We start from the raw sequence: 57,671 nt of genomic DNA, 5'->3' as shown, positions 1-57,671 counted from the left end.
TATTGAAGGTGATCGGAAGAAATGTGCTGTGGATGCAGTTGAAAGATTCTTTAACCAGCAGGGAAATGCCGGAACAAGCCTGCCTGACGGACAAACGGGTCCGAAATGACAGCTTTAGTTCTTCTTTAATCGGTCTTTAAACTTTTTAGCAACCTTTTCGATTTTTGGCTTGGAGACATTCAGGATATAACCATTATTCGGATGTTTTTCTTCGTAATCCTGATGATATTCTTCCGCCATATAAAAAGCATCCAACTTGCTCAACTTTGTCACAATTGGTTTTGAGAAGTCTGGAGCCAGCTCTTCCATTTTAGCCTCCGCCAATTTCCTTTGCTCATCATTATGAAAAAAGATTTCGGACCTGTACTGAGGCCCTACATCAGGTCCTTGTCTGTTTAGCTGCGTTGGGTCATGGGCTGTAAAAAAGATTTCTAAAATCGTTTCATAATCGATCACTGATGGATCATAATAGACCTGAACAGCCTCTGCATGACCAGTGTTGCCTGAACTAACCAACGCATAGTCAGCAGTAGACTTGTCTCCTCCAGCATAGCCTGATACAGCTTCTTCTACTCCCTGAATTTGCTCAAAGGCGGCCTCAATACACCAAAAGCAACCGCCAGCTAATGTGGCAGTATCTAGTTCCTGAAAGCCAGCTTCTTTAACAGGCTCTTCTCTATTAGGACTATTACTGTTGCCTTGAGATTGACAACTAAAGAAAAATAGTCCGACTATTACAGCGATATATTTCATAACAATATTTTAAAACGAATGTACGATTGGTAAAGCTAATTGGATGTCTCAATAGACAACTATGTAACCACCGTTACAATTTGTTTGTTTAAAATTCAATTTTATAACTAAGGTTAGGGAAAAAACTGATTTGGGACTCAGATTCGATTCTTCGTGCTCCTACATTATAGTACCTAAAGAATTCATTCTCCCTTTGAGTCAGGTTTTGAATATCCAGAGAGATCACAGAGGTAGTCCTTTTTCTATTCTTACGATAGCTAATACCAAAATCCATTCTAAAATAACCGTCAAGCTTCAGCTCGTAATTATTCTGAAATCGGTAAACGGTATATCCCTCGTCTATTGAAGCAGAGATATTGATTGGTGCTTGTCGTTTCCCTCCAGCAAAAATGAATTTTCCATTTATACCTATAGTATTATTACCATTAGACCCTACTTTGTATTCCTTCCCAGCGAGGAAATTGAATATATAACCACCATCAAACTGGGTACTTCTTTGTAAACCATCAGCTCCTGTATAGAGTGACTTATACAAAGAAGTGGTTGTCAACATATAGAAGCCATTGAATAAAAACTGTTCAAGTGTAATTTCAAGTCCGTAATTCTTTCCTGTTCCATCGTTAGCAAGTTCATCTGGCGTGTATCCATCGAATGTATTAAGAGCTGAAAAAGTAAGTAGACTGTAATCGGAAGTTGTATCATTTGGCCAGATGGGGACATTGAATAAGTGCTGATAATAGACTTCTGCTTTAAATCTCAATTTTGGCTTTAGCATTTTCTCAAACCCAAGTGCGGTATGAAATGCTTGCGTAAAGCCCAGGTCTTTATTGTTTTGAACAAAACTACCATCATCATTATATTGTCTGGCTGTATATAAAGCCACTGTTTCCATTCTGCTATGTAGGCCCAAACCTCCGGAGATCACATGGGTCCCCCTGTTCCATTTAAATCCAATCCGAGGTTCAACATAGGATTTACCATTCAAAGCAAAGTGAGAGAAATGTAGGCCGGTATTGAGCGTAAACTGATCGCTTGTCCGAAATTGCCAGTTTCCAAAGCCCTGATAAAATCCCGCATGATCATTTTCATCAAGAGAGGTAACGTGCTCCTCTCTTTCTCTATTCCAATAAAAGTTTGTTAGGTCATAAGAAAGTCGACTTAAAATTGTTCCAATCCTCAAGGTATGCCTTGCAGAGATTTTGTGATTATAAAAAGTCGAGAATCTCAATTGGGACTCAACGAAGTTTTGTTTCTCAAAAGTCAATGCCTCAAGTGAATCATATCGACTGGAGATTTGATTGTAGGAACCTGATATAATGGTCTCAAAAAATGAATCCTCCGAGACGTAAATGACATTGGTAACACCAGCAACTCCAGTTTCCTGATTTTCACGGTCATTTTCCCAATCTCCGTTGGAAATATCAGGTAAAAAGCGATAGGAATTTTTACCTCCTAGCCCCCAAATAGAAAACGACCCGCTCTTCTTTGTTGGCAACTTGATTTTAAATGAAAGGTCCTGAAAGTTTATTTCCTCCTGCTCTCCTAAAATATCCAGTCCCAATTGTGTAAGCATAGCTAATGTGGAATATCTGTAGTTGAATAAATAAGATGCTCGACTCTCTCGAGAGATGGGCCCTTCCGAAGCTGCAGCGACCCCCAACAGACCTATTTGAGCTGTGTGCTCATGCTTTTCAAAGTTTCCTTGCCTAAGCTGAAGATCAAATATTCCGGATGTTGCATTGCCGTATTGCGCTGGAAATGCCCCTGTGAAGAAATCTGAATTGGCAAGTACATTATTGCTAAGCATGCTTATGCCTCCTGCCGATGACCCTATCGACGTAAAGTGATTAGGGTTGGGAATTTCTACTCCCTCCAGTCTCCACAATATTCCTTTAGGTGAATTTCCCCGGATTACAATTTCGTTTAGCAAGTCATCACCACCAGTTTGCACGCCTGCATATGTCAAAGCTGCTCGCGCAGGGTCATTAAATGTGGCAGGAAACCGGCTGATCTCTTCGATTCCCATAGAAATGGCTGAAATAGTAGCTAGTTCGTTTTTAGGTTGACCAGGCTGCCTATCTTTAGCTGTTACGATCACTTCTTCCAGCTGATGGAGTGACTCAATCAGCTTTGTATTTATTACAACTTCCTTCCCTGCTCCAACCAAAACATTTGGGATGGTAATAGATTCATAACCTAAGTATGAAACACTTACTGATTGTCTCCCGATAGGCACACCTTCAATCTTAAAATATCCATTTACATCCGTAATAGCTCCTAATGGTGGATCGCTCCCAATTATAAGAACAGTAGCCCCAAAAATTGGTGATCCAGACTGCTCATCTGTTATCTGACCTTTTACTGTTTGAGTGAATGTTTGTGAAAGTACTGTTCCGAATGCAAGAATGCATAGTAGTCCAATTAGTCCTTTGTTCATTGAGTATTTGATTTGTGACGTTTAATAGACATCAAAATTTTGCTATAGCTTCCTGAACATTGCTATTTAAATACAAGAATTGGTAAGCATAATTTTTCTTTACCTATTGATAACTTTGAAGGATGCTCAAACCCTATTTCCAAAAGGAAAAAATTGAAGCTGGTTGTGATGAGGCTGGCCGTGGATGCCTGGCTGGGCCCGTTGTGGCTGCTGCCGTAATTCTACCAAGAGCGTATAAACACGAGGTGCTCAATGACTCAAAGCAACTTTCAGAAAAGCAGCGAAACGAGCTGAGAAAGGAGATTATAAATGATGCTTTGGCGTGGGGTGTGGGTGTAGCTTCACCGGGTGAGATTGATGAAATAAACATTTTGAACGCCAGCTATTTAGCCATGCATCGCGCGATTGAGCAACTAAAAATCAGTCCCGAGCTATTGCTGATTGATGGCAACAGATTTAAACCTTTCAATGAAATTCCTCATGAGTGCATTATCAAAGGAGATGGTAAGTTTTACTCAATTGCTGCAGCTTCCATATTGGCAAAAACTTATCGTGATGACCTTATGCGACAGCTGGCGCTTGATTTTCCGGGATATGGATGGGAAACGAACGTGGGGTATCCAACACGGACCCATAGAGATGGACTTAAAGAGATGGGCAGTACACCTCATCACCGGATGAGTTTTCAGCTATTACCAAATCAATTAGAGCTTTTTCCGGCAGATTAGCTTGATAATGTGGCGGTAATTTTTGCTTTATCCAGCGGCTTTTCCAGCATAGACGTTACAAGAGGATTCTCATCTGCCTTTCTTTGATCTGAAGGATCTATTGAGGAAGTAAGGATATAAATATGGTCTCCTTTATTTTCTACTTCCGGGAGGGCTTCCAAAAATTCCCAGCCGTTCATTACTGGCATATTTAAATCTAGAAAAATCACATCCACAGATTGAGACTTAAGAAAGGAGATAGCTTCTTCTCCATTCATAGCCTTATATATTTCAATCGTCTCATTTTCTTTCTTTATAGCCAGTTCAGCCAAAGTAAGAAAAATAGGATCGTCATCCACAAGCAATATTTTGTTTGGGTTACCCATTAAAATATACTTTAAACGTAGTTCCTTTATTTATTTCGCTTTCAACTTCAATACGACCATTAATAGCTTCAACTTGCTGTTTGGTCATATACAATCCCATCCCATGCCCACTTTCTTCATCAGGATGAAACCTGGAACCAAGCTGGAACATCTTTCCTCCGTATCTTTCAAGATCAATTCCTCTGCCTTGGTCTGCCACCGTTAAAAATACTTCTTTTGATTCTTTTTTAGCACTTATTTTAATTTTTCGTTGATCCTCAGTAACCCCATATTTCATAGCGTTGGTAATGAGATTATGTAAAATACTCTGCAAATAAGCAGGTAATATTCGGAGTGTCAGTGTCTTAGGAATATCAACAATAAGTTCTATATTTTTCTCAGTTGCGGATTTTCGATTAAGTAAAATAACATCATTCACAACATCCAACAAGTTTATTTCCTCTTTCTCGAGCATTGAAATGTCCTTTTCGAAGTTGAGCAAATCATTGATGGCATCAATCGCCAGGTTCAATTTCAACGCTGTGGATTTCAGCATTTCAAAATACTCTTTATTCCCTGGATCATCCTCAATAATGGTGAGCAGGCCTACCAAATTAGCCACCGATGATCTGAAGTTGTGTGAGGTGATGTATGAAAAATCTTTGAGTCTCTGATTTTGTTCGATGGTCTTACTAAACAGCTTATGCAGTTCTCGTTCATTGTGTGACCGAATGCGAATGTTGACCAACATTTCTGAGAAAAGTTCAAGCAGCAGCACTTCTTTTTCCACAGCCTTGTGATATTTACGTGTCCAGTCAAAGCCAACAAAGCCAACACATTCCTTGTTGTGAATCATTGGCATAGTAATAAGACTTCTAATACTCTGTGCCTCAAGAAGTTCTTTAAAATCTTTCTTTTTAAGCTTTCTCACATCATCTACAATCATTGGATCGCCTTTGAGGTGCGCATTAACGAGCTCTGGCATGATGTCGAGTGGTAAATTCTGATTGTTATGAATTTCCGGACTTATTCCATTGGCACACCATTCGAAGGTATTGCTACAAACCCCTCCTTCCTTGTCAAAATCAAAAACATATGAACGATCTGCTCCAACAAATTCCCCAAGCTCTTTTAATGAATCATTGATTGCTTGCTCTACTTCTTCTAAGGGCAAGTCAATGTACTTTGTGGAAAGATTGATAAGAATACGCTGCATTTCTGCATATTTCATCAGGGCCTGCTCTGCCTCTTTCTCCTTTGTAATATTTCTTACTGCACCATCAAAATATATTTTTCCATCAACTCCTTCTATCATTATTGAGTTTAGGTATCCCCAAAAGGTAGAACCGTCCTTCCGCCTAAACTGGACTTCCTTATTTTCAATTGAACCAAGTTTCAAAATTTCTTCTCCTATTGCGGCTCTCTCATTCGGGTCTTTGTACAATTCCATCGGGTCCATATCCATGATTTCCTGACCGGAATTGTACCCGAACATTCGAACAAACTCATCATTTACATAAATGATCCCTTTTTTATTTTCACTTCTATATATGGCTTCATTGATATTTTTATTGATGCTTTCAAGTAGTTGCTCCCTGGATCTGATTCGATCTAAGAACTCGCGCTCCCTTGTGACATCACGGATAGCACCATCCCAAAAGACATTTCCATTTTTATCTGTATGCATGATGGTGCTTATCAGCCCTACAAACTCCGTGTTATCTTTTCGAAGAAAAACGACCTCCTCATTCTCATAGGAATGATCCGCATTCAGCTTATTGATCAAGCGGGTTCTTTCTCTAGGGTCTTTGTACAGGCTGGAAATTGCAAGCGTCCTCACCTCCTTTTCAGAGGTGTATCCAAACATCTTTACAAAAGCACTATTAACGTAAATCAAACCGTCCTTATCACTCCTAAACACAGCTTCACTGATGTTCTGGTTGACGGACTCCAGAAGTTGGTTAAAATCCATAAACGCTGGCAATGCTGGTTGCCTGTAAATTATATGTGAAGAAATTAAAAGCTAACTCTTAATCATGGTGAGATTCCCTATCACCTTAATTTCTTCATGGTTAATCTTAAAAATTGGTCTACCGTAATAGTCCAATACACCCCAAATACCATTTTTAGAAACCACAATTCGATCTCCAAAATCTTTTAGATTATCGTAAGCTGGTCGCAATATAAACCGACCTTTTGGATCGACCAGACCAACACGATCTTCCATATTCTGCACAATATAATTACCTGAATTTAATCGGAAAACAGATTTCCACATTAGTTCTAAAACTTCTTTCCCACGTTGATCAATCAACCCGTATTTGCCATCCAATTGTACAATGGCTATTTCATCATTGAATGAACTTACCCAATCGTAGTATGGCTGTACAAGCAAATCCTCACTCTTATTGATAAATCCCCATTTAGCCCGGAGTTTAATGGGAGCCATTCCATTATGGAACACACCTGCACTATCATATCGATTGCTTATCCTTAATCTTCCCATATCATCCACCAACCCCCATTTATTTTCCTTTTTAACTAAAAAATACCCTTCACCAGAATTTGTTATTGCCTGATATCCTTCTTTTGAATCGATAACCATATTTCCGCTTTTAGTGATCATCGAAACCTTATTTTGTTCTCTCAGCACAAACATTTCATCGGTTAAAGAAATGTTATCATATTTTGTTTGTGTTAGTGGCGTTCCATCTCTTTTGAAAATCCCAAGCCTTCCATTTTCATCAGTAACCAACATATACCCACCCAGCATTGAATGCGGACGATCACTGGTTTTGTACGTCTGAATTCCATTATTATAGATTGTGTATCCTTTACCTCTCCTTCCAATTATGAGGTCAGCTACTGATAAGATTTCATTGAATTCCGGACGTATAATCCAATTTCCAGTATGATCCATCGCACCCCATCTGTTTAAATACGAAACAAAGTAGCATTGATCACCATTTGAGATACTATCGTACTTGAAGGTGGTGACATCATTTCCTGCTACCCCTATTACTCCCCAATGGTTATTTTTTTTTGCGATTACCTGACCTGAAATACCTGATTGAAGACGCTCAAATGGAAGCCTGTTTTGTTTCACACCTGATGAATTGAACAGGTACCAGCCATCGGAATTAATAGCTGCAAAATGATTTTCTATAGGCTGGATGGAGTCATACCTCTTGATCAATGGCAAGCCATCTAAATTTAACACTGACCATTTTCTGTTCTTGCTACTTTGAACAATAAGGTAATCTCCAATAGCATTTTTTAGTATGAGATCATAGTTTTTAGAAAGCGTTTCGTTTTTAAGGACAAAGTGGGACGCTCCATTTAAATAAGCAATTAAAAGCCCACTATTGCTTACTGTCAGTGAATCACATTTTCGTGTCAATAATATTGAATCACCTTTATAAATCACCCATTCAGGAAAATTCACTGCCTCCGATTCAGAGATAAAATTCTTATAGGAAAAATCATAAACTGTATCACCGTTCGATGAAAGATATCCTGCATAGCCATCTCTAAAAGCGACAACACCATTTATTCCTTTTACTAATGAGTCTATTCCAAGTTGCTTTTCATTTCCCCATCCATCGAAAATATCAAACTTGTGCTTCTGCAACTCACATAAATAAAGATTTCCAAACAACCTGATCGATTGATATTTGGGAGGTATTAAAAGCTGATTCTCATATGAAACTACACCGAATTTTTGTTCTTTATTTTCAAAGTCGCTAATGAGCCAGTGAGTCCCAAATGATTCAATGGAAAAGTGTTTGAAGCTGATCAGCGTCTTTCCTTTAGAATCAATAATTCCATAAAAGAGCCTGTTGCTAAATTTCCCCTTGAAAGATGCCTTAAAATGGTTAGGAGCAAGAGGGACTATTGAGTAGAATTTTTGTCCTGTAATTGCCTTATTTCGAACCGTAATAAGTCCCCATAGATTCTTTTCACGAAAACCAATCACTCCATTCTGAACACTGGATGACCCATCTGACCAACCAAGTTTTTCATAAACAGCAGGTACGGTAACATTGCCAGTTTTGTCCTTTATCCCAAAGTATCCATCCTTCTCAAATACGACAAAATCATTGGCTAAGCCAAACAGACAGTAACCTAAAAATAAAATGGATAAAATTTTTCGCATATTCCCGGCTAACAAATATAGGACGGGCTATTTCTTCTCAACTTCGGCAGCCTCAAGATTGAAAAGATCGTTGAGTACACCAACCAACGTCTCTGCCTCCCCTCTTTTACATGCTGCCTTCAACTGAAGCACCGGCAGCTTAATGACCTTTTGAATCATACTTTTTGTAACGACCTCCAATAACTCAACCTCTTTATCAGTCAATTTCTTATGCCGTGCCAATTCGTCCTTTCGGATTTGATCTAACGCGCTTTTTAGGCGTTGAATAGTAGGAGATACCCCCATTTCATTTTTCCATGAAGTGAAATTATTTAATTCCTCTTCAATAATGTTTCGTACAGCAGGAATTGCCTTTTCTCTAGCCTTTCTCGCTTTGTGTGTACGCTCAGTTAACTGATCTACATTATATAAAGAAAGCCCGGGAACCACCTCTACATTGTTATTAATACTACGTGGTACTGAAAGATCAATCAATAACTTGTGTACCAACCCACCATCAAAATTGCGCGATGAAATAATTGGAGATGATGTGGAAACCGCTGAGATGATTACATCATTTTCAGCAATAACCTTATCTAAATCAGAATAATCACTAACCGCAATATCCGTTCCTTCAGCAAGGCGAATGGCTTTGGATTTGGTCCTATTTACAAGTGTAATAGAGGCCTTATTACCTCCAAGGTTCTCTAAAACGTTCTGACCTATCTCTCCCAGCCCGATTAATGCAATTCTTGGACTATTGATATTGTCAATAAATCCGCCGATCAAATCTGCCGCTACAGACGCTACTGATGCTGTACCATCCTGTAATCTCGTTTCTTGCACCACACGCTTATTTGCATAGAAAATAGTATGCATCAATCGATGTAAATGAGGGCCTGCCAGATTTAAATCTGCACACTGCTGATAAGCACGCTTTACCTGGTTGCTAATTTGAATATCACCCAAAACTTGAGATTCAAGACCTAAGGCAACATTAAACAAATGCTTGGATGCCTCGGCTGATGAGTAGCTTTGAAAGTAATTAGCAAGCTTATTGGACGGAATTGCTTTGAACGATGAGATAAGAGCCAAGATATCAGTATCTTCAATATCATTGGAAGAATAGTAAAGTTCGGTTCGATTACAAGTAGATACCAATAGAGCTTCTTCTAATGAAAACATCTCCTTTAGCTTCATTAATAATTCAGCAGATTCAGCCTCACTAAAAGCCACCTGTTCGCGAACCTCTATCGGTGCATTTTTATATGATAATCCTAAAGCCTTAAATCCTTCCATCTCAATCAATTAGGAAGTGCAAAAATAACAGTGGGTTCCCTATATTGGAGGTGATAAAAATCAGACAATTCTTATTTAGAATCATTATAAATAATGTTGAAATTTTTAATCAACGCCATTTCTCGTGCAATCGGCTTCAGCAGAACTGAAGCACAAGGATCATTAATCCTTATTCTATTGATCTCAATCACTATTTTTCTTTACAACACAAGGGTTGCCAGCATCAAGCATCAAGTCGAAATCAGATCAGATAGTTCCGCGATAGAATGGATTAAGTCTGTCCATGCTTCTTACCAGATAAAAGAAAACAAACCCAAGTTTGAAAAAAGCATATTCCTACCGAAGAAAACTACTTATGAAAATAGAAAGACAGAAAAATCAAGTAGTGTCAACCCAAACAAGAACAAATCAATTGACATCTATGATCTCAATACTGCAACTGAAGAAGATTTACAGAAAATTAAAGGCATTGGACCAGCCTACTCAGAACGCATAGTCAAATACAGAAACTTACTAGGAGGCTTTTCAGACACTACGCAGCTACATGAAGTATACGGATTGAAGCCCGAAACCATTTCAAGATTATTAGAGCAGTTCAGGATTTTAAGCCCAGTGAACCAGTTCAATATTAATTCCGATTCAATAAAGCATTTAGCAAAGCATCCTTATGTTTCATATGACCTGGCTTGGGTAATTATCAATTACAGAAGAGAGCATGGTGACATTATGAGTCCCCAAGAGTTAAAAAAAATAAAAGCACTGGACGACAGTACTTTCATAAGATTAAAGCCATATTTGGAATAGGCTATGCAGAAAATTCTCAAGTCATACTTAAGGCGCCTAAGCAATCTTTCTGGCAATAATCGCTCGCTATTATTACTCCGGTTACTGAAGGATCAATTCATTGATATCCATGATTTCGATTACGCCGAAAATGAAGCCAGTTTTGAAATAATTAAGAAACTTATAGAGCAGCAAAAAAAGATTCTGCTTTGTAGTGAAGTTGATAGCAGAAATAAGTCTGCAAACGAACTCAGCAAACGTCTGAAGAAAATTAAGCGCATCGAAAAGTTCATTTTTGATGAGCGTGGCGCTAAAGATCTTTACATAGGATGGCCCTTTATCAAAGGTAAATTTGCCGATGAAACTCTCGTAAGATGTCCGCTATTATTCTTTCCTGTCGCTATTGAAAAAAGTGAGAATGAGTGGTTTTTGTCTAGAAGGGAGGATGTAAATATCACTTTGAATAAAACCTTTCTTCTTGCTTATTCCTACTACAATCAAATCCCCCTAGATGAGGAACTCATAGAAACAGTCATTGATGATTATGACAGAGATGACACGGTCTTTAGAACACAACTTTACGAGCTTTTAAAAAACACCGGCGTTGAAATCAACTTCAATCAGGAAAATTTTTCTGACGAGTTAAAAGCATTCAACGAATTAAAAAAGTCCCAATTAGAGTCAAGTGAAAAAACTGGGGCTTTAAAAATGTATCCTAATGCCGTGCTGGGCATCTTCCCACAGTCAGGCTCCTATCTTGTCCCCGATTACGTCAAACTTTTGGAAGATCAGCAAGAGACGGATTTGGAAGAATTTTTTGTTAAAAAAGTTCAAAAAGAAAACGAAAATCAGCTTGCCCTATTTGACCGGGTAAATGAGGAAAATACTTTCACTCCTTTTCCACTTGATGCCTATCAGGAGCATGCACTGAAAGAGATAAAAAAAGGAAATAGTCTGGTGGTCCAGGGTCCTCCCGGCACAGGCAAATCCCAGCTTATCAGTAACCTCATTTGTGATTTCATTGCCAGGGGTAAAAATGTATTGCTTGTTTGTCAGAAAAAAGCGGCTCTGGATGTGGTCTACCAGCGACTTAAAGAGAAGGAGATGCATGACTTTGTGGCCCTGGTGCATGATTTCAAAAACGACAGAAAGCCCATTTATGAGCAAATAGATCAACAAATAGAATCAGTCGAAGTATACGAGAAGAAGAATAATAGTCTGGACGCCATACAGCTTGAGCGTGGATTTCTACAAGCAAGTAGGAGAATAGATCAAATCGTGGAAGAACTTCAGGAGTTTCGCGAAGCGCTTTTTGACGAGTCGGAATGTGGAAAATCTGTCAAGGAACTGTACCTATCCAGCAGTCCGGATGAAAAAAGCTTTAGTATGAACCTCGAATACAGAGCTTTTCACTTCTCATCACTCAGTGAGACAGAAAGAAAATTCAAAGCATACCTAGGGTACTTTGACAAGTTTGAAAAGCGAACCCATTTTTGGGCTAAGGGGCCCTCCTTCGCTACTTTTCAAACCAAAGATCTTGTTCAGTTAAAAAACGTGCTTTATGAAGTGCCGGAGTTCAATCAAAAGCTCATCGATACTTCAAAAAGTTTCTGTTCACAACCTGTTGATTTTGAAACAGGAGAATATTTATCCACTAAACTTCCAGAGTTGATCGAGCTTTTTGAAGGGCTGAAAGAAGCTGTTGTTTTTAAGGTTTATCAGCAGCTACATGGTGAAAAACCAACGAAAGATTTAAACTGGCTATCGCAGACAGAGCGGACAATGATGGCTTGTTTCCGTGGAGTGGGAGTGGAAAGTACCCTTGAGTCTTCAAATCTTGGACGTTTTCAGGAGGTGCTTCAATCCGCTATGCGAGCACGGAAAAATCCATTCAGCTGGCTCAAATGGAAGTTGTTTTCAAAAGAAAAGACTTTTTTGAAACGGGTTATGGTCGCCAATGACCTTAAAAGCAACAAAAGAGGATTCAATGTGCTGGTCGAACGTATTGACAATCGTTTGAACTTCGAACATTCGCTATCTCAAATTCAGGATAACCCCTGGCTGCACAACTTCCCCGAAAGCTTTAGGAAGATCGATTTGCAAGATTGGTTTTACTGGCAGAAAATGGGATTGAATATGTACACCGTAGCACAAACGGTGCGCTCATTAAATGAATATATCCCGGTAAAAAAAGTAGATCATAAAGCCTACCACAAAAGACTGGACCAATTGATTTCTTTAGTTCACAAAGTGCCTCAACAGCTAACACTTTGGAAGCGATACATCAATGTACATCAGATTCGAGCTATCATTCTCAAAAAAGAAGACCCGCATCGATTGGAAAAACTGTTGAAAAAAGATTTTGACGCAATCTGTGAGTATCACAAATTAAAAACCAATTTGTCTTCTGAGGAAACAAAGGTCCTGGACGAGATGACCGAACAGAATGGTTCTATCGATGAAGCAATTACACTTTTTAAGAACAGCCTCTCTCTTGCATGGATTGACCACATTGAGTCGAAATATCCAGATTTGAGAAATGTAGCGTCCGGTAAGCTCGATGCATTGGCAGAAGAGTTAAGAGAACAAATTGAAGCTAAAAGACAGGCGAGCAAAGAAATCCTTCTCTTAAAATCTCGAGAAAAAACGTATGAAAACATCGAGTACAATCGTCTGAAAAATCGCATTACCTATCGTGACTTGCAGCATCAGGTTACGAAAAAACGGAGAATATGGCCAATCCGTAAAGTTATAGCTGAATTTGCTGAAGAGCTTTTCACATTACTTCCTTGTTGGATGTGTTCACCTGAAAGCGCCTCAGCGATTTTTCCAATGCAGGAAAGTTTTGATCTGGTCATTTTTGATGAGGCATCTCAATGTTTTGCAGAACGAGGCATTCCTGCTATGTATCGTGGGCGCCAGATCGTTGTGTCCGGCGACAGCATGCAGCTTCAACCTAGCGACCTATACCGTGTGCGATGGGATGACGCTGATGATGACACCCCAGAACTGGCAATTGATTCTTTGCTCGACCTTACGAAGCATTACCTCCCGGAAGTAAGTCTTGCCGGACACTACAGAAGTAAGTCCTTAGAGTTAATTGATTTTTCCAATGAACATTTCTATAAGGGCAAACTGCGCTTACTCCCGGATTATGCTTACGTAAATAAGCACGAGGCAGCCATTGAATATGTACAATCAAAGGGTGTCTGGGATGATGGAATCAATGAGATTGAAGCCGGTGAAGTAGTAGCTCAAACATTAAAAATATTGGAGAATGAGCCCGAAAAGGAAATAGGGATCGTTACATTTAATTATCGTCAACAAGGGCTAATTCTGGATTTACTGGAAGAAAAATCTGCTCAGAAAAACATGCTGCTGCCTGACTCTTTATTTGTAAAAAATATTGAAAATGTGCAAGGAGATGAACGAGATATCATCATCTTCAGCATAGGGTATGCTCCTGATAAAAAAGGCAAACTAAAACTCCAGTTTGGCAGTCTGAATGCTGCCGGTGGCGAAAACAGGCTCAACGTTGCGGTAACAAGAGCAAGGGAAAAAGTGCTGGTTGTTTGCAGTATACTCCCCCAACTATTGCGAACCGAAGACACCAAAAACGAGGGACCTAAACTGCTAAAAAAATACCTGGAATATGCATGGAATGTAAGTACAGGCCAATGGACCCCACACCTTCCAAAATATGAAGAGCATCATGTGGATTGGTTCTTACGAAACAGGATCCAGGACAAATCCTTCCATGAGTTTGAAGGGTTTGAATTAGCTAAAGAATTACCATTTGCCGACCTCTCAGTGAAGAAGAATAAAACGTATACGGGACTAATATTGACAGATGATGAACGCTATTATCAAGCCCTATCTCCAAAACAGATCTATGCATTTCAGCATTTTCATTTACAGATGAAAAACTGGCCCCATGTACGTTTCCACAGTCGTGAGCTTTGGCTAGATCCTGAAAGCGCAAAAGAAAAAATGCGAAAGTTTTTGTATTCGAATTAAGCAGTTAATAATTACTTTCCTCTGGTCTTCCTTATCGTTGAATTAAAGGTATTCCAAGAGAATTAACTGAAGGATATAATGAATGATTATTGTTTTGCGAACTCTACCCTCGCACCAACCGACAGAATAAATGGAAGGGTATCACGTCTCATGTACTGCTCAAAGGAAAGGGAATAGGTTCCCTCAGCTGGAAACTGATAGTCTTCCTCAAGTACGAAGGAGTGATCAAAAAGATCTCCCAGACCACTTCCATAAGGTTCTCCGGTCTTAGGATCAAATAAGTTTACTTGTTTTAGTTTCTGATCGAGTATATTATCGAGAGAATCTTTCACGGTGTATTGAAAATACAGATTATAAAAAGGATATGAAGATGCATTCCTGAAGTTAGCCATAAGGTGATATCTCTGAGAAGGATCTTCAATTTGAAAGGTAAAGGTCTGAATTGAATCCAGATGCCAAAAGGCCTCCTCCATATCATTGAAATCTTCATACACTCTGCTTGAGTCACATGATATAAGAACAATGCATAAAATGAATGTGCTTAAATACCGCATATTAAGATTTTTCTGATTTTTGGTTTGGCTTCTTTCCTCGAAACTTTCGTTTCTTTTTCTTCTTCTTTTTCCCTTTGCCGCTAAACTTCCGATCCATTGCTTCCAGGTCACTGTTGATTGATGATGTTTCCAGCGTTTCAGCTTCAACTTCATCCTCCAGCAACGAGAATGGCTTTTGCCCTTTCTTATTTAATGCTTGTATTTCCTTTACTCTTCCAACATCTACAGAATGCCAATTGTTGTCATCATCATATCCAAACCACATGATCTTTCGGAAAATATCCGTTTTCTGTAGCTTGGCATTTCCTCGCTGAGTTTTTAATGGTGACTCTACCTCCGGGATGTTCTCAAGCGCCTCCATATAAGTATCCAACTCATAGTTTAGACAACATTTTAGCCTGCCGCACTGCCCTGAGAGTTTGCTGGGATTTAGTGATAATTTTTGATATCTAGCAGCTGATGTTGAGACATTTTTAAAGTCCGTTAGCCAGGTGGAGCAGCATAACTCTCTACCACATACACCAATTCCACCAATGCGGCCTGCTTCCTGCCGTACACTTATTTGCCGCATTTCTACACGAATTTTAAACTCCCCAGCTAGTATTTTTATGAGTTCTCTAAAATCCACTCTCCCCTCAGCAGAATAAAAGAATGTTGCTTTAGTCCCGTCTGCCTGAAATTCCACATCCGTGAGCTTCATTTCAAGTTTGGTATCCTGAATGATTTCTTTGGTACGATACATAACTGCCTCCTCACGATTTCTGGCTTGATCCCATCGCTCCATGTCCCTCGTAGTGGCTTTCCGGTAAATCTCCCTTACTCCTTCATCATCGTTGACCCCCTTTTTTGTCATCTGAAGTCTCACAAGTTCACCTTGTAATGAAACATATCCTATATGGTGGCCATTTGGTACATCGACAACCACTGGATCTCCTGTTACAATATCTAATTTATTGGAGTTTCTGTAAAATTCTTTTCGCCCGTTTTTGAAGCGAATCTCGGCCACATCAAATCGATGCATTGCAGGAACATCCATGTTTGAAAGCCAATCAAACACATTCAATTTATTACAGCCTCCTGTGCTGCAATGGCCGTTGTTTTTACATCCGGCTGATCCATTCGTACCGCAACTTGCGCATCCCATAGTTCCGTAATCTAATAGATATCTGGACGAATTTGAATATTAAAACAAGGAATCCTACTGACCAAGTTCTTTCAGGTCAAAACCAATATCACTACGATATCTCTTCCCTTCCCAGTTTACTTCTTTGCCTCCTGCATATGACTTGCTCAATGCCTCTCCAAGGTTTTTACCTAGTCCGGTTAAAGCAATGACTCTGCCGCCATTTGTCACTAGTTTTCCGTCAGTCATTTTGGTACCTGCATGAAAAGGAAGTACTGATCTAATATCTCCAATGGTAATTTCATGACCCTTTTCATAAAATTCAGGATAGCCACGACTTACATACATTACCGTCGAAGCTGAAAAACGCTCATACTCGATCTCTGTATCAACGAGATTTTTATCGGCTGCTGCCACTAATAGCTCAAGGAAATCTGTTTTGATTCGAGGCAGAACCACTTCGGTTTCAGGATCACCCATACGTACATTATACTCAATGACATATGGGTCGCCACCAACATTTATCAGCCCAAAAAAGATAAATCCACAGTAGTCAATTTTTTCCTTCTTCAAACCTTCTATCGTTGGCTTAATAATGCGTTTGTTCACTTTCTCCTTAAAGGCTCTGTCTGCAAATACAACAGGAGAGACTGCACCCATTCCTCCAGTATTCAGTCCAGTGTCTTTTTCGCCTATTCGTTTATAATCCTTTGCTTCAGGCAGGATGCGATAATCTTTTCCATCTGTAATAACAAAAAACGAGACTTCAATGCCTTTTAAAAATTGCTCCAACAATACTTTTTCGCTGGCTTCTCCAAATTTCTTATCCTCAATCAACTCTCTGAGTGATTTTCTTGCATCCTCTAACTCCTCGGTAATTATCACACCTTTACCTCCAGCTAAACCGTCTGCCTTTAAGACATATGGAGGCTCAAGTCGTTCCATATATTTTATGGTTTCTTCCAGGTTTTCTTTGGTGACAGTGCGGGAATCCGCAGTAGGAATTTCATACTTATTCATGAATTCTTTGGCGTATTCCTTACTCCCTTCCAGTATTGCGCCTTTTGCTGTAGGGCCAATTATCCTTAGCTTTTTAAAACTCTTGTTTGCTTTAAGGTGATCGACAATACCAAGGACGAGTGGGTCTTCAGGACCTACGATAAGCATATCTATTTCATGCTCTTTAATTGCTTCTCCTACCCTATCAAAGCTTTTAGGGTCTATGTCGAGGTTTGTGCCAACTTTGTGAGTCCCGCCGTTTCCAGGGGCTATGAAAATATTACCGCATTTAGGGCTTTGTTTTACTTTCCAGGCTAGTGCGTGCTCGCGACCTCCGGATCCAAGTATGAGTATGTTCATTGAGTGTGATTTTGCAAACGGAGGGCTAAGTTCAGCGTATTCCTTCTTTTTTCAAAGTCAAGAATCTAAGCTGTCTATTAATGGGCATATTCTGACATAAATTTCACCCGCATCAATCGTACCTCATCCTCAGAATAATACTCACCAAGCTCTTCCATGGCTACTTTCAACTCATCCGTTTCAGCGTTTAGGAAATAATCATAAATATCATCCTGCCGATCATCATCCAGAAGCTGATCGATATAATAATCGATATTTAGCTTGGTGCCCGAGTAGCATATGTTTTCAACTTCAGCAATCACATCTTCATATTTCATTCCCCTGGCCTCTGCTATTTCTTCAAAATCCATCTTCTGATCGATGTGCTGAATAATGTATATTTTATTCTTAGATTTAGTTCCGGAAGTTTTTACTAATACATCTGACGCGGTTACTATATCATTTTCTTCAATATATTCTTCTATCATTTGAAGAAAAGGATCTCCAAACTTTTTCGCCTTACTCTCTCCTACACCGACAATCTGCTTGAGATCATCCATAGTAGTAGGATAGACTGTACACATCTCTTCCAGTGATGGGTCGCTGAAAATCACATATGGAGGGATATCTTCCTCATGAGCTATATCCTTTCGTAGCTTTTTTAGTATACCGAAAAGCGTTTTATCGTATGCGCTCACATTAAGCGGAATCCTGTCGGTATCTTCTTCATTATCGCCTTCTGCTGTATGTTCATGATCTTTTGAAAGCATATGAGAATATGGCTTCTTCAAAAACTCCTGACCTTTTTTAGAAACTTTAAATACAGAAGGATTCTCAATATCTTTCTTTAGAAACTCGTGCAGCAATGTTTGCCTTATTACCGACCTCCAAAGATTTTCATCACTAATATCTTTCCCTTTGCCGAATACATCTAGCTTGTCATGATCATAGCTTTTTACATGCTGTGTATTCTTACCTATTATCACTGCTGCTAAGTGGTTAATATCGAAACGTTCGTTAGTCTGACCAACTGCTTCAATGACCAGCTTGATCATTTCTTTACCTTCAAATTGCTCTTTAGGATGTACGCAGTTGTCGCACTGACCACAATTATCTACCGTAAATTCTTCGCCGAAGTAATGGAGTAACTGTTTTCTACGACATATTGCAGAATCAGCGTATGAAGCCATTTCCTCCAATAAAAACCTTGCATTTTCCCGTTCAGTTACTGCTTTATCTTTATTGAATTTTTCAAGCTTCAGTATGTCGTTGTAGGAGTAAAACATCAGGCAGTTGCTGCTGATTCCATCTCTCCCTGCTCTCCCTGTTTCCTGGTAGTATCCCTCAATCGATTTTGGTGCATCATAGTGAACAACAAACCTCACATCCGGTTTATCAATCCCCATACCAAAAGCTATGGTAGCCACAATCACATCTATATCTTCATTTAGGAATCCGTCCTGATTTTTCATTCGCTCCTTAGATTCCATTCCCGCATGGTAAGGTGCGGCATTAATGTCATTGACTCTCAAGAATTCCGCAATCTCCTCAACTTTCTTTCGACTTAAGCAGTATATGATTCCACTTGCACCTTTATGATCTTTTATGAACCTTATCAGCTGTTTTTTTGCATTCTTCTTTGGACGCACCTCATAATACAAATTGGTTCTGTTAAAAGAAGATTTATACAACTCAGCACCATCCATAGAAAGGTTTTTCTGAATGTCCAGTTGCACTTTGGGTGTTGCCGTTGCTGTTAAAGCGATAATCGGTATATCGCCTAGTTGACCTATTATATCTTTAATTCGGCGATATTCTGGGCGGAAGTCATGCCCCCACTCGGATATACAGTGTGCTTCATCAATCGCTACAAATGAAATTGTAGCTTGCTTAAGAAACGCTACGTTCTCTTCTTTTGTAAGTGACTCGGGGGCTACATATAGCAGCTTTACGATCCCTGAGATTGTATCTTTTTTTACCCTATTGCTCTCAGATTTGGTTAAAGTTGAATTTAGAAACCGGGCGTGAATACCCACTGCATTCATCTGATCTACCTGATTTTTCATAAGTGCAATCAATGGTGAAATCACTATGGCAGTTCCTTCCTGGACAATGGCAGGTAACTGATAACACAAAGATTTACCAGCACCTGTCGGCATAATAACAAACGTATTTTGCCTGTCGAGAATATTGTGAATAATTTCCTCTTGCTTTCCTCTAAAGTTATCGTAACCAAATACTCGTTTAAGGCTATCCTTAAGACTCACTTCGGAAGTTGTCTCCATTTCTCCAGGGTTGTTGTAAAGTAAAAAGTTAATCAAAACCTTGATCGCAAACAAATTGTCCGTTAGGGCAAGTGCGTTCTCGTAACGCTAAGGGAAGAGCTATATTTGCCAAGGTTATTTTTAATGCGAATTTCTCTCTAATTTTTTATGAGTACAAATATTTATGTGGTGATTATGGCTGGTGGGAGCGGAACACGCTTTTGGCCGTATAGTCGAGATGCAAAACCCAAGCAATTTCTTGATGTATTGGGTACTGGAAGGTCATTGTTGCAAATGACATTTGATCGATTTAAGGAGGTTACATCGAACGATAAAATTTGGGTCGTATCAAACCAGAAATATGAAAATCTTATTCAGGATCAACTTCCCGAGCTTGAAAATCATCAAATACTTCTAGAAACTGAGAAGAGAAACACAGCACCTTGTATTGCGTATGCGGCATACAAGATCATGAAAAATGATCCTAACGCGGTAATTATTGTTAGCCCTTCTGATCATGCGATTTTCAAAGAAAAAGAGTTCATGGAGGTAATAAATACGGCTACAGAAAGTGCTTCAATAGAGGATAAGCTGATTACCATTGGCATCCGACCAAACAGGCCTGAGACCGGGTATGGATATATTCAATACCTAAGTGATCCTGGTGTTCCTGTTAAAAAAGTAAAAACGTTTACTGAAAAGCCAGAAGTTGATCTTGCTGCTAAATTCATTGAAAGTGGTGATTTTCTTTGGAACTCCGGCATTTTCGTATGGTCTATTGATGCCATAATAAATGCCTTTGAAAAGTATGAAGAGGAGATTGCAAGTCTTTTTGCTGATGGGTTAAGTGAATATTACACAGAAAATGAGTCAGCGTTTATAAAAAAGGCTTATAGTCAATGCAAAAATATTTCTATTGATTATGCCATAATGGAAAAAGCCGAAAATGTTTATGTTGTTCCTGGAGATTTTGGCTGGTCTGACCTGGGCTCATGGAACGCACTACATGAGATAAAGAAGAAGGATTCAAATGATAATGTGATTGAGGGGTCTGTTATTACCTATGATAGTAAAGACAACTACATCAAAGGGAAGAAAAACAAAGTGACCGTGGTGCAAGGAGTAGAGGGCTTGCTTGTTGCTGACTTTGATGATGTTTTGCTAGTATGTAAAAAAGCAGACTCTTCTTTATTTAGAGACTTTATTACAGATGTAAAAGCAGAGAAAGGGGAAAAATATATTTAAAGAGCTCTTTGTCTCTGCACTTCATAAAGTGCCATTCCTGCTGCTACTCCAACATTTAGCGACTCAATAGAGCCAGACATTGGCACTTTAGCAATATCGTTTGCCAATGACATTAATTCGGGTGAAATTCCATTTTCCTCAGATCCCATTATGATGGCTGTTGGAATAGTAAAGTTCATCACACTCAAGAGTTTATCTGTTTTCTCAGAGCAGGCCACTACATTGATTCCTGATTCTTGTAGGTACCTTACAACATCTTGCAAGTTTTTCTCACGACAAACGGGCAGGTAATTAAAAGCCCCTGCAGAGGTTTTAACTGCATCTTCATTTACCTGAGCGCCACCTCTTGAAGGTATCACAATACCATTTACCCCCAGGCACTCGGCAGTCCTGGCTATTGCACCAAAGTTTCGTATATCTGTTATTTCATCAAGCACCAATATTAGTGGGTTCTTCCCTTCTTCAAACAGCTGAGGGACTAGATGCTCCAAAGTATGGTATTGCACAGGGGACATTAAAGCAACTACACCCTGGTGGTTCTTTTTTGTAAACTTATTAATTCGCTCAGACGGCACTTTTGAAATGGGAGTTGAAGTCTGGTGTAATTCCAGCATCAATTCTTTATACAAATCGCCCTTTAGGTTTTTTTGAATAAAAACACGTTCAAGATGCTTTCCCGATTTTACAGCTTCTATGACTGTTCGAATACCATAAATAATGTCTGATTTTTTATTCATCTGATTCCCTGACGGATTGCTGTTATTTGTGAAAACCAACCCTCACCCAAATCTCCGTTTCTTCGAAGTGTGTAAGTTTTGGGTGCAAAAAAAGTGGAGATAATTGTGAACTCAAAAGCAGCTCCCTGATCATAGAACCATTCCTCAGCACTTTCTGTTCTGTAAACTTCGTCAGGAGCTCCATATCCTATATAAATCATGCCTCTATCGGTTTTCCACCCTGGTTTAAAATCAGTAAAAAGCCTATTAGTTGATTCAATCCAATTATAGTATTTGCGGATAGCATTTCTTGCACGTGATTTAGTGGAGTAAGTATTCATCCAAAAAGAATCAAATGACTCCCTCGGATTCCTGGCGCTGAGAATGGATCTCTTTTCCTGTTCACTGGTTAAGTAGAGCATGGATTCGATTAATTCTGATAGCTGCCTATATTCAGGGAAATATGGTGGCACACGTAAAATTGTCACTCCGGTAGTAGCAAGTGAATCTCTCCGGACAACATAGAAGTAACCTTCTTTAAAGTTTGATTCACTATTAAATACATATGAAGTATCCATATCCACTTGTGGAGCTAACGGTTTCATATCTGCCATAGGCAAATCGGCTTGCGCAAAATCATCAGCATATTGCATGGCTAGAAAACTATCATTTCCCACCCACGAGGAGCTTGTTCTATTAATGTAATTTTCTAAAATAGGCAGGCCGTTTTCATCTACGGGATAAATTGATGGAAAAGATAGTGTTCCTATCATTAGGTTGATGTCATAATAATAGAAGTTGTCCGGTTGGGAAAATTTCACCACTAGCAAATTCTCATTGATATTGCCTGGCAAATCAAGCTGAATCAGCACTTGTCCACTTACATCAAGTAAAGTATCAATGGATAATTTTTCAAGCTGCCGATGGCTGTCGGATTGGTATCCTTTCTGAAGTAGAAATTCATATTTCCATTTCGATAATGAATCTGCTCTTACCTCCAGAAACACTCTATTTCCAACATCAACCTTTACTATTCGATGAGACATTCTTACCTCGAAAGAGACGTCATATTGCCAAGCAACATTTACTCTTGAAAAGTTTATGGCAGCAGTTGAAAAACACCAAAACCAAAGAAAAATCAATATTAAAAGAGACTGCTTTCTCATAGATATCCAAATTAGCTATATAATTGATTTTCTTTGTGCTCTTTAAACAAAAATCGTACAACACCCCCTTAGTATGAGTGTATATACCACTGAAATAGCGTCAGATAAAATTCCATCGGACAATGTCATTCATCAAAGACTATTATCTGCCTATCATCTTGCCAAACCATACATTAATGGCGATTTACTTGAGCTCGGATGTGGTGAAGGACGAGGCGTAGAATTGTTGGCGCCATTGGCTGATTCATATATTGGAATAGATAAGCTTAAAACGGTTATTGAGGGACTGGAAGAAAAATATCCTGATTACAGATTCTTAAGTGGGGTATTTCCACCATTTCCATTTGAGGATAATTCGGTCGATACGATCGTCACTTTTCAGGTGATTGAGCATGTAAAAGATGATGAAGGTTTTATTAAAGAGATACATCGTGTGTTAAAACCTGGAGGTAAAGCCCTAATAACCACTCCAAATATAAAGATGACACTCTCCAGGAATCCGTGGCATCAACGGGAGTACACCGGTGACGAACTTTCAGCGCTATGTGAAAAATATTTCAAAAAGGTGGAGATGAAAGGAATTGCTGGGAATGAAAAAGTACTTGAATACCATGAAAGAAACAGAATTTCCGTTCAAAAAATTCTGAGATATGACTTCTTTGACTTACAGCATAAGTTGCCTGCTGGATTACTCAGAATTCCATATGATATTCTCAATCGGATGAATAGAAATAAACTAAAATCAACAGGAGATGAACTGGTGAAATCAATCACAGTGAATGACTTTAGCTTACAAGATCAATCCGAACAAAACCTTGATTTATTCTGTTTACTCACCAAATAGCCGAATTAACCGGTGAGATTTATTCAATAATTTAAGAAAAACAGAATATTCATGTCAAATCAATTAATCTCTGAACTAAATCAGCTGCTTTCAGATTTTCATATTTACTATCAAAATACCAGAGGTGCACATTGGAATATCAAAGGCCCAAGGTTTTTTGAACTTCATGCAAAATTTGAAGAACTTTATACTGAAGCATTGACCAACATTGATGAAATAGCTGAGCGAATTTTAACTATTGGTGGGCGGCCGGATCATACATTAGAGACATACTTGGAGAAATCTAAGATCGTCTCTGTAAAAGACGAATCTAACGATGAGGAATTGGTAAAAATGATTGTTAGTAATCTTACCACTTTAGTTGCTCAGGAAAATAAAGTGAAGGGATTGGCCGTTGAGGCAGAAGACAATGAGACGGAAGACATGATGATTGGGCTTGTGAACGCACAAGAAAAAACCCAATGGATGTTTAATTCGTGGTTAGGTAAGTGAGAAATCAACAAATAACATTAATTAAATACCTGCTATCGGCATTATTGATAGCAGGTATTTTTATTTCCGCTCCGGCACAAAAGAAAAAGAAAAGAAGAAAGCAGAATATCGAATCTGTGATAGCCACTGGCAGGTCTTACATTGGCACACCATATAAATGGGGAGGTATGTCCAGGTCTGGAATAGATTGTTCAGGCCTTATATATAATTCTTATAAAACCATTGGCGTAAACCTGCCCCGAACAGCAAAAGATCAATCCAAAACAGGGAAGAAGCGCGGGTGGGAAGGCATTCGGGAAGGAGATTTGGTTTACTTCAAATTCAAGAAAAAAGGCAGCAAATGGTTTCACAGTGGCATGATCACTTATGTTGGAAAGGATAAAATACTCTTTGTACACTCTTCCTCCTCCAAGGGGGTTGTAGAATCTAATCTGCTGGCTGACTACTACAAGAAGAATGTGAAGAATTTTAGGCGGGTGATTAGATAGCTTTTACTATTTTCGCTCATCTTTTGGGGCTATAGCTCAGTTGGCTAGAGCGCTACACTGGCAGTGTAGAGGTCGCCGGTTCGAGACCGGCTAGCTCCACTTTTTTTTCCTGCTATGAAGTACTCACTTATCATCTTCCTGCTATTGGTAACGGGAATCGCAAGCTCTCAGGAAAGGGTTTCTCTATCTAAAAACCAATTAAACATCAATATTGCACCACTTTCACTTTCTTACGAAGGAAAGATTGATGATAATAAATCATTTACTTCAAGTGCAGGAATTGCATATGCTTTTGAATTCGCCGCAAGGCAAGGAGGTGGGACGGAAACAGCATTCATTGCCGCCCCTTACTTTACAAGCTCAGTCAGAAACTACTACCAAAGAAAAAATGTTCGAAAAAGTAACTTGCAAAATAACTCTGGCAATTATATAGGCATTTATGCTTCCTACATGCTAGAGCCTTTTGGAGAACCAGATAATCTGACTGAAGCAACGGCTTTTTTAGAAAACACCAATATCCTAACCGTAGGTCCAGTCTGGGGAATTCAACGAAACTATGCAAGCGGCATCCACTTGGGGTTGAGCATAGGTCCCGGTTTCAAAACTGGAAAGTACATTAAAGACAGCTTCACGTTTGCTGGAGAATTTGAATTTGGGTTCGTCTTAAGCTCAAAATAAATAACAGGATACCAATCGAAATCCCCTTCTTGATAACTCCTTTAACAATGATGCTAGATATCTTTAACACATCTAAAGCCTGTATGATTGAAGCCTGAATCTTTACTTGATTTCATTCTTCTGGATACGCGGTAGCCACTGCAATAGCTATCATTGCATAGAAACGAACCTCCTCGCATAGCGTACTTTTCAACAAAAGGATCTTCAGGATCTAAAGAGGTTTCGGGCCCGGTTGGATTCTCAATAATTGCCTTTTTCTTGTATTGACTGTAAACATCAAACCGGTACTTATCCTGACACCATTCCCACACGTTACCGGCCATATCATATAGCCCATAGCCATTTGGTGGAAATGACTTCACAGGTGCTGTCCCAAAAAAACCATCCTTCTCACTATTGTGATATGGGAATAATCCCTGCCAGAAATTTGCTTGATCTGAGGCTTGATTTACTGATTTATTACCCCACGGGTAAATTGGGTTCTGCAACCCTCCCATAGCCGCCCATTCCCATTCAGCTTCTGTTGGTAATCGCTTTCCAGCCCATTTAGCAAATGCTTGTGCATCATTCCAGGAGACATGCACGACTGGATGATCCATTCGATTTTCAATTGAGGATTCTGGTCCCTCAGGGTGTTTCCAACATGCGCCTACTGTCCATTTCCACCACTTGGAGTAATCTCTAAGATTTACCGGGCCATCTGTTGTAGCGAAAACAAGAGATCCAGCCTTTAATAATGAATCCGGTGGTTTTGATGTCCCTTCTGGTAATTGCTCAAGCATTTCATTCCAATCAATATCTCGCTCCGCCTCTGTTATATAACCTGTAGCCTCTACAAAAGCTAGAAATTGTGCGTTGGTTACTTCTGTTTGATCCATGTAGAACCCAGAAACATTAACCTTGAAAGGCGGGAGTTCGTCTTCCATAGCGTCATTATTTGTTCCTCCCATTATAAAAGTTCCTTCCGGGATTAAAACCATCCCCTCAAATGGAGACTGTTCAAGACTTTGATTAGTCTTCTCCGACTTTCCTGAGCAAGAAGAGATAAACAGAGTAACAGACAAAAAACAGTTAATTCTTAATAACCTTACCAATAACTTCATTATCAACCTTAAGTATATAAACGCCATGCTTCAGTGACTCTATTGAAATTTCATTGGACATATTAGTAACTCCACCTTCAATTAATACTTTACCGGATAAATCAATTACTTCAAATAAGTGATCTCTTTGAGTAAGCCCCATAATTTTAATGTAGTTAGTTGAATTCGTTGGGAAAAGGAAAATTTCGGGATTCTCTCCAGTAGATAATGGTGTAAAGTCAAATGCTAGATTGTATTGATACACCTGATTATTTACCTTTACATTAATCATTAAATTACCTGTATCACGAGGTGTTGAATGTTTAATTAGTTCGAAGAATAAAGTTGTTTGCTTTTTTCCTTCTTTCAGGCCTTTAACGCGATATCCTGCCCATTCCGGAGTATTTACTTCATTAATTTCAATTGCCCCGTTATTTGGTATTGATAGATTTATATATAACGTATCTGGAAGATACGAATTATCAGCGAATTGAATATTATCTGAAATTTCAAAATACCCACTAAACGCACGAAAAAGCTCTAATTTGGAAGTCTCATCATTAATTGAAATCAATGATTTCTCGCCATTATTTCCATATTTACTGTATTCACCCTCTATCTGAGAGTGTTCGAGCAAATGATAGTTTAATCGGTGAGTCAGATTTGACCTGAGAATTGTCGACTCAATCCTGTTGAAAATGTTATTCTGCTCAAGAGAATCCGCATTGAGATCATATACTTGATCCTTATCGAAATATGCTGGGAATAGTGAATCAGCTTCAAAGAGCAATGGGGTGTTTGAGCCAATATATTCCCTGCCATAATGTGTAAACTTAGTGCCGGATTTTTCAAGATCATTTAGTTCATCCGTATACCGAACCGTCAGATATTTATATCCATCATCTGTAACAAGGGCTCGACTAAAACCTATTTCCAATAATAAATCATTTCGCCATTCAGAATTCGGATTAGTGAGTTTAAAAAGACTTTCGCCATCAAAATTATCTTTATCGTAAGGAATATCCGCTAATTCCAAAATAGTTGGTCCAATGTCCAGGTTAGCAGCTATTCGATTTTTTGTTAAATGAGAATTATTTAAAGAGGGATGTGAAATCATAAATGGCACTCTTGCACTCTCGTAATTATGATTTTTTCCCCTAATTCCATGATCACTTAAAAAGATAATTGCTGTATTTTCTAGTTTATTGATCTGTCTCAGCTTATCAATAATAACTCTAATTCCCTCATCAAGCCAGGTCATGTATGGCTGTTCTCTATTCAAAGAGCTAACAAGACTTAGTATGCTATCCCTACTCAGCATCATAGGAACAAATGATGGAATTGAATTTGAAATCCCTAAAGCTGTAATAAATCTATCTCTAATTAAACTTTTATACGGGTCAGGCCCATGAGGAACCGTGGAAGAATAGTATAAAAAAAATGGAGAATCCTTATTTCGATCAATAAACTCAATGCCTTCCTTACTTATCCATTCAACATTGTGGTTTCTTAAATTTTTTGGATTTAAGGCGCCAAGATTAGCTTTATAAGCTGCTCCAACTTCATCAAATCCATAAGACATAATGCTGTTCTGAAGTTCAGAATAATTAAAAGCGAGTTGGCTCAATACAGCACTATCACTTGGATTTGCATCTTTATCTATAATGTAAGGATCTTTGAATCCTAGATGCCATTTCCCAACCATTCCTGTGTGATAACCAGAGTTGGAAAGCTCTGAAACCCAGGTCTGATCCATTTGAAGCTGTGTAGTAAATCCTACATTCGGAATTTCTCCTTCCAAGGTTTTGCTTCTTAAATTATTCGATTTAGAAGCATATTTTCCTGTAAGAAGCGTGTATCTACTTGGGGTGCATACTGCAGAGGTGACATATCCTTTTTCAAAAACTATTCCATTTTCAAACAAAGAATCTATCGTTGGGGTATACACATCTCCTCCGAAATATGAGAGATGGTTAAAGTTTAAATCATCAATATAAAATAAAATTATATTAGGTCTTTCTTGTGCTATTATGCTGCTAACGCCTAAAAGAAAGGAAATTGCAAAAACACCTTTTTTCATCAACCAAAAATAATCAAATAAAACAGTCACTTAAAGAGAATCTGAATCTCCTCAGGAACTCTTTTTAGTTTCTGGGTCTCCCGATCAATCAGGCACCAATTAGTTTTTACCTGCACCAGAAGCTCCTCTCCTTTAAAAATTTTTACGATCCGATTTGAAAAAGGTCCGCGATAACCTTCAACATATGTTTTCACGATAATCTCATCACCAAGAAATGCTTGTTTTTCATACTCCACATGATGGGATCGTACCATCCAGAAATAATCTTCATTGATCTCTTCGTTAATCTCAGAAAGCCAGTGTTCACGTGAAATGTCCAGAGCCCATTGCATGTACACCAGGTTATTGACATGATCATTGAAATCGAGGTGGTCTTTGGTGACAGTAATTTTATTCTCGAAAATTTTCATCTCACAAATCTACCACTCCACAATCACCATCAGATTTGGTGCAAAACCAATCGCCTCGCGATCCACAAAACCGTCCCGACTTCTATATACCCGATCTGTAAGGTTAGCTTGATTTAGTGCATTGATAATGGACACACCAAAAGTAGCACCCCATTTTCGCTTGTCCGTTTGAGGGATTTTGTAGGAAGCAGACACATCCAACGAGTGAACGTTTGGGTATCGCTCCGGCACATCCTCAAAAGGGTTTGGGGGTCGTGGAGGCGGAGGGGAACCCGGAGGTGGCGGTGGTGGAGGATTTTGAGGACCTCTTAGAAAGATAGCTTCAGCAAAAGCAATGTCGAGTGAATACGCATTGAGACCAGATGCAAATCTCCATGCTGCCGAGACTTTCCACCGGTTTTTCTTATACGCCCCGCCTAAGTACCACACGTGCGGCTGAACATATTTTGACTTATACGTCACCCGGTCTGTGGTGTCAATCTGAATTTTGGAATCATGGTAAGAGTAACCTGTCCACAGTGAAGTAGCTTCTGACACCTGCTTTTTTAGAAGTACGTCTATGCCGTAGGTTTCCTGATCCATGGTGTAAAACCCCCGATTTGGATTGAGTCTTCGATCTTCATAGATGGTGATATCATTGGCTGTTTTATAGAATCCCTCAATATCAAATATCCACTTATTGTTGGTGCTTATTACAGCTCCAAACATTGATTGGGTTCCTCTGATAATAAACCCTGTTTCATCATCAGCGAGCACCCACAGCTCATTGTCAAATCCACCACTGGAGTATTCCAAATTTTTTACCTGGCTCAAAAACTGGTTGTACCATCCATGAGAAGATTTTAAAGTCATCCAATCTGTCAAATCATAGTTGACAAGCAGTCGGGGTGAGATACTATAATCTTTCAGTTCACTATAGTATGTGCCTCTCATACCTAACTGGATATACCACCTGCTCCATCCAAAAAATTCATAATTGGTGTATGGGGATATGGTACTTGCCTCCACAGTTTTTGCAAACGAATAGAGTGACGAATCAGGCAGGATATTCAGGTAATCGGTTGAGGTTTTTTGTCTTTTATAATCAACCCCCAGTTGAAGATTGGAGTATTGGGTTTTCTTTGAAAACTCCTGCATCACATTTAGGTCGTCAATGGAGTTATATGATACGAACGGTGGGACATCAGGTGCTAGTGTCTTGATGGTAAACTCAAAATCGTACTTAGAGTAAGTAGCGCTTAGTTGTGAACTCCAACTTTTATTCCAATCCGATTCCCAGGAAAGATTTGCCCCTATGTTTTCATATCTATTGTTATTTGATCTGGGAAGAAGGCCAGTTGGTGTCACAGGCTTAAAATTGATATCTGAAAAAGTGTATATGCTAGATAATCCCAGCCGGTTGTTCTTGTTGAGTTGATAAGACAACTTTCCATTGTAGTCACTAAAACCCACCTCTACTCTATCAGTCAGTAATCCACCCTGATCAACCAGGGAAGTTGCTGCAAAAACGGATTCTGAAATCTCTTCCAGCTTGGGTGATTTAAAAGATCTTGGATAAGATTTTCTAATGCTGAGTGCTCCACTCCATTTATCTGAAATCCTGACTTTTCCATAGCTCATGCCAAAAAGGGTATTTGCGCCCAGTCCATAATTAGAAGACTCTTCAGCATCATCAGAATTAATTACAATGGCGCCTCCCACCCGATCTCCAAACCGAGGATGAAACCCGCTTCTATACACCTCTACATCATCCACAATTTTAGGATTATAAGGCGAAATAGTACCATAATAATGCCCCCGGTGATAGATCGGAATGTTGTCAAAAAGGATCAACGTTTGATCGGTATCGCTTCCCCGTATGAAAATGTTTCCAGCTCGACTGTCAGGATTTGTGATTCCAGGAAGTGCCGCAATAGAAGTAAAAAGGTCGCCATCGGTTTCTCCTGGAAGCAGTGGTAGCTCATTAACATCTATTTGTATTTGCTGACGTGAAGGCATTAGATTGATACCTTTCGTGAGATAGTCTTCCACTACTACTGTATTTAGCCTTCGGGTAGGTAAATCCAATCTCACCTTCAAGGATTTTTGATTGAACAAATCTTCAATCGGAATTATTCTTGGCTTATACCCCTGACTGAATACGTTTAGCTTGTCTTTGGCATCTGGTTTATATGTAAACGTCCATCCGCCTTCTAAATATGTAGTGGGGATAAGTGCATCGTTTACCACTACCTGCACTCCAAATGATTCATCGATTGATGAATCATCCAATGAATCTCTCACCATTAAATTATATGTAGTTTCAACTGCCCCAATGGTGTAGTAGGTGTCGTCTATTTGCTCAACAGCTACTGGAAATTTGCTTTCTATCTCTTGAATGAATTGACCCAAATCATTCGAGGTAAATAACAGATCCGGATCAGCAAGTTTGAGCAACTCGGCATCAAAAGAAAAGCTGATCCCAAGCTCATTCTCAAATTTTTTAATTGCATCGAAAAAAGAGGTAGAGCTATTTTGGGCATACCCTGAAAGGATTGCCATCAAAGCAATGAATGAAACTAAGGCGCGTATGATCATTTTAATTACCCTCAGACAGGATTACCTTCTTCCCTTCCTGTGCATAATTGATTTTAAATGGTGAAAAAACTGTTCGCAATGCTACATCCAGTTTATCATTCGGAATCCTCCCTGTGAATCTCCTGGATGTATTTACACTCCCTTTTTCGACCGTAATTCCATATAGTTTTTCGAGTGTTTTTATAACCTGGGTAAGTGGAGCGTTCCCAAACTTCGTTTGGTTTTGCAGCCAATCTGGTGATGTCTCATCCAGTTCAATTTTATCCTCCCATTTCCCCTCAAAAAACAAGTATCCCTCACCGCCTGCCACGATAACGCTGGATTGATCAACCGCTGTAGCTCGAACTTTTCCCTCAAAACAACGAACATTAAAACCAGACTCAAAATCGTCCACTTCGAAGACTGTTCCAAGTACTTCCACGACACCATTTACAGATTCAACACTGAAAGGGCTTCCCTTTTTAACTGCTAAGAGCACTTTCCCCTTCAACTTTATTTGACGTTTTGCGCTTTTCTTACTTTTCAAGCTAGCCTTTTCAGCAAGTACTTCCTTCCAGGTATTTTTATCCCATGAAATCTCAGAATTTGGAGCTAAAGTAGCTTTAGATCCATCAGGAAGTTCCACTTCTTGCACTTCACCCGCTACTGTAGAGTATGACACGGTGGAATCTCCCATAATGAGCCATAGGTACGAAACGACCGCAATTAATATCACGGCAGCTGCTGCATAGCTCAACCACGGACGCATAGTCGTAACCTTCGCTTTAGGTTTGGATGTAATTTCTTTTGGATCGAACAGGTGCTCTGTGTGATCAGGTACCCAATTGTCCACTTCACCTACAATCTGAATATACTTCAGTGCTTCTTCACTTCCGATTCGCTCCTTAAGCTCCTCATTGGAGATTTCGCCTTTCAGCCATTTTGATAAGTTTTCGTCCATGGTTATGTTCCTTGACTATTCAAAGGGGAAACTTTGAAAAACCCTGCCTATATTTTTAAATTATCTATTTCGTCAAGATTATCCTTGAGCGTCTTCACGGCACTACTAATATGTTTCTCTACTGTCTTAATAGAAATATCCATGATCTCAGCAATCTCCCTGTTTTTATATTTATCAATTCGGCTCATCAGAAAAACTACGCGCTGTTTTTCAGGTAAATCAGAGACAGCAGTTTCCAGGCGTTGCTTAAATTCTTCCTCTTCATACAGAAATTCCGGATTTTGTTCCATCTGGTTTTCTGATCGATTTGATCGATGTTCAAATTTTAATACTACTTTTTTATGATCGTAATGATCAAGGAACAAACGGTTGGCTGTTGTAAACAAAAATCCTTTCGCTTTATTCAAAGCCACTTTTGCGCAATTGTTCCATAGTCTTATAAAGGCTTCCTGTGTGAAATCCCTAGCCTTCTCCAAATCGCCAAGTTTATAAAAGAGGAAATTTCTGACTTTAAGTTCGTGGCTGATATACTCTTTATGAAAAACGTGCTCTTCGCACAATGAGTCCTTCACTGTTCTGCTGGTTTTTGTTCGCTCAATCCTACAAAGCTAAATTATGTAAAGCTGTCCAAAACGATTGAAACATTAATAAATCTTGAGGCTGAGTAGGGTAAATACCCTTACTCCCGTCATACTTCTAAACCAAGAAGAATTGATGTTATGAAGAAATTTTTGAGTACACTATATGTCAACCACATGCTCCTTTGGACATCCGTCAGATTAGCAGTAGATGATCTGAAAGTAAGAAATGAAAGATAATTCATGGTGGTAGTGAATTACTAAGGCGGAGTGCCCACCCGGGCACACTATAGAGCGGCTCGTGGTAGGGCCGCTTTTTTCTTTTAAAAAGTAGGGTTATTTATAATCTCCCCTTTTGAAAAATAAGAGCATCATTTATTAACCAAATAACCTGCCTTTCGGAAGAAGAACTTCCTTATGCTCCCATATAATCTACTATCATGAAGAAATCCATTATTTATTCGCTGTTTTCAATTCTCTCGCTTTATGGACTATGTCAGAGTACGACTTCCGTTTTGACCTGCACACCATATACCTGGTCAGTCAATGGAGAAACATACAGCACATCTTCACAGGTGATTTCCGGGAGCGATACCCTGAACTTAACAGTTCGTGAAAATCAAGTAGAAGTTCGGAGAATATTTACCTGTAATAGCTACTACTGGAGTTTGACTGATCAAACCTATACATCAACTGGTACATACAGCTCAATGGAGACCACTGCAGAAGGGTGTACAATCGAACATGTACTTGAATTGACGGTCAATAGCCATTACAATGCGTCCTCTGGCGCAGCAGATTGTGATACGTACGAGTGGCAAGAATTGGATCTTCCAGTAGGTACATGGGAGGCCTTATCCGTTGATTTGGATGCTTCAGGAACAATCCTGGCAACAGGGAATGGTCAAGAAGGTGCTTTCGGCGAAGCTAAAATTTACCAATGGACAGAATCAGGTTGGTCTCAAATGGGACCGACACTGGAAGGGGTCTCTAACAATTTTGGAGGATCAGTCAAGCTTTCTGCCAATGGAAAATACCTTGCAATTGGATCTCCCATGGTGGGTGGCCCAGGGAGAGTTGACACTTATGAATGGAATGGAGCCAATTGGATTTCGAGAGGTACTCCAATAGAAGGTATTCATGAATTTGAAGAATTTGGCTTTGATATTGATTTCAGTGATGATGGTAATATTATGGCCGTAAGCGCTCCAAGCTCTGGCCGTGTGGCTATCGAACTAGGTGAAGTACGTGTATATCAGTGGGTGGGTGATGATTGGACACAAATGGGCGATCATATCTATAAGTATGAATTCACAAACAGCGCAAACAATAATGGGCATTCCATTGCTCTCTCAGGTGATGGTCTTACCCTTATGATGGGTGCACCTTTTTCCAAAGGCATTATTCACAATGTACCGGGTAAAGTTTTCCAATTTGACTGGAATGGTACGGAATGGGAGTTAGACAGAAATCTGAATGGAACTGGTGATCAGGCACGATATGGTTGGTCAGTCGCACTCTCAAATGATGGTTCAAGAAATGCGATTGGATCTCCCAACTATGTAACCAACACAGGTCGAGTACCATGGATTGGTGGGACTTTATATGGAGAAACTACCGGTTTACAGTTTGGAAAAAGTGTTGACTTAAGTTACGATGCTGACATTATTGCCGTTGGAACTACACAATACAATGGCCCCAACAATTCCTCAGGAAGAGTACAACTTTTTAAAGTTAGTGGGGACTCCTACATCCAATATGGGGAAAACATTTTGGGTGTGGAGGAATCAGAAAATTTCGGAAACAAAGTAGCTATTAATCATTCAGGAAATATTATAGCTATTGGTAGTTATAAGGGCTCTAATACAAGTGGTAATCCAGTTAATGATATGCACGTCTACTACTACGGCTGTGCAAATTCCGCTCAAAATTGCGAGCCTTCTGCCTGTACTAATTTAATTGAGCATACCACAGAAGTGTCTGAGTGCTCCTACTACAAATTCAACGGAACCACCATTTTTGAATCTGGAACCTATCAGGCGATGTTTGAAAGTCCACAAGGTTGCGATAGTCTGGTAACGCTAAACTTAACTCTTCTGTCTGATAGAGTGGATGCAAATGTTTCAGCATGTGGTAGCTATGAGTTTGATGGGTACACGTTCACTGAGTCCACTACCACAAGTGGTCGATTCACCAATATCCACGGATGCGATTCTACAGTGACACTCTATCTGACTATAGGTACAGAGGAGTCTTACAATCATGAAATAGCTGCTTGCAACAGCTATGAATTTAACGGTTCTACATTAACAACCTCAGGTATTTATGAGGCTACATATACGAGAGCATCCGGATGTGATTCCCTTGCCATTATCAATCTTACAATTTTTGAAGAGAAGGAGGTTTCATTGATAGAGGAGGCCTGTAACTCTTTCGATTTTAATGGGACTACATACAATACTTCGGGCAATTACACCGCTACTCTTACCAACATTTACGGATGTGATAGTTTAGTAAACCTAGATTTAACCATTCATGAAATGTATGATGCAACAGAGTCTATTTCTACATGTGATTCATACTCCTTTAACGGAAGTGAATTAACCGCCTCCGGAACTTACCATGCTTCATTATTAAGTCAGGACGGCTGTGATAGTCTGGTAACGGTGAATCTGACAATTCTGGAATCTGATGAAGTCAATCTGGACATTTCTGCATGTGAAAATTATTACTTCAATGGGGAAGAAATTATAACTTCTGGACTGCATTATGGCACTTTCCAAAATCAAGATGGATGTGACTCACTCGTTACTCTAAACTTAACAATTCATAATGATGATTTTACCCAACTTGAAGCAGCATCATGCGATAGCTATTATTTTGAAGGTTCTGTACTAACTACTTCAGGCATATATGAAAGCACATCTATCAATCAGGCAGGATGTGACAGCTTGGTCTCTTTGAATCTAACCATTTTAGAAGGTCATGATGAGACGGTTACGGTCGAATCTTGCGGAAGCTACAATTTTGATGGAAATACACTTACAACAGCAGGAACATACGAAGGCCTTTTTACTAACGCTTACGGATGTGACAGTTTGGTGACAGTCAATCTTTCGTTTGTTGATGCGTATAATATTACCAAAAACATCTTCAAATGTGACGGCTATCAATTTGGCGGCAATACATTAACATCTTCCGGAACATACGATTATTTGTATACAACAAGTAATGGTTGTGATAGCCTGGTTATGCTAAATTTAACCTTAGGGGAAAGTGATACCGAATCAATATCTCTCACAGCATGCGATAGTCATGAGTGGGCGGGAAATACCTATACCTCATCAGGTCTTTATACCAACACATTTACAAATAGTGTCGGATGCGACAGCCTTGTATCCCTTGATTTAACGATCCTTCAAAGCTCTTCAAGCTCAACCCCAATTACTTCATGTGATAGCTACGAATGGAATGGCGTTGTTTATGAAACTTCAGGAACATATGAAGAACATTTTACGAATGCAGTCGGTTGCGATAGTACAGCCATAATACAACTCTCAATCTATGAGTCTGAGATCATTGAAGAATCTATTGAGGCATGCAACCACTATTTTTTCAATGGGACAGAGCTAACCGAATCTGGAGTTTATACTAAAACAATGCTCAACCAGCATGGTTGTGACAGCTTAATTACACTCAACCTGACCATTAGCTACGATAAGGAAACAAGCGAAGAAGTTACCGCATGTGAGTCCTATACGTACGATGGTATTACTTATACTGAATCTGGAGAGTACCTTTTCAACCTTACAAATCAACTAGGTTGCGATTCAATTGTACACCTTCGTTTAACTATCTATAAACCAGATGAAACGAGTCAGAAAGTGGATGCTTGTGGCGAATATTGGTTTGAAGACACATTAATTACTGAAACTGGACTTTATGAGAAAATACTTACAAACAGTGTTGGATGTGACAGTACTGTACTTTTGGATTTAACCATATTAGCAGAGTTTAAGGTTGAGATTGAAAAAGAGGCTTGTGAGTCATATAAATTTAATGAAACGGTGTTGACCTCCTCCGGAACCTATTCCGAAATTTTTCAATCAATACATGGATGCGACAGTTTGGTCATGCTTAACCTTATAATTCTCGAGGAATCAATTTGTAATCCGCTCTCCGCCCAAAAATCAACTATTTCATATATCGTTAAACCAAATCCTACAACTGAATATGTTCAAATTCAGGGTTTGAATAAGGATGTGAAATATGAAATTTATGATTTGATTGGAAAGAAAGTACAAGAAGGATTTACAAGCAACTATGAGATGAAGTTACATGTGAATGAAGGCACTTATATGATCGTTCTTCCCGAAACAAGACAAAAAATGAAAATAGTAAAGATCAAATAGCATTGATGAATTGAATAGATGCTAACAGAATCGGTCCATCGCTAGGGCCGCTTTTTTTATGTCCTTACATTGACTTTTTGATCCGTTTCAATTTGAATGCGACTAAAACTCCACCAAATGAAGCAAGTCCTCTTATGTTCTCCTGCTTATTCATAGCAACAACATGTTCTTATAATCTATTATTTCGAATGTATAACGCATGATTATCTGAAATGGCGTAGTTGAAGGAAATTCCAATTATTTACTCATATTTATTTTTTAAACAAAAATTAATTTAATTCGTATCCATATTTTAAACAAAAATTAATTTAATGAGTCTGCAACTTGGAACACTGGAAGAAATGATCCTGATCATTCTCCTCATGAAGGATGAAACATACGGGGTGGAAATTGCTAAAGAATATAAGAATCAACTAGGGCAATCAATCTCCCTACCTGCCATTCATGTCGTGTTGAAACGTCTGGAAAAGAAAGGGTTTGTGAATTCACGAATGGGAGAATCTACTCCAGAGCGCGGTGGCAAAGGCAAACGTATGTACCAGGCAACTAATAAAGGCTATGAGGTTGCCCAGGAGATTCAGCATGCTCGCACCAAAATATGGAGTACCATTCCTAAACTGAACTTTAGCATCGCATGAGTGCTGAAAAACATCCACCAAAATGGGCTTTGCGACTTCTTGAATTTTTTTTACGTCCGGACTATGCTGATGAAATACAAGGAGATATCACAGAGGCCTATTACTGGAGAATGGAAGAAGAAAGCCGCTTCAAAGCACACTTTAAATTCATCCTGGAAGTTCTCAAGTCACTCAAACCAACCAATCTCAAATCATTTTACCACTTATCCCTCAATACCATGATTTTCCGAAACTATCTCAAGGTCGCTTTTCGATCCCTTCTCAAAAGAAAGTCTACTTCGTTCATCAACATCTTCGGACTTTCGGTTGGCGTAGCAGCATTTATCTTCATTTTTCTCTACACCAATCAAATACTCACTTTTGACGACTACCATGAAAACAAGAATCGGATATTCATGGTGTACAAAGAGCGCATCACTCCCGATGGTACGCAAGAGACTTATGATACCTGGGTACCGATGAAAGATCGATTAACAGAGAGCTATGAGCAAATCGAGGCAGCAGCCAGAATCTATGATTCAGAAGCCCGAATAAAAAAGAGCAATCAATACATAGAGGAAGACATAATTTATACCGACGCATCACTATTTGAAGTTTTTACTTTCCCGTTGCTTCATGGAAATCCTAAGGATGTTTTCCCGAACAAAAACTCTATTGTACTTAGCGTGGAAATGGCCAAAAAATACTTCGATAAGGAGAATGCGATTGATGAAGAATTGGAGATTTTTCTTCCTGACGAGGACACAACCTTTCGCTTTAGAGTTTCTGCGGTTATTGCTGAAATTCCGGAAAACCTGACGCATCAACCTGATTTGATGATTGAAATGGAGGCGCTACCATTCTATGGTGACTTTGCCAATGAATGGGGAAATTCCTTCTTAGATACATACATTATGTTGAAAAATGGCGGAGATGAAGCTCAACTCGAATCAGCATTCCCCGAACTCGTAGAATCCATTTTCGGAATGGAAACACGTGAAAATACAAACTTCAAACTTCTCCCAATGGCAGACTTTTATGATACGTTCATCGGGAATAAAGCCAATGCACGCACCCTCCTTTGGATCGGAATTGGCATCCTTTTTATTGCCATTGTCAACTTCATGAATCTATCCACCGCACAGGCCTCTAAGCGAGCGAAGGAAATCGGATTACGAAAAGTGCTTGGCGCTTTTCAGGGACAGCTCAGAACTCAGTTCATTACCGAGGCTTTTGTGATGTCGCTCTTTGCCACAATTATTGGGGTGGGACTGGTGCTTTTACTCATTCCAAGTTTTAATGCATTTTTTGATGTCACCATCACCTTGGAGGTTTTCAGCTTATCTGAAATTATAATGATGATACTCGCACTTGCAATTGTGCTTGGCCTATTGAGCGGAAGCTATCCGGCATTCTATCTTTCATCCATTGGTGCTATCGAAGTATTGCGTCAACGACTCGGATTTGGCGGAACCAAATTCAGAAATGCGCTGGTGATTGTGCAGTTTTCAATCGCGCTTTTTCTGATTGCATGTACGCTGATTGTTCGCAATCAAATCAACTTCATGACTCAAAAGGAAATGGGGTTTGATAGTGAAGGGTTAATGGCAATTAGAGCCTCGCCGAGTGATTTTACAGATAGTGAAGTAGGGATGAATAAAATCAACACATTTAAAACCGAGCTTGCAAGCAAACCCTATGTGAAAGAAATTACTAAAAGCAGGCATGTTCCCACCTTCTGGAGCAGGAGTTTCACATTTGTACGTCCTGATGAATGGACTGGTGACCCACTTCGAATGAGATTCACGTTTTTAGACGCCAACTTTTTCGACACCTATGGAATTGCAATAAAACATGGTAGCAATTTTCTACCTGACACAGAAGGTGACCAGCGATTGTCTGTGATCCTCAATGAAGCTGCGATAAAAGCATTCCAGTTTGACCCAAACGAACAAAATGTCGTTAGAGTTGGAGAGACACGTTTAAATGTGGTAGGTGTCGTTGAAGACTTTCATTTCGAAACCTTGCAAAATGAAGTGGCGCCTACACTAATGCTTCATCGTACTGCAGAAAGTGGTGCGCATAGAAACATCAGCATTAAAATGGACATGTCCAATTTGGTAGAACGTATTGAAGAAATTGAAGCAATGTGGAATGACCTTGGATCAACCCGAGAGTTCACCTATTCTTTTATGGATGACCGAATGCAGATTCTTTACGAAGATGAGGAGCGATATTTGGGAATGGTCACCATGTTTTCGGTGATTTCCATCGTAGTAGCTTGTCTTGGGCTATATGGACTTACCCTATTCATCATTGAGAAAAAACGAAAGGAAATCAGCATTCGAAAAGTGCTTGGCGCAGAGGTTAGTACAGTTTTGAAGTTGATTTTCGGAGAGTTTACCAAATGGGTGGCTATTGCCTTTATCATCAGTGTTCCAATTGCCATCTACTTTGCCGATGACTGGTTGCAATCTTATTATTACCGAATTGATATTTCCTGGCTCACATTTGGACTTGCATTGGTGATTGTGCTTGCTCTGGTGATCTTAACGGTTGGTTATCAATCACTAAAAGCAGCTTCGGCCAATCCAGTTAAGTACCTGAAGGATGAGTAACCCAAAAGATCAGGCTTAATTATTTAAATCAATAATTTGCCTTATGTTCTTTTCATCTTCACCAAAGAAGTTCTGGCTATAAAAATGCTAAGGATAGCAATAGCTGTCCCGACCATGAAAGGAGCACCTGGAAAATAAATATCATTTTCTACATTGGTATAGTAGCGAAATACGCCGGTCATCAGCAGAGGCCCTACAATGGATGTGAGGGTCATGATACCGGCAATTCCGCCCTGCAACTCACCCTGTGCGTTCTTTGGTACCTCCCCTGTCATAATGGACTGAAGGGAAGGACCCGCCAACCCGCCAAAAGCATAAGGTATAATGACCGCATAGACCATCCAGCCATGTGGGACAATACCCATCATAAATAAACCAAAAGCGTTGAATAAGAAACCGGTGTAAACTGCATTTACCTCACCAATTTTCTTCACAATCGGGCCAACCAATCCTCCTTGTACAATAGCCACCATGACACCTACGAATGTCAGTGACAACCCAATATCCTGTGGAGACCATCCAAATTTTTCAGAAGTAAAATACGACCAGTTGGTATGCGTAGCATTGGCCGCCACATAGATGAAGAACATGCTAAGCAGCAAACCAACAATTTTCTTATAACTAAACACCTGCTTGAATGTGCCGAGTGGATTTGCCCGCTTCCAGCTAAAATCTCTTCGATCTTCTTCTTTCAATGATTCAGGGATGATAAAATAACCGTAAATCATATTGAGGAAAGCGAGTCCTGCAGCAAGCATAAATGGAATTCGGGTTCCAATCTCGCCTAGAAATCCACCCAAAGCAGGTCCCACAATAAACCCTAAACCAAACGCCGCTCCTATCATCCCAAAGTTCTTAGCTTTATTCTCAGGCGTGCTGATATCAGCAATGTATGCGTTGGCTACCGTGACACTACTCCCGCAAATACCAGCAATAACCCGAGCCACAAAAAACCAGGCAAGTGTTGGTGCAAAAACGATGATCAAATAATCGACCCCCAAACCGAACAAAGCAATCAGCAATAATGGTCGTCTTCCGTATTTATCACTTAGTCCTCCAAGGATTGGAGCAAAGAAAAACTGCATCACACCATAAGTAGCAATCAAAGCTCCACCGATAAAAGATCCTTCACTGGGATTGAGTCCGGCCACCTCATTAAACAGCTTAGGTAGAATGGGAATAATCAAACCAATACCGATAATGTCAATCAGCACCGTGGCAAAGATGAAAATGATTGCAGCTTGTTTTTTTTTCACTTGTGGGTCTTTAATAGGCGGACAAATATCGAAGAATAATTAGCACTATTGCCGTCTATACAAATTTGATTTTCTTGGAGAGTCTATTAAATCGCCACATATTAAACACGCCAGCAATGGTCAACCCTAGTGATAGCGCATACCAAACACCGTTTACACCCCAATCTAAAATAAAAGCAAAAACATACCCCGTAGGTATCGCAATGAGCCAGTAAGACACAAACGTGATGATGGTCGGAATTTTCACGTCCTGCAGACCTCTCAAAACTCCAAGTCCTACCGCTTGTACTCCGTCTGAAATTTGGAAAGCAGCGGCAATAATTAGCAGCACAGATGCCATTTGTTGTACAGCTTCGTTTTCTATGTACAATGCCGGAAGTTGATTTCTGAAAACAATAAAAATCATGGCGCAGGTACCCATAAAAATGGTAACCAGACCAAAGGAAGAGAACCCGGCTATCCGCAAATTACGTCTGTCTTTTAACCCCATTTGATTCCCAATTCTAATCGTTGACGCAGCAGCTAAACCTGTTGCAGCCATATAGCTGATAGCCGCCAAATTCAAGGCAATGTTGTGAGCAGCTAATGCTTCAGCACTGATCCACCCAACCATGATTGCAGCGGTAGCAAAAGCCCCAACTTCAAACACATATTGCATCCCGGACGGCACTCCAATTCTTAGCAATTCCTTTATTCCATTCCATTTAAACTTCCACTCAAAACCAACACATTTTTTTCGAATCCACCAGATCATCAAAGCAAACATGAGAACCCTGGCCATCAAGGTAGCAATACCAGCTCCGTTCAGGCCTAAAGCAGGAGCACCCAACTTTCCGTAGATCAGCATATAGTTGAAAAAGACATTCAGCAGGTTTGCGAAAACAGAAACAATCATCGGGCTAAATGTGTCAGACAAACCTTCAGCATATTGTCGAAAGGTTTGGAAAATCATCAATGGAATAAGTGACCCACACATGATCACCAGATATGGACCAGCAGCCTGAGCAACCGGAACTTCTTGTCCGAAATAATGCAGGAAATGACTGGCGAAATATCCAAGTGCAAACAAGATAAGACCTAAGCCCAGATTCATAAAAAATCCATCTTGCAGATACCTCAACAACTTGCTGCTGTTTTTGACATCAGCGGCAGCTACTTTGGGTGTTATGGCATAGCTTACTCCAATTCCAAATAGCATCAGAATATGATAAATGGTACCTGCAAACGTTGCAGCAGCCAATGGAATCACCCCGAGTCTACCCACCATGATACTATCGGCTACACCTACCATGATGTGACCAAGCTGACCGATGATCACAGGTAGGGAGAGGACAATATTTTTACGCAGATGTTCCTTGAGAGTCATGAGTGATTTCAATGAAGTCGCAAGGTAATAGCATCAAATGCAATCAGCCAATAAGAAATGTTTTTAAAGATTGAGTATTCTCGCCAACCGATAAATAGCCGCCACACTCAGGCTGTCGGTTATCTCACCTCGATCACACATTGCAACTGCTTCTTTGAACGGAAGTTTCTTGATTTGCAGGTCTTCGGTTTCTTCAAATTCCGTTTCACCGTCGGTAAGATCTTCTGCCAGATATGCAATACCGACTTCATCTGTTACAGAATTGGACGTATGGATTTTACAAATTTCAGTCCACTTAGAGGCAGTTAGGCCGGTTTCCTCTTTCAGTTCTCTCTTCGCTGATTCTAGTTTTGGAATTTCCAGCGGCCCTCCCCCCATCGGAATTTCCCAAGAGTATTCATCCAGTGTATAGCGATGCTGCCCTACCAACCAGGTATTTTGATTTTCATCTAAAGGAATGATGCCCAGTGCCCAGTTTTTATAGTGAACTTTTCCGTAGATGCTTTGACCACCTCCCGGATTCGTCACATCATGTTCGGTCAACGATATCCATGGGTTTGAATAGATTTCTTTGGAAGAATGGGTGATCCAGGGTTTTTTGTGTTGCATGAAGCAAAAATAAGATTCGTCATTGCGAAATGCTCCATTGAGCGGATGAAGAATTTTATCCTATTTTTTCCAGTTTGTCTGCCAGCCACATTTTAATCAATGATTGACGAGTAACCCCAATCCTTTTTGATTCTCGATCCAACGAATTAATCATCCACTGTGGAATATCCACATTGACCCGCTTTTGCTCCCAATTTGGATGGCGTACATTTTCAGTATCAAAAAAATGTAAGACATCTTCTTTTCCTTCATCAAAAAACCTATCGATTTCGCTTTCGTATTCTTCTTTCTTTTTCATAGAGCTCTATTTCCTTTCGTCGTGATCTCCTTGCACTTATCACTCTAATTTTTCCATCTCTTAGAGTGAATACACCTGACCAAAATTTAGAATCAACCTTCCCGATTACCATATACCTTTTCTCATTTTCATCTCTCGCATCAATAATGGTTAAATCCTCATCTTTCCACAGTTCCTGAGCTTCCTCAAAATCAATTCCATGTTTTTCTTTATTAGAATTGCTTTTTTCAAAATCAAACTCAAAAATCACACAATAAAGGTATATTAATTATACCTAAATAACCATTATTTTATTGAAAGACCCAACTCCTCTCTTATCTCCCGATCCTTATTACTGTTCTTTCCCCAATACGCAGACTTTATCGAATTAATCCGTTTGGCTTTTGTGGTTAGTAACTCTGGCTCACCAAATCCACTCATATAGGTTTCCTCCCAGCCAAGGATTGTAAAAGGAAAATTCGGCTCATAGTAGATGGATAGCTTTCTGTTTTCGTATTCCAGCGTGTAGATATGATGCGGCTCATCAGAAAATTCTGAGGTATGAACTTTTAGCTTTGAAGCTATTGCTGTTTGAGGTCTGCTTTCCTGATGCCTCAATCGCAAATAAAATGTGGATGGTAACAATTCTAATTTCCCGATAGGCAAGGTCTCAGGATTGAATCGAATGCGTGACCAGAACTCATCTTCAAGAGGCACTTTCGATATCGCCTTTACCACATCGCCTTCCGATTCAAAATACGAATATCCGTTGAGCATATATGATTCTTTTTTAAGATTGAGCTGCATGAAGGTATGCCCACACCATTCCTGAGATGAAGTGGTCACTTTAAAAGGGTCTGGATATTGATCATATGAAACCGGGGTGAATGTGCTCATCATCATGGAGTACGGATATATGCCCGTTAGAAATTTCTTTGTCATATTGAGTTTCATCACACTTACATTATCAGCACTCTCATCACGCCAATCATCCAACTTTACTTGCTTGCTCTTTGAGAAAGGTTCAGTCACAAACACCATCACAGCTTCGCCTTTATGGATTTCTCCATACCTAGCCTGTTCGAGGCTGTAGCTTGTGATCTCGGCTTCACCAGCGTACCAGTAATCATTGAAATCAGTTGGTTTTTCAACTATCTTTTTTCCATCTTTTGTCTCCTGCGAGTTTGATGGAACACAGGCTACTAGCGAAAGAATCAGTACAGAAAATATTAATTGCTTCATAACCTATATAAAACCAAAGACCAGTGATTTGTTCCAATGATGGAGTAGCTACTTTTGCTGCATGAATTATCTATCGGTTGAAGGGCTTAGCAAGAGTTACGATGAAAAGAAGCTTTTCGAAAACATCACGTTTGGTTTAGATCAGGGACAAAAAGCAGCCCTGGTAGGCGTGAATGGTACAGGTAAATCTACACTTATGAAGGTGATTGCCGGTATTGAAGCGCCGGACAAAGGCATTGTTTCTTTTCGTAAAGGGCTCACTGTTTCGATGCTCCGCCAGCATCCGGAGTTCAATGAAGAAGATACGATTCTTGAGTCTGTTTTTTCAGAAGACAAGGAAGAACTCAATGTCATTCGTGATTACGAACTGGCGATGTATAAAACCGAAACAGACCCTGCAAATGCCCCTGACTTAAGTCCTATCCTTGAAAAGATGGATACGCTCAATGCCTGGGAATATGAGCATCAGATTAAAGGACTGTTAGGAAAGCTTGGAATTCACAACCTCGATCAAAAAATGAAAGACCTGTCCGGTGGACAGAAAAAGCGAGTTGCCATTGCTCAGGCACTGGTCGTAGATCCCGATGTGCTGATTCTCGATGAACCTACCAACCATCTGGATTTGGAATTAATAGAGTGGCTGGAAAACTATTTAGCTACTGCCAACCTTACCCTTCTGATGGTCACGCACGACCGCTATTTCCTTGATCGGGTGACGAATGAGATTTTCGAAATCGAGCATGGAAAAATCTACCGATATAAAGGAAACTACAGCCAGTTTCTGGAAAAGAAAGCCGAGCGAATGGAGATGGAGGCTTCTTCAATCGATAAGGCTAAAAATCTTTTCAAGACCGAACTGGAATGGATGCGTCGACAGCCAAAAGCCAGGGGCACCAAAGCAAAGTATCGGGTAGATGCATTTCACGATGTGAAAGCCAAAGCACATAGCGCCGTTCAAACCTCGAAGATGGAAGTGAATCTGAAAGGAGAGCGTCAAGGGAAAAAGATTCTGGAGCTTCATCACATTTCCAAATCTTTTGAAGACCTCAACCTTGTTAAGGACTTTAGTTATGTCTTTAAGCGTAGAGAAAAGATTGGCGTCATTGGGCCAAATGGAGTGGGTAAATCCACATTCCTCAACATCCTTTCTCAAAAGCTGAAGCAAGACTCAGGTGAAATAGAGATTGGTCAAACCACCAAGTTTGGATACTACACCCAGGATGAAACCGTCTTCGATCCCAATAAGAAAGTGCTGGACATTGTCAAGGAAGTCGCCGAATACATCGAGTTAGACAATGGAAGTCAGGTTACAGCTTCACAGCTGTTGAATCAATTTATGTTTCCGCCAAAAATGCAGCACAACTTCGTGGGTAAACTCAGTGGTGGAGAGAAACGAAGATTGCAGTTATTGCGAGTTTTGATGGCCAATCCAAATTTCCTGATTCTGGATGAGCCTACGAATGATCTGGACATTACCACCCTGAATGTATTGGAAGATTACCTGCAAAATTTTGCCGGATGTCTGATGATCGTTTCTCACGACAGGTACTTTATGGATCGATTAGTTGATCACTTGTTTGTCTTTGAAGGCAATGGAAAGATCAGAGACTTTCCTGGCAACTATACCGACTATCGGGAGAAGGAAGGAGTGCCTGTAGCGGAGATGCCGAAGCAAGAAAAGACCAAAGTGTCGGAACCCGTAGTTGAAAAACCAAAGGGCAGAAAACTCAGCTACAACGAACAGCGGGAACTGGATCAGTTGGATAAAGACATCCCAAAGCTGGAGGCAAAAAAAGCAGAACTTCAGGAATCACTCCTGAATGAAACAGAATATGACAAGTTGCAAACCATTAGCAATGAAATCAAGGTAATTGAAGGAGAGCTGGAGAAGAAAGAGATGCGGTGGCTGGAGTTGAGTGAAGTTTAGTTAAAATTGTGATGCAATTACTTTTAATTTTTCGGAAGATATCGGTTTTGATATAAAGTCTACAACAATATTTGTTTCAAGTGCCCTGCTTTTGTCTTTAGGATTAATGGAAGAGGATAACATAATAATTTTTGGCTCTTTGTCTTTAAACCCTATTTCAAGAAATTCATTTATAAAATCCCATCCATTTTTTTCTGGCATATTGACATCTAAAAAAATTAGTTCGGGTAGGCTAGTCTGATTATTTCCATCACTTAAAACATGAATTGCAGCATCTACTGTAGTTTGTACTATGATTTCATCAGCAAATCCCGCGTGTTCGATCACCGTCTTATTAATTACGTTGACAATATCATCATCATCAATTAGTAATACCTTCTTTAATTTTTTCATCAACCTTTTTGATTTGGCAAATCAATTTCGAAAGTAGTTCCTTCACCAAGTGTAGATTTTACTTTAATAGATCCGGCAAGCTTTTCAACTATCTCCTTTACAATATAAAGCCCTATACCACTGCCCTTTGACTGTGCAGAAGCACGATAAAACATTTCAAAAACTCTATCCTGACTTTCATTTTTAATGCCTATTCCATTATCCTCAACTATAATAATTGCATGATTATTTTCTGATTTAACTACTATCCTAACTAATGGATCCTGTTTGCTTAAATCGCAATACTTGATGGCATTGGAAAGTAAATTGGAAAGTAAATTATCTAATCTTTGACGGTCAGAATAAAAATCAAATTTTAATTTAACATCAACAACCTTTCTAATCAGATCTGAATTATTCATAAAACTCAATCGTGAAATACACTTCTCAATAAGGTCTTCAAAATCAATAAGTTCTGATTGTACCCCCAGTTTTTTATTATGCGTATATGCCACTATTTCTTGAATAAATAAATCAAGTTGAACAGTGCTCATTCTCATTAGTTGTAAATACTTTTCTTTATCCTTATTACTATCAGTCAACTCCATCAGATTAAGTAATCCCATAATTGAAGTTAATGGTGCCCTTAAATCATGAGAAGTACTATAGACAAATCGATCCAGTTCTTCATTACGCTTTCTTAATTCATTATTTGCTTCAAACAATTCTGAAGAACTCAGGTCCATAATTCGATTCAAAAGCGCATATTCCTTATCATGTGAATCAAATGCATCACTAATGGAGTCTAGAAGAGGGTGCATTTTTTTTTCTATATAGGCTTCATCACCCATCTCCCTCCTAATAATCTTTTTTAAAGACTTATTCCAACCCTCATTCATACCATTTCTTTAAAGGTTGTAATTGTCATTGTCTGATTGTGTAGTTCGCATTTAGTAGACTTTACAATCGGTGAAATTTCGCCATATGAATAGAACCCTGCTGTTATGGTATCTTTACCGAGTAATTCTTTGACCATTTCGACTTCTTCTTCTATTCTAGCTCCGAGTGCGATTTTTCTTCCAACACAACTTATCAATATTGCAAGATCGGGTTGGAATGATCCAAAGTCTGACATGCTGATCCCTGCAGCTTGTGAAGCTCCATCAATTAATCGCTCAAAGTTTGATTTCATCATTCTTGCGACTGAACCTTCAGGTATGTCGCCAGCAAACGTCATACTCTTTTGCTCCTCGTCAATTGATAATACAGTACGAACAAGCGTCTCAGTATCGTTTACTTTTATGCTAAGAGGAAAGAGAAGTGCGGATCCAGGTAATTCATCAGCTAAATCTCCTAAATACAATTTATAAAGGTCTAAAGCAGACTTTCCATCCAACTCATATAGAACGTTGCTTTTTGATCTGGTTACCAGCCGTTCTGGACCAAAAGTATCCCACCCACCTTTTGCCGCATGGCCAACCTTTAAATTATCTCCGTAAAAACCGATTCCAACTATTCGACCTTGCATAGGTGCTTCATTCAAACCCACTAGTGTAGATTCAAAATTAGCTCCATCTCCTGCAAGTCCTCCAGTTACGATATTGGTATCAGACGATATTTCACCCAATGCCCTCGTTAGTTCACTTCCATTTACGATATGACCGTCTGATATAACTAAAGTGTAGGATAAATCCTGCGCCTGCAGAATCTTCATCAACTCAATCCCCGCCTCAAAGCTTTCACTCGTTTTGGTAATCTTTACAGAGTGAGATTTTATTGCTGTCTTTTCCAAATAAAGCGCAGTAGAATTAATTGTTCCCTCACTGGTCTGATCACCCAATATCTCACCAGCAGTTGAACATGTCACTATATCTGCATTCGGATAAAAATTCCTTAATTCATCAAATCGGGACTGATTACTTAACTCACCCTTATCTCCGAATACTAAAACAAGGTTAGCGGATGATGACAGATTTTTATCAATAACACTTTCCCAACCAATCTCATTTGTCCAAAGTTTTTGCTCGATTTTCATTATGCTAGTATTGATTTATTTGAATTTACCCAGATTCATATTCATTTATAAAATGATTCGATTACTAAAGATTATCAATAGACCAAATCACATTATGAATACAAATGTTTTTAAAACCTGATTTTAAGATCGATTAAATCAAACTATCATGCTGTGGTTATTAATCAGTACCTAAGTTCATTTATACCTTTTATCAACATTAAATAATCAAATAAGTTTACCTTTGCGCCCACAAACAAGGGGTGCCGATCCCGTTTGCAAAAACGAGACAAGGCTGAGATCATACCCATAACCTGATCCGGATAATGCCGGCGTAGGGAAAGGCTTAAAAGCCAGTATGATAACCAATGGTGGGAAGTCCCCGCTTCCCGGATGGTTAAATGTTTTAATTTTTTATCAACATGAGAGCTTTATTATTGTCGGCAACACTGCTGCTGGCGGGTTTTGCGTTTTCGCAAGACAGTTTAAAAACACAGGAGTTGGATGATGTGATTGTCTATGCTACCCGAGCAAATGAAAACACGCCAACTACCTATTCGGAGATTTCTAAGGACGAAATCAAAAATGTGAACCTGGGCCAGGATCTGCCCATTTTATTAAATCTATCACCGTCTCTGGTCACCACATCTGATGCCGGGGCAGGCGTTGGCTATACAGGTTTGCGTATTCGAGGTAGTGATGCTACTCGTATTAATGTGACCATAAATGGTATTCCTGTGAATGACTCAGAATCGCACGGAGTATTTTGGGTGAATATGCCTGATTTTGCATCATCGGTAGACAACATCCAGATACAAAGAGGTGTAGGGACATCCACAAATGGTGCTGCAGCCTTCGGTGCTTCGGTAAACCTCCAAACAAACGTACCATCGCAGGATGCTTATGCTGAAGTGAACAACAGTTTTGGTTCATTCAATACTCGAAAGCATACTCTGATGTACAATACCGGATTGTTAAACAACAAGTGGTCTTTCGAATCCCGATTGTCAAAAATTGCCTCAGATGGATATATCGATCGTGCAGAATCTGACCTGCAATCTTACTTCTTGTCCGGGGGGTATTATGGTGACAAGACCATTGTCAAAGCATTGGCATTTGGTGGACATGAGGTCACTTATCAAAGCTGGTGGGGCACACCTCAGGCTGTACTGGAAAATGATCGGGATGGCATTGAAGAGGTCATTGCTAATAATGGCTATACCCAGGAGCAGGCTGAAAACATTCGTACAGCAGGGCGAACTTTCAACTACTATTTGTACGACAATGAAGTCGACAATTACAAGCAAGATCATTACCAGCTTCATTTCTCACATCAACTAAACGACGCGTTAACATTTAATGCTGCCGGCCACTACACCTACGGTCGTGGTTACTTTGAGCAATTCAGAAATGACGATGACTTCTCTGATTATGGATTGGAAAATGTGGAATTGGGTGATACAACAATTACTTCCACAGATTTGATCAGAAGAAGATGGCTGGATAACGATTTCTATGGAACTACTTTTTCATTAAACTACCTGAAGGATGATTTCGACATCACTTTAGGAGGAGCATGGAACAAATACGATGGGGATCACTTCGGTGAGATCATCTGGGCGCAATATGCCAGCAACAGTGACATTCGTCACCGATACTATGATAATGTTGGTCTGAAAACGGATTTCAACGCATACCTAAAATTCAATTACCAGCTAAATGATCTCAACTTGTTTGCAGATATGCAAGTGAGAAATATCGACTATGAAACGGTTGGAATTGATAGTGATCTAAGAGCGATTAGTGTCGGAGGTGATTACACGTTTTTCAATCCGAAAGTGGGAGCCACATATACTCTGAACGAAACCTCGAATGTCTACGCGTCCTTTGCAGTTTCAAATCGTGAACCAGTACGAAATGATTTTGTAGATGCTCCTAATGGTGTGACACCCAAGCACGAGACCCTTAACAATCTGGAAGTTGGGTATCGCAAGTTTGGTCAAGCATTCTCAATCCAGGCCAACTATTATTTAATGGATTATAAAAACCAATTGGTACTCACCGGAGAGCTTAATGACGTAGGATCAAGCGTTCGCCAGAATGTGCCGAATAGCTACCGTACAGGTGTTGAATTGGTAGGCTCATACAAGCTTACTGATCAATTGCAGTGGGAAGCGAATGTGACCTTGAGCAAAAACAAGATCAAAAATTTCACAGAAATCCTTTACAACTACGGACCTGGCTGGGATGAATTCAACGTTGAAGAAACACAGTTAAAGGATACTGACATTTCATTTTCTCCGAATGTAATTGGAGGCAGTCGATTGACCTTCTCGCCAATTGATGGGTTTGAGGCTTCACTCATGAGTAAATATGTGGGCAAGCAATACCTTGACAATACCAGCAATGACACACGAAGAATTGATGCTTATTTCGTAAACGATTTTCGACTGAGTTATGACTTCAGCATGCCATCCGTAAAAAATGTGAATATCAGTCTATTGGTGAATAACATTCTGAGCGAAGAATACTCATCAAACGGCTACACGTTTGGATATGCCGCCGGATCGTATGTAGTTCGAGAAAACTACTACTATCCTCAGGCAGGTAGAAATTTTCTGCTTGCATTGAATTTGAGGTTTTAAGGTATCCTGAAGCAAAGTTTGAAATCAAAACTGTGTGATTATACCACATATAGTTGGAAAATGGATCTATGAATAAACTAGCAAAAAAGGAGAAATTCGATGTTGCCACCGGTGAAATGCGTAATTGGCAGGGGCGAAAAGAGTGGTTTTTCAACCGTGATGATACCGATCACTACGAAGCATATTATGAGGGGCCATACAAGCGACAGGAAGTCTGGCAAAAGAAGACACTGGAAGGGTTGATAAAAAGCGACCCGCGTGTGAATACGCTGTTAGAGTTTGGTTGTGGTACAACAAGATTTACCCGCTGGTGGCATGAGATTGGAATCGAGGCAACAGGCGGTGATATTTCTCCTTTTATGCTAGCACAAGGTGTACAGCTTTTTGATGGTGATTTGGTGCTGGCAGATTCTCACCACATGCCTTTTAAAGATCACTCATTCGATGCACTGGCATTTGTTACCACCTTTGAATACTACAAAAATCCGGTTCAGGTAATTCGAGAGGCAGTTAGGGTTGGTAAATACGGGATCATTTTTGGGATGATGAATAGAAACACTCCAAAATTGATCCGAAGGAGGGTTCAGCAAGCTTTTGGAAAAAACAACTATTACGTAACCGCTAACTTCTACACTCCAGCATCTTTGAAAGCATTGATTGCTGAGGCACTTCCTGACAGGGATTACACGATTCAGTGGAATGCTACAGGCCTACCAAAATGGTTTCCAAAACAGCAATGGAAAGTTCCTTATGGTGATTTTTTTGGGTTTCATGTTAAACTTAATGACGTTGAATAATGGGTGCATTTGAAGATCAATCGGGAAAGGTCAGCGCCAAAATATTCAAGGAGGATTTACTCGAATACTGTGGTGCTAATCGAAAGGAAGTGGTCTCCGGCCCAAGGTTCGGGGTTGACACAGCCGTCATCGATTTAGGGTCGGGTGAAGCTCTTGCTGTTTCCAGTGACCCGCTTTCGCTTATTCCTACTTTGGGAATGGAGGTTTCTGCGTGGCTATCCGTTCACCTTCTCATCAATGATATGGTGACCACCGGATTTGCCCCGCAGTATGCCCAGTTTGTCCTTAACCTCCCTGTAAGCCTTACCAGAGATCAATTTAGGGAGTACTGGAAGTACATTCATCAGATTTGTGAGAAACACGAAATTGCCATTACCGGAGGTCATACAGGCCAAATACCCAGACAGGAATCGACGATTTCGGGTGGGGGTACCATGTTTCTACGAGCTCCAAAGGATCGAATTCTTTCGAGTGATGGCGCTCAGCCAGGAGATAGTATCATTGTTACTAAAGAGGCAGCAGTATCGTCTACCTCCCTGCTTGCGATGGCTTTTCCTGAAACAGTTTCTGAAAAATGTAGTCCAGATGTTCAGAAAAAAGTTGCCAATAACTTCTGGAACCTGTCCGTACTAAAGGATGGATTAGTAGCTGCAAAAAGTCTGCAACCAAAAGCAGAACTACGCGCTATGCATGATGTTACCGAAGGTGGCATTTTGGGTGCAATAAATGAAATGGCTGAAGCCTCCGGATGTGGGTTTAAAGTAGATAAAAATAAGCTCCCGGTATCGGAAGAAGTACAAAAGGTTGCGAACCTATTTGACATTGATCCATTCCTTTCGATAGGGGCCGGATCGATGATTTTGTCTGTTAAAAATGGGATGGAAGATCAGTTGATAGCGGATATGACCAAAGAGGGAATTCCAGCAGTGAAAGTAGGCGCATTTACTGAGGAGCCAGACAAATGCTTGCTAGCTGGCAATGATATCACTCCCTTCCTTTTCGATGGAGTTGATCCCTACTGGAATGCGTTCTTCAATGCTTTAAAAGCAGGGTGGAAATGAAGAAATTGAGCGGAATATATTTAGTGCTAGACCCTTCCCTGCCATGGGATTTGCTTTGCAAAAAAGTGCATTCTGCTCTGAAAGGGGGTGTCAGCATCCTCCAAATATGGAATCACTGGAATCAAGAGGTTAGCCAGGCTGAAAAGATTGATTTTATAAATGAAATCAAGGCGGTAGCTGAGCTATTTCACACTCCTGTTTTGATGCATGAAGACTGGCAGTTGGCAAATAAGCTCGAACTGGATGGTGTTCATTTTGATGTGGTGCCTGAAAGATTTGACCTGGTGAAAGCAACCTTGAAGGATAAATACATTGGCCTTACGGTAGGAAATAATCTGGAATTGGTCTCATGGGCGGAGGAACAAGATCTGTCATACATTAGCTTTTGTGCCATGTTTCCTTCGTCATCGGTTGATTCCTGTGAAATTGTGGATCAGCAAACTGTTGTCAATGCCAGAAGAATAACTCGTTTGCCGATTTTCTTATCGGGAGGTATCCAACCAGAAAATTTAAAAGAATTAAGTCAGCTTCCTTTTGTCGGTATTGCCATCATATCAGGCATTATAAATGCTGACGACCCTGAAAATACTGTGCGTCAATATCTGACAATATTAGAAAATATGAAAAATTAATTAAAGTCATTATGACCAAGGATTTCTTAAAAAAAATGTGTTGCCCATTTGATAAAAAGGAGCTGAATATTCAAGTGATCAAAGAGCATGGAGAAGAGATTATTGAGGGCATACTCACCTGCAGCCACTGTAATCGTTACTTTCCGATCATCTATAGCATCCCAATAATGACACCAGACGAATACAGAGATAAGGCTCTGGAGCTACCGATGCTTCAAAAATGGGGACTCGCTATTTCTGAGGATCAACAAAGTTTTGCTCTAAGCACTTCCCCCGAAACACTCCAAATAGATAAAAGTTAGAAGTACAGATTACACCTCATGATCAATCACCACTTTATCCATCTCGGCATTGATGGTTTGGATTTCCTTTTCTGAAAGTGTGAAGCTTAATGATTTGGCATTTTCTTCTGCCTGTTTTGCATTTCTAGCACCAACCAAAGCCGCTGTTATTCCTTCTCGTTGGACCGTCCAATTAATCACCAGTTGTGCTAGAGTAACCCTTCGCTCAATGGCTATCGGTTTGATCTGATCCAGAAAAGCATTGGTTCTGGATCGATTCGGCTCTTTAAAAAATTTGTTGTTCGCCCGGTGATCGTCCCCCTTAAATTCATGATCCGAAGATATCTTCCCGGTAAGTAACCCGCGTTGCAGAGGGCTATAAGCCAGTATACCTACATTCTCTTCTATGCAATAAGGAAGGATGTCTTTTTCAATCTTGCGATACACCATACTATACGGGGATTGTGATGAAACAAGATTAATTACAGAATTTGCTCGTTTCATTAGCTCAACCGTATGGTTAGAAACACCAATCGCTCGGATTTTACCCTGTTGCTGAAGTTCTTTTAGCACTTCCATAGTTTCCTCAATGGGTGTCGTGGCATCCGGTCGATGTATCTGATAAAGGTCGATATAATCCGTTCCCAATCTCTTTAAGCTATCCTCAACTTCTTGAATAACTCCATCTCTTCCGGCGTACGCGTATGTCTTACCTCCATCACTTGTTGGAAACTGGTACTCTCCTTTTTCTGTCTTCCAGTTAAAACCAAACTTGGTTAAAATCTCAAGATTATCTCTTCCAATCTCCTTGATCGCCTTACCTACTAGCGACTCACTATGACCGAACCCATATACAGGTGCCGTATCAATGGAAGTAATCCCAAGATCATAGCTTTTCTGCATTGCTTCCAGGGCATCTTTATCTTCATTTCCTCCCCAGGCCTGTCCACCAATAGCCCAGGCTCCAAATACGATGGGTGAAATTTTTAAATCTGATTTTCCGAGTTGTACTTTTTCCATAGGACAAAAAAACAAAATAGGCAGAGAATGATTCCCTGCCTTCGTGTCTTACTTAAGGAATGACAAAAGAAAAACTAAAGAAACGTCACCTCGACTTTATGGAGAGGCTCCAAAACTATTTAGATAAATAAATCAGGAGACTTCTCACTATGTTCGAAGTGACGTAACTTTTCTTTTGTCTCATGCTGACAATTTACTGCCTCGTATTCATTCGACTAGCCAAATCAACCAATTCAATGAATTCCGCCCGATAACCAAAACCATCTTCACCCTTTGATTTTTTAGCCAGACTCAATACATCGGCATAACTCAAATCATTTTTATATTCAGAATCTCTCAACAGCATCCCAAATCCAGCTACCGCCATTGACCAGTCGAGATTATCGCTAGACTTTCGGATTTCGTTTTCCACAACCTGAGTGATCAGCTTACTCTTCGATCCATCCGGTTCTTTGTATCGGAATTTCACAGTAAGTAGCTCATCAGTAGAATTGGTCACTTTTTGTTCATTCGATTGATATTTCAATGGATCAATGTCTTTCACAAATTCACTCTCCACTCCAACTGGGATGATTTCATAAAGTGCTGTCACCGTATGACCACTTCCTAGTTCCCCGGCATCCTTTTTATCGTCATTGAAATCTTCATCGTTTAGCAATCGGTTTTCATACCCAATCAATCGATAGGCCTGAACCACATTCGGATTGAACTCCACCTGGATTTTTACATCCTTTGCGATCGTAAACATGGTGCCACCAAATTCATTCACTAATACCTTTTTCGCTTCCTTCATGTTATCGATGTAGGCGTAATTTCCATTCCCTTTGTCCGCAAGGATCTCCATCTTAGAATCCTTATAATTGCCCATTCCAAAACCTAGCACGGTCAGAAATACACCCTCGTTTCTTTTCTCTTCTATCAGTCGTTCCATGGACGCATTACTACTGGCTCCCACATTAAAATCTCCATCAGTCGCCAACACCACCCGGTTGTTTCCGCCTTCAACAAATTGCTCTTTAGCTAGTTTATAGGCCAAATTGATTCCTGCTCCTCCGGCGGTAGAACCTCCGGCCTGTAGACGATCCAATGCTTCCATGATTTTCTTCTTATCATTCCCGTCTGTTGGTTCCAGTACCACTCCGGCTGCACCGGCATAAACTACTATTGAAACTTTATCCTGTGGACGAAGTTCATTCACCAACAACTTGAAAGCTGACTTCAACAATGGAAGTTTATTCGGCGCACTCATCGAACCGGACACATCCAGTAAAAACACAATGTTGGAAGCCGGCAGATTTTCCAGCTCTATCTTCTTTCCCTGCAAGCCAATTTGAGCAATCAAATGTTTCTCGTTCCAGGGAGCACGTGCCACCTCAGTATTGATTGAAAATGGGTCTTTTCCTGTCGGGTTTTCGTATTCATAGTTGAAATAGTTGATCATCTCTTCAATGCGT

The 57,671-nt window shown here is 39.8% G+C and carries 47 protein-coding genes and 1 tRNA gene (2 of these 48 cut by a window edge); 19 read left to right on the top strand and 29 right to left on the bottom strand.

The genetic code is table 11. The features are described 5' to 3' along the window. Positions 1 to 109 carry the final stretch of an AAA family ATPase gene (locus tag CHB71_RS03540; RefSeq protein ID WP_245811209.1) on the top strand. Its footprint begins 458 nt before the window's first position, so only the last 109 of its 567 coding nucleotides appear in the window; its start codon lies off the left edge, out of view; its stop codon occupies positions 107 to 109. A gap of 5 nt (positions 110 to 114) precedes the next feature. Here CHB71_RS03540 and msrA read toward each other — a convergent pair whose 3' ends face one another. Together msrA and CHB71_RS03530 are read right to left on the bottom strand one after the other, a co-directional pair. Then, positions 115 to 753, bottom strand: coding sequence for a peptide-methionine (S)-S-oxide reductase MsrA (gene msrA, locus CHB71_RS03535; protein WP_089355490.1), 639 nt, complete (start codon positions 751 to 753; stop codon positions 115 to 117). A gap of 88 nt (positions 754 to 841) precedes the next feature. Further along, positions 842 to 3,190: a TonB-dependent receptor gene (locus CHB71_RS03530; protein ID WP_089355489.1), complete on the bottom strand. Its 2,349-nt coding sequence runs from the start codon at positions 3,188 to 3,190 to the stop codon at positions 842 to 844. A gap of 122 nt (positions 3,191 to 3,312) precedes the next feature. On the opposite strand from CHB71_RS03530, the gene CHB71_RS03525 reads away from it, so the two are divergent. Next, a complete protein-coding gene (locus CHB71_RS03525; protein WP_089355488.1) occupies positions 3,313 to 3,918 on the top strand; it encodes a ribonuclease HII in 606 nt (201 codons plus the stop codon). Here CHB71_RS03525 and CHB71_RS03520 read toward each other — a convergent pair. Genes CHB71_RS03520 through hemA form a run of 4 tightly spaced genes read right to left on the bottom strand, consistent with a single transcriptional unit; the run spans position 3,915 to position 9,696 of the window. Continuing rightward, positions 3,915 to 4,283: a response regulator gene (locus CHB71_RS03520; RefSeq protein WP_089355487.1), complete on the bottom strand. Its 369-nt coding sequence runs from the start codon at positions 4,281 to 4,283 to the stop codon at positions 3,915 to 3,917. The genes CHB71_RS03525 and CHB71_RS03520 overlap by 4 nt on opposite strands. Continuing rightward, complete coding sequence (locus tag CHB71_RS03515; RefSeq protein WP_089355486.1) at positions 4,276 to 6,234, bottom strand: PAS domain S-box protein; 1,959 nt, start codon at positions 6,232 to 6,234, stop codon at positions 4,276 to 4,278. The genes CHB71_RS03520 and CHB71_RS03515 overlap by 8 nt, the downstream gene beginning before the upstream one ends. 51 nt (positions 6,235 to 6,285) lie before the next feature. After that, complete coding sequence (locus tag CHB71_RS03510) at positions 6,286 to 8,418, bottom strand: WG repeat-containing protein (protein WP_089355485.1); 2,133 nt, start codon at positions 8,416 to 8,418, stop codon at positions 6,286 to 6,288. Positions 8,419 to 8,445: 27 nt separating this feature from the next. Then, entirely contained in the window at positions 8,446 to 9,696 is a 1,251-nt protein-coding gene (gene hemA, locus CHB71_RS03505; protein ID WP_089355484.1) for a glutamyl-tRNA reductase, read from the bottom strand. A 93-nt stretch (positions 9,697 to 9,789) separates the two neighbouring features. On the opposite strand from hemA, the gene CHB71_RS03500 reads away from it, so the two are divergent. Continuing rightward, on the top strand, positions 9,790 to 10,500 hold the full coding sequence (locus CHB71_RS03500) for a ComEA family DNA-binding protein (RefSeq protein ID WP_089355483.1): 711 nt from the start codon (positions 9,790 to 9,792) through the stop codon (positions 10,498 to 10,500). A 3-nt stretch (positions 10,501 to 10,503) separates the two neighbouring features. After that, complete coding sequence (locus CHB71_RS03495) at positions 10,504 to 14,496, top strand: AAA domain-containing protein (protein WP_089355482.1); 3,993 nt, start codon at positions 10,504 to 10,506, stop codon at positions 14,494 to 14,496. A gap of 86 nt (positions 14,497 to 14,582) precedes the next feature. Here the strand turns inward: CHB71_RS03495 and CHB71_RS03490 are convergent, their stop codons facing one another. From CHB71_RS03490 to recQ, 4 genes are all read right to left on the bottom strand, one after another. After that, on the bottom strand, positions 14,583 to 15,050 hold the full coding sequence (locus CHB71_RS03490; RefSeq protein WP_089355481.1) for a gliding motility lipoprotein GldH: 468 nt from the start codon (positions 15,048 to 15,050) through the stop codon (positions 14,583 to 14,585). A 1-nt stretch (position 15,051) separates the two neighbouring features. Next, entirely contained in the window at positions 15,052 to 16,194 is a 1,143-nt protein-coding gene (locus CHB71_RS03485; RefSeq protein WP_089355480.1) for a PSP1 domain-containing protein, read from the bottom strand. A gap of 54 nt (positions 16,195 to 16,248) precedes the next feature. Then, on the bottom strand, positions 16,249 to 17,532 hold the full coding sequence (gene purD, locus CHB71_RS03480) for a phosphoribosylamine--glycine ligase (protein WP_089355479.1): 1,284 nt from the start codon (positions 17,530 to 17,532) through the stop codon (positions 16,249 to 16,251). A 77-nt stretch (positions 17,533 to 17,609) separates the two neighbouring features. Next, the gene (gene recQ / locus CHB71_RS03475; RefSeq protein WP_089355616.1) at positions 17,610 to 19,796 is read right to left on the bottom strand and encodes a DNA helicase RecQ; all 2,187 of its coding nucleotides are present in this window, start codon (positions 19,794 to 19,796) and stop codon (positions 17,610 to 17,612) included. 147 nt (positions 19,797 to 19,943) lie between these two features. Between recQ and CHB71_RS03470 the strand changes: the two genes are divergently transcribed. Then, on the top strand, positions 19,944 to 21,020 hold the full coding sequence (locus CHB71_RS03470) for a mannose-1-phosphate guanylyltransferase (protein ID WP_089355478.1): 1,077 nt from the start codon (positions 19,944 to 19,946) through the stop codon (positions 21,018 to 21,020). Here CHB71_RS03470 and rlmB read toward each other — a convergent pair. Both rlmB and CHB71_RS03460 read right to left on the bottom strand, forming a co-directional pair. Next, positions 21,017 to 21,757 (bottom strand): 23S rRNA (guanosine(2251)-2'-O)-methyltransferase RlmB, encoded by a 741-nt coding sequence (gene rlmB / locus CHB71_RS03465; RefSeq protein ID WP_089355477.1) that lies wholly within the window; start codon positions 21,755 to 21,757, stop codon positions 21,017 to 21,019. The genes CHB71_RS03470 and rlmB overlap by 4 nt on opposite strands. After that, positions 21,754 to 22,902, bottom strand: a complete 1,149-nt coding sequence (locus CHB71_RS03460; RefSeq protein ID WP_089355476.1) for a GWxTD domain-containing protein — start codon at positions 22,900 to 22,902, stop codon at positions 21,754 to 21,756. Before CHB71_RS03460 ends, rlmB begins: the two co-directional genes overlap by 4 nt. 73 nt (positions 22,903 to 22,975) lie before the next feature. On the opposite strand from CHB71_RS03460, the gene CHB71_RS03455 reads away from it, so the two are divergent. From CHB71_RS03455 to CHB71_RS03435, 5 genes are all read left to right on the top strand, one after another. Further along, on the top strand, positions 22,976 to 23,746 hold the full coding sequence (locus CHB71_RS03455) for a class I SAM-dependent methyltransferase (RefSeq protein WP_089355475.1): 771 nt from the start codon (positions 22,976 to 22,978) through the stop codon (positions 23,744 to 23,746). Between the two features lie 51 nt (positions 23,747 to 23,797). Continuing rightward, on the top strand, positions 23,798 to 24,238 hold the full coding sequence (locus CHB71_RS03450) for a Dps family protein (protein ID WP_089355474.1): 441 nt from the start codon (positions 23,798 to 23,800) through the stop codon (positions 24,236 to 24,238). Next, complete coding sequence (locus tag CHB71_RS03445) at positions 24,235 to 24,726, top strand: C40 family peptidase (RefSeq protein ID WP_089355473.1); 492 nt, start codon at positions 24,235 to 24,237, stop codon at positions 24,724 to 24,726. The genes CHB71_RS03450 and CHB71_RS03445 overlap by 4 nt, the downstream gene beginning before the upstream one ends. 25 nt (positions 24,727 to 24,751) lie before the next feature. Beyond that, positions 24,752 to 24,825: transfer RNA gene (locus tag CHB71_RS03440), tRNA-Ala, on the top strand. Positions 24,826 to 24,840: 15 nt separating this feature from the next. Then, on the top strand, positions 24,841 to 25,404 hold the full coding sequence (locus CHB71_RS03435; RefSeq protein WP_089355472.1) for a hypothetical protein: 564 nt from the start codon (positions 24,841 to 24,843) through the stop codon (positions 25,402 to 25,404). A gap of 53 nt (positions 25,405 to 25,457) precedes the next feature. Here CHB71_RS03435 and CHB71_RS03430 read toward each other — a convergent pair whose 3' ends face one another. The 6 genes from CHB71_RS03430 to CHB71_RS03405 are packed head-to-tail and all read right to left on the bottom strand — an operon-like array spanning position 25,458 to position 33,065. Further along, the gene (locus tag CHB71_RS03430) at positions 25,458 to 26,507 is read right to left on the bottom strand and encodes a formylglycine-generating enzyme family protein (protein ID WP_089355471.1); all 1,050 of its coding nucleotides are present in this window, start codon (positions 26,505 to 26,507) and stop codon (positions 25,458 to 25,460) included. Next, entirely contained in the window at positions 26,476 to 28,566 is a 2,091-nt protein-coding gene (locus tag CHB71_RS03425) for a sulfatase-like hydrolase/transferase (RefSeq protein ID WP_089355470.1), read from the bottom strand. Before CHB71_RS03425 ends, CHB71_RS03430 begins: the two co-directional genes overlap by 32 nt. A 26-nt stretch (positions 28,567 to 28,592) precedes the next feature. After that, on the bottom strand, positions 28,593 to 28,976 hold the full coding sequence (locus CHB71_RS03420; protein ID WP_089355469.1) for an acyl-CoA thioesterase: 384 nt from the start codon (positions 28,974 to 28,976) through the stop codon (positions 28,593 to 28,595). Between the two features lie 9 nt (positions 28,977 to 28,985). After that, the gene (locus CHB71_RS03415) at positions 28,986 to 31,553 is read right to left on the bottom strand and encodes a TonB-dependent receptor plug domain-containing protein (protein WP_089355468.1); all 2,568 of its coding nucleotides are present in this window, start codon (positions 31,551 to 31,553) and stop codon (positions 28,986 to 28,988) included. Position 31,554: 1 nt separating this feature from the next. Beyond that, positions 31,555 to 32,493, bottom strand: coding sequence for a FecR family protein (locus CHB71_RS03410; protein ID WP_089355467.1), 939 nt, complete (start codon positions 32,491 to 32,493; stop codon positions 31,555 to 31,557). A 47-nt stretch (positions 32,494 to 32,540) separates the two neighbouring features. Beyond that, on the bottom strand, positions 32,541 to 33,065 hold the full coding sequence (locus CHB71_RS03405) for an RNA polymerase sigma factor (RefSeq protein ID WP_179213289.1): 525 nt from the start codon (positions 33,063 to 33,065) through the stop codon (positions 32,541 to 32,543). Positions 33,066 to 33,511: 446 nt separating this feature from the next. On the opposite strand from CHB71_RS03405, the gene CHB71_RS03400 reads away from it, so the two are divergent. The 3 genes from CHB71_RS03400 (at position 33,512) to CHB71_RS03390 (ending at position 40,718) form a co-directional block, all read left to right on the top strand. After that, positions 33,512 to 37,483 (top strand): T9SS type A sorting domain-containing protein, encoded by a 3,972-nt coding sequence (locus CHB71_RS03400; RefSeq protein ID WP_144017314.1) that lies wholly within the window; start codon positions 33,512 to 33,514, stop codon positions 37,481 to 37,483. A gap of 311 nt (positions 37,484 to 37,794) precedes the next feature. After that, the gene (locus CHB71_RS03395) at positions 37,795 to 38,121 is read left to right on the top strand and encodes a PadR family transcriptional regulator (protein ID WP_089355464.1); all 327 of its coding nucleotides are present in this window, start codon (positions 37,795 to 37,797) and stop codon (positions 38,119 to 38,121) included. Beyond that, positions 38,118 to 40,718 (top strand): FtsX-like permease family protein, encoded by a 2,601-nt coding sequence (locus CHB71_RS03390; protein ID WP_089355463.1) that lies wholly within the window; start codon positions 38,118 to 38,120, stop codon positions 40,716 to 40,718. Before CHB71_RS03395 ends, CHB71_RS03390 begins: the two co-directional genes overlap by 4 nt. 41 nt (positions 40,719 to 40,759) lie before the next feature. Here CHB71_RS03390 and CHB71_RS03385 read toward each other — a convergent pair whose 3' ends face one another. The 6 genes from CHB71_RS03385 to CHB71_RS03360 all read right to left on the bottom strand — a co-directional run bounded on the left by CHB71_RS03385 (position 40,760) and on the right by CHB71_RS03360 (position 45,468). After that, entirely contained in the window at positions 40,760 to 41,974 is a 1,215-nt protein-coding gene (locus tag CHB71_RS03385) for a TCR/Tet family MFS transporter (protein WP_089355462.1), read from the bottom strand. Positions 41,975 to 42,029: 55 nt separating this feature from the next. Further along, on the bottom strand, positions 42,030 to 43,340 hold the full coding sequence (locus tag CHB71_RS03380) for an MATE family efflux transporter (protein WP_089355461.1): 1,311 nt from the start codon (positions 43,338 to 43,340) through the stop codon (positions 42,030 to 42,032). Between the two features lie 63 nt (positions 43,341 to 43,403). Further along, a complete protein-coding gene (locus tag CHB71_RS03375; RefSeq protein ID WP_089355460.1) occupies positions 43,404 to 43,949 on the bottom strand; it encodes an NUDIX domain-containing protein in 546 nt (181 codons plus the stop codon). A 55-nt stretch (positions 43,950 to 44,004) separates the two neighbouring features. Continuing rightward, on the bottom strand, positions 44,005 to 44,247 hold the full coding sequence (gene brnA, locus CHB71_RS03370; protein ID WP_089355459.1) for a type II toxin-antitoxin system BrnA family antitoxin: 243 nt from the start codon (positions 44,245 to 44,247) through the stop codon (positions 44,005 to 44,007). Continuing rightward, entirely contained in the window at positions 44,210 to 44,497 is a 288-nt protein-coding gene (locus CHB71_RS03365) for a BrnT family toxin (RefSeq protein ID WP_089355458.1), read from the bottom strand. Before CHB71_RS03365 ends, brnA begins: the two co-directional genes overlap by 38 nt. A gap of 35 nt (positions 44,498 to 44,532) precedes the next feature. Continuing rightward, on the bottom strand, positions 44,533 to 45,468 hold the full coding sequence (locus CHB71_RS03360) for a hypothetical protein (RefSeq protein ID WP_089355457.1): 936 nt from the start codon (positions 45,466 to 45,468) through the stop codon (positions 44,533 to 44,535). A gap of 61 nt (positions 45,469 to 45,529) precedes the next feature. Between CHB71_RS03360 and CHB71_RS03355 the strand changes: the two genes are divergently transcribed. After that, positions 45,530 to 47,395: an ABC-F family ATP-binding cassette domain-containing protein gene (locus tag CHB71_RS03355; protein WP_089355456.1), complete on the top strand. Its 1,866-nt coding sequence runs from the start codon at positions 45,530 to 45,532 to the stop codon at positions 47,393 to 47,395. Here the strand turns inward: CHB71_RS03355 and CHB71_RS03350 are convergent, their stop codons facing one another. From CHB71_RS03350 to CHB71_RS03340, 3 genes are read right to left on the bottom strand one after another with little or no spacing between them, the layout of a single operon-like run. Continuing rightward, a complete protein-coding gene (locus CHB71_RS03350) occupies positions 47,396 to 47,788 on the bottom strand; it encodes a response regulator (protein WP_089355455.1) in 393 nt (130 codons plus the stop codon). Next, the gene (locus CHB71_RS03345) at positions 47,788 to 48,666 is read right to left on the bottom strand and encodes a sensor histidine kinase (protein ID WP_089355454.1); all 879 of its coding nucleotides are present in this window, start codon (positions 48,664 to 48,666) and stop codon (positions 47,788 to 47,790) included. The genes CHB71_RS03350 and CHB71_RS03345 overlap by 1 nt, the downstream gene beginning before the upstream one ends. Next, positions 48,663 to 49,802 (bottom strand): FIST signal transduction protein, encoded by a 1,140-nt coding sequence (locus tag CHB71_RS03340; protein WP_089355453.1) that lies wholly within the window; start codon positions 49,800 to 49,802, stop codon positions 48,663 to 48,665. Before CHB71_RS03340 ends, CHB71_RS03345 begins: the two co-directional genes overlap by 4 nt. 401 nt (positions 49,803 to 50,203) lie before the next feature. Here CHB71_RS03340 and CHB71_RS03335 point away from each other — a divergent pair, with 401 nt between their 5' ends. The 5 genes from CHB71_RS03335 (at position 50,204) to CHB71_RS03315 (ending at position 55,218) form a co-directional block, all read left to right on the top strand. Continuing rightward, entirely contained in the window at positions 50,204 to 52,426 is a 2,223-nt protein-coding gene (locus CHB71_RS03335; protein WP_089355452.1) for a TonB-dependent receptor, read from the top strand. 68 nt (positions 52,427 to 52,494) lie between these two features. Next, positions 52,495 to 53,223, top strand: a complete 729-nt coding sequence (locus CHB71_RS03330) for a class I SAM-dependent methyltransferase (protein ID WP_089355615.1) — start codon at positions 52,495 to 52,497, stop codon at positions 53,221 to 53,223. Continuing rightward, positions 53,223 to 54,284 carry an AIR synthase family protein gene (locus CHB71_RS03325; RefSeq protein WP_089355451.1) on the top strand — a complete coding sequence of 354 codons (1,062 nt, stop codon included), beginning with the start codon at positions 53,223 to 53,225 and terminating at the stop codon, positions 54,282 to 54,284. Before CHB71_RS03330 ends, CHB71_RS03325 begins: the two co-directional genes overlap by 1 nt. Continuing rightward, complete coding sequence (locus tag CHB71_RS03320; protein ID WP_089355450.1) at positions 54,281 to 54,916, top strand: thiamine phosphate synthase; 636 nt, start codon at positions 54,281 to 54,283, stop codon at positions 54,914 to 54,916. The genes CHB71_RS03325 and CHB71_RS03320 overlap by 4 nt, the downstream gene beginning before the upstream one ends. Positions 54,917 to 54,927: 11 nt before the next feature. Continuing rightward, complete coding sequence (locus CHB71_RS03315; protein WP_089355449.1) at positions 54,928 to 55,218, top strand: Trm112 family protein; 291 nt, start codon at positions 54,928 to 54,930, stop codon at positions 55,216 to 55,218. Positions 55,219 to 55,227: 9 nt separating this feature from the next. Here the strand turns inward: CHB71_RS03315 and CHB71_RS03310 are convergent, their stop codons facing one another. Next, positions 55,228 to 56,217 carry an aldo/keto reductase gene (locus tag CHB71_RS03310; RefSeq protein WP_089355448.1) on the bottom strand — a complete coding sequence of 330 codons (990 nt, stop codon included), beginning with the start codon at positions 56,215 to 56,217 and terminating at the stop codon, positions 55,228 to 55,230. Positions 56,218 to 56,410: 193 nt separating this feature from the next. After that, a protein-coding gene (locus tag CHB71_RS03305; RefSeq protein ID WP_089355614.1) for a vWA domain-containing protein crosses the window boundary here: on the bottom strand, positions 56,411 to 57,671 show its 3' portion. The gene runs 566 nt beyond the window's last position; the window shows 1,261 of its 1,827 coding nt (coding positions 567-1,827); its start codon lies off the right edge, out of view; it ends in the stop codon at positions 56,411 to 56,413.

Source organism: Ekhidna lutea (assembly GCF_900188325.1).
GTDB classification, from domain to species: Bacteria; Bacteroidota; Bacteroidia; order Cytophagales; family Cyclobacteriaceae; genus Ekhidna; species Ekhidna lutea.
Note: the sequence above shows the minus strand (reverse complement) of the source record. Positions and strands in the feature narration are given on the sequence as shown.

Bases quoted from the DNA above. Each gene is read 5' to 3' on its own strand.
- msrA (WP_089355490.1), bottom strand. From the start codon at position 753: ATGAAATATATCGCTGTAATAGTCGGACTATTTTTCTTTAGTTGTCAA.
- CHB71_RS03530 (WP_089355489.1), bottom strand. From the start codon at position 3,190: ATGAACAAAGGACTAATTGGACTACTATGCATTCTTGCATTCGGAACA.
- CHB71_RS03525 (WP_089355488.1), top strand. From the start codon at position 3,313: ATGCTCAAACCCTATTTCCAAAAGGAAAAAATTGAAGCTGGTTGTGAT.
- CHB71_RS03520 (WP_089355487.1), bottom strand. From the start codon at position 4,283: ATGGGTAACCCAAACAAAATATTGCTTGTGGATGACGATCCTATTTTT.
- CHB71_RS03515 (WP_089355486.1), bottom strand. From the start codon at position 6,234: ATGGATTTTAACCAACTTCTGGAGTCCGTCAACCAGAACATCAGTGAA.
- CHB71_RS03510 (WP_089355485.1), bottom strand. From the start codon at position 8,418: ATGCGAAAAATTTTATCCATTTTATTTTTAGGTTACTGTCTGTTTGGC.
- hemA (WP_089355484.1), bottom strand. From the start codon at position 9,696: ATGGAAGGATTTAAGGCTTTAGGATTATCATATAAAAATGCACCGATA.
- CHB71_RS03500 (WP_089355483.1), top strand. From the start codon at position 9,790: ATGTTGAAATTTTTAATCAACGCCATTTCTCGTGCAATCGGCTTCAGC.
- CHB71_RS03495 (WP_089355482.1), top strand. From the start codon at position 10,504: ATGCAGAAAATTCTCAAGTCATACTTAAGGCGCCTAAGCAATCTTTCT.
- CHB71_RS03490 (WP_089355481.1), bottom strand. From the start codon at position 15,050: ATGCGGTATTTAAGCACATTCATTTTATGCATTGTTCTTATATCATGT.
- CHB71_RS03485 (WP_089355480.1), bottom strand. From the start codon at position 16,194: ATGGGATGCGCAAGTTGCGGTACGAATGGATCAGCCGGATGTAAAAAC.
- purD (WP_089355479.1), bottom strand. From the start codon at position 17,532: ATGAACATACTCATACTTGGATCCGGAGGTCGCGAGCACGCACTAGCC.
- recQ (WP_089355616.1), bottom strand. From the start codon at position 19,796: ATGGAGACAACTTCCGAAGTGAGTCTTAAGGATAGCCTTAAACGAGTA.
- CHB71_RS03470 (WP_089355478.1), top strand. From the start codon at position 19,944: ATGAGTACAAATATTTATGTGGTGATTATGGCTGGTGGGAGCGGAACA.
- rlmB (WP_089355477.1), bottom strand. From the start codon at position 21,757: ATGAATAAAAAATCAGACATTATTTATGGTATTCGAACAGTCATAGAA.
- CHB71_RS03460 (WP_089355476.1), bottom strand. From the start codon at position 22,902: ATGAGAAAGCAGTCTCTTTTAATATTGATTTTTCTTTGGTTTTGGTGT.
- CHB71_RS03455 (WP_089355475.1), top strand. From the start codon at position 22,976: ATGAGTGTATATACCACTGAAATAGCGTCAGATAAAATTCCATCGGAC.
- CHB71_RS03450 (WP_089355474.1), top strand. From the start codon at position 23,798: ATGTCAAATCAATTAATCTCTGAACTAAATCAGCTGCTTTCAGATTTT.
- CHB71_RS03435 (WP_089355472.1), top strand. From the start codon at position 24,841: ATGAAGTACTCACTTATCATCTTCCTGCTATTGGTAACGGGAATCGCA.
- CHB71_RS03430 (WP_089355471.1), bottom strand. From the start codon at position 26,507: ATGAAGTTATTGGTAAGGTTATTAAGAATTAACTGTTTTTTGTCTGTT.
- CHB71_RS03425 (WP_089355470.1), bottom strand. From the start codon at position 28,566: ATGAAAAAAGGTGTTTTTGCAATTTCCTTTCTTTTAGGCGTTAGCAGC.
- CHB71_RS03420 (WP_089355469.1), bottom strand. From the start codon at position 28,976: ATGAAAATTTTCGAGAATAAAATTACTGTCACCAAAGACCACCTCGAT.
- CHB71_RS03415 (WP_089355468.1), bottom strand. From the start codon at position 31,553: ATGATCATACGCGCCTTAGTTTCATTCATTGCTTTGATGGCAATCCTT.
- CHB71_RS03410 (WP_089355467.1), bottom strand. From the start codon at position 32,493: ATGGACGAAAACTTATCAAAATGGCTGAAAGGCGAAATCTCCAATGAG.
- CHB71_RS03400 (WP_144017314.1), top strand. From the start codon at position 33,512: ATGAAGAAATCCATTATTTATTCGCTGTTTTCAATTCTCTCGCTTTAT.
- CHB71_RS03395 (WP_089355464.1), top strand. From the start codon at position 37,795: ATGAGTCTGCAACTTGGAACACTGGAAGAAATGATCCTGATCATTCTC.
- CHB71_RS03390 (WP_089355463.1), top strand. From the start codon at position 38,118: ATGAGTGCTGAAAAACATCCACCAAAATGGGCTTTGCGACTTCTTGAA.
- CHB71_RS03380 (WP_089355461.1), bottom strand. From the start codon at position 43,340: ATGACTCTCAAGGAACATCTGCGTAAAAATATTGTCCTCTCCCTACCT.
- CHB71_RS03375 (WP_089355460.1), bottom strand. From the start codon at position 43,949: ATGCAACACAAAAAACCCTGGATCACCCATTCTTCCAAAGAAATCTAT.
- brnA (WP_089355459.1), bottom strand. From the start codon at position 44,247: ATGAAAAAGAAAGAAGAATACGAAAGCGAAATCGATAGGTTTTTTGAT.
- CHB71_RS03360 (WP_089355457.1), bottom strand. From the start codon at position 45,468: ATGAAGCAATTAATATTTTCTGTACTGATTCTTTCGCTAGTAGCCTGT.
- CHB71_RS03355 (WP_089355456.1), top strand. From the start codon at position 45,530: ATGAATTATCTATCGGTTGAAGGGCTTAGCAAGAGTTACGATGAAAAG.
- CHB71_RS03350 (WP_089355455.1), bottom strand. From the start codon at position 47,788: ATGAAAAAATTAAAGAAGGTATTACTAATTGATGATGATGATATTGTC.
- CHB71_RS03345 (WP_089355454.1), bottom strand. From the start codon at position 48,666: ATGAATGAGGGTTGGAATAAGTCTTTAAAAAAGATTATTAGGAGGGAG.
- CHB71_RS03340 (WP_089355453.1), bottom strand. From the start codon at position 49,802: ATGAAAATCGAGCAAAAACTTTGGACAAATGAGATTGGTTGGGAAAGT.
- CHB71_RS03335 (WP_089355452.1), top strand. From the start codon at position 50,204: ATGAGAGCTTTATTATTGTCGGCAACACTGCTGCTGGCGGGTTTTGCG.
- CHB71_RS03330 (WP_089355615.1), top strand. From the start codon at position 52,495: ATGAATAAACTAGCAAAAAAGGAGAAATTCGATGTTGCCACCGGTGAA.
- CHB71_RS03325 (WP_089355451.1), top strand. From the start codon at position 53,223: ATGGGTGCATTTGAAGATCAATCGGGAAAGGTCAGCGCCAAAATATTC.
- CHB71_RS03320 (WP_089355450.1), top strand. From the start codon at position 54,281: ATGAAGAAATTGAGCGGAATATATTTAGTGCTAGACCCTTCCCTGCCA.
- CHB71_RS03315 (WP_089355449.1), top strand. From the start codon at position 54,928: ATGACCAAGGATTTCTTAAAAAAAATGTGTTGCCCATTTGATAAAAAG.
- CHB71_RS03310 (WP_089355448.1), bottom strand. From the start codon at position 56,217: ATGGAAAAAGTACAACTCGGAAAATCAGATTTAAAAATTTCACCCATC.